The 57,671-nt window shown below is 41.6% G+C and carries 49 protein-coding genes (1 of these 49 cut by a window edge); 29 read left to right on the top strand and 20 right to left on the bottom strand.

Going from position 1 to position 57,671, the window contains the following annotated elements:
• Together GS399_RS12580 and GS399_RS12575 are read right to left on the bottom strand one after the other, a co-directional pair.
• Nucleotides 1–3,026 carry the 5' portion of a SusC/RagA family TonB-linked outer membrane protein gene (locus tag GS399_RS12580; RefSeq protein WP_160844991.1) on the bottom strand. The gene continues 184 nt to the left of window position 1, outside the view, so only the first 3,026 of its 3,210 coding nucleotides appear in the window; the start codon lies at nt 3,024–3,026; the stop codon falls past the left edge of the window.
• Between the two features lie 385 nt (nt 3,027–3,411).
• Nucleotides 3,412–3,942, bottom strand: a complete 531-nt coding sequence (locus tag GS399_RS12575; protein WP_160844990.1) for a hypothetical protein — start codon at nt 3,940–3,942, stop codon at nt 3,412–3,414.
• Between the two features lie 224 nt (nt 3,943–4,166).
• Here GS399_RS12575 and dctA point away from each other — a divergent pair, with 224 nt between their 5' ends.
• From dctA to GS399_RS12540, 7 genes are all read left to right on the top strand, one after another.
• On the top strand, nt 4,167–5,423 hold the full coding sequence (gene dctA / locus GS399_RS12570) for a C4-dicarboxylate transporter DctA (RefSeq protein ID WP_160844989.1): 1,257 nt from the start codon (nt 4,167–4,169) through the stop codon (nt 5,421–5,423).
• Between the two features lie 4 nt (nt 5,424–5,427).
• Complete coding sequence (locus GS399_RS12565) at nt 5,428–6,087, top strand: GDSL-type esterase/lipase family protein (RefSeq protein ID WP_160844988.1); 660 nt, start codon at nt 5,428–5,430, stop codon at nt 6,085–6,087.
• 99 nt (nt 6,088–6,186) lie between these two features.
• A complete protein-coding gene (locus tag GS399_RS12560; RefSeq protein ID WP_160844987.1) occupies nt 6,187–7,296 on the top strand; it encodes a hybrid sensor histidine kinase/response regulator in 1,110 nt (369 codons plus the stop codon).
• Nucleotides 7,297–7,365: 69 nt separating this feature from the next.
• On the top strand, nt 7,366–10,953 hold the full coding sequence (locus GS399_RS12555; protein ID WP_160844986.1) for a response regulator: 3,588 nt from the start codon (nt 7,366–7,368) through the stop codon (nt 10,951–10,953).
• Between the two features lie 12 nt (nt 10,954–10,965).
• Nucleotides 10,966–11,337, top strand: a complete 372-nt coding sequence (locus tag GS399_RS12550; RefSeq protein ID WP_160844985.1) for a response regulator — start codon at nt 10,966–10,968, stop codon at nt 11,335–11,337.
• Nucleotides 11,338–11,355: 18 nt separating this feature from the next.
• Nucleotides 11,356–12,177, top strand: coding sequence for a CheR family methyltransferase (locus GS399_RS12545; RefSeq protein ID WP_160844984.1), 822 nt, complete (start codon nt 11,356–11,358; stop codon nt 12,175–12,177).
• Entirely contained in the window at nt 12,159–12,743 is a 585-nt protein-coding gene (locus tag GS399_RS12540) for a chemotaxis protein CheB (RefSeq protein ID WP_160844983.1), read from the top strand. Before GS399_RS12545 ends, GS399_RS12540 begins: the two co-directional genes overlap by 19 nt.
• Here GS399_RS12540 and GS399_RS12535 read toward each other — a convergent pair.
• The 5 genes from GS399_RS12535 to GS399_RS12515 form a co-directional block, all read right to left on the bottom strand.
• Nucleotides 12,740–13,798 carry an asparaginase gene (locus tag GS399_RS12535; RefSeq protein ID WP_160844982.1) on the bottom strand — a complete coding sequence of 353 codons (1,059 nt, stop codon included), beginning with the start codon at nt 13,796–13,798 and terminating at the stop codon, nt 12,740–12,742. The two genes, GS399_RS12540 and GS399_RS12535, sit on opposite strands and share 4 nt — an antisense overlap.
• Before the next feature lie 46 nt (nt 13,799–13,844).
• Entirely contained in the window at nt 13,845–14,612 is a 768-nt protein-coding gene (locus tag GS399_RS12530; RefSeq protein ID WP_160844981.1) for a TatD family hydrolase, read from the bottom strand.
• 82 nt (nt 14,613–14,694) lie between these two features.
• Nucleotides 14,695–15,687: an FKBP-type peptidyl-prolyl cis-trans isomerase gene (locus tag GS399_RS12525; RefSeq protein ID WP_160844980.1), complete on the bottom strand. Its 993-nt coding sequence runs from the start codon at nt 15,685–15,687 to the stop codon at nt 14,695–14,697.
• Between the two features lie 49 nt (nt 15,688–15,736).
• Nucleotides 15,737–16,699 carry an FKBP-type peptidyl-prolyl cis-trans isomerase gene (locus GS399_RS12520; protein WP_160844979.1) on the bottom strand — a complete coding sequence of 321 codons (963 nt, stop codon included), beginning with the start codon at nt 16,697–16,699 and terminating at the stop codon, nt 15,737–15,739.
• Nucleotides 16,700–16,711: 12 nt separating this feature from the next.
• Nucleotides 16,712–17,722, bottom strand: a complete 1,011-nt coding sequence (locus tag GS399_RS12515; RefSeq protein WP_160844978.1) for a DHH family phosphoesterase — start codon at nt 17,720–17,722, stop codon at nt 16,712–16,714.
• Between the two features lie 170 nt (nt 17,723–17,892).
• Between GS399_RS12515 and GS399_RS12510 the strand changes: the two genes are divergently transcribed.
• Nucleotides 17,893–18,312 (top strand): nucleoside-diphosphate kinase, encoded by a 420-nt coding sequence (locus GS399_RS12510; protein ID WP_160844977.1) that lies wholly within the window; start codon nt 17,893–17,895, stop codon nt 18,310–18,312.
• A gap of 35 nt (nt 18,313–18,347) precedes the next feature.
• Here the strand turns inward: GS399_RS12510 and GS399_RS12505 are convergent, their stop codons facing one another.
• Both GS399_RS12505 and recF read right to left on the bottom strand, forming a co-directional pair.
• Nucleotides 18,348–18,638: a DciA family protein gene (locus GS399_RS12505; protein WP_160844976.1), complete on the bottom strand. Its 291-nt coding sequence runs from the start codon at nt 18,636–18,638 to the stop codon at nt 18,348–18,350.
• Between the two features lie 9 nt (nt 18,639–18,647).
• Nucleotides 18,648–19,754 (bottom strand): DNA replication/repair protein RecF, encoded by a 1,107-nt coding sequence (gene recF / locus GS399_RS12500; protein ID WP_160844975.1) that lies wholly within the window; start codon nt 19,752–19,754, stop codon nt 18,648–18,650.
• A gap of 320 nt (nt 19,755–20,074) precedes the next feature.
• Between recF and GS399_RS12495 the strand changes: the two genes are divergently transcribed.
• The 6 genes from GS399_RS12495 (at nt 20,075) to GS399_RS12470 (ending at nt 24,284) form a co-directional block, all read left to right on the top strand.
• Nucleotides 20,075–20,746, top strand: coding sequence for a tetratricopeptide repeat protein (locus GS399_RS12495; protein WP_160844974.1), 672 nt, complete (start codon nt 20,075–20,077; stop codon nt 20,744–20,746).
• 68 nt (nt 20,747–20,814) lie between these two features.
• Complete coding sequence (gene ribH, locus GS399_RS12490; RefSeq protein WP_160844973.1) at nt 20,815–21,315, top strand: 6,7-dimethyl-8-ribityllumazine synthase; 501 nt, start codon at nt 20,815–20,817, stop codon at nt 21,313–21,315.
• Nucleotides 21,316–21,571: 256 nt separating this feature from the next.
• Nucleotides 21,572–21,901, top strand: a complete 330-nt coding sequence (gene ytxJ / locus GS399_RS12485; protein ID WP_160844972.1) for a bacillithiol system redox-active protein YtxJ — start codon at nt 21,572–21,574, stop codon at nt 21,899–21,901.
• Nucleotides 21,902–21,987: 86 nt separating this feature from the next.
• A complete protein-coding gene (gene lipA / locus GS399_RS12480) occupies nt 21,988–22,869 on the top strand; it encodes a lipoyl synthase (protein WP_160844971.1) in 882 nt (293 codons plus the stop codon).
• A 25-nt stretch (nt 22,870–22,894) separates the two neighbouring features.
• Nucleotides 22,895–23,443: an RNA polymerase sigma factor gene (locus tag GS399_RS12475; protein WP_160844970.1), complete on the top strand. Its 549-nt coding sequence runs from the start codon at nt 22,895–22,897 to the stop codon at nt 23,441–23,443.
• Nucleotide 23,444: 1 nt separating this feature from the next.
• Complete coding sequence (locus GS399_RS12470) at nt 23,445–24,284, top strand: anti-sigma factor (protein ID WP_160844969.1); 840 nt, start codon at nt 23,445–23,447, stop codon at nt 24,282–24,284.
• Between the two features lie 12 nt (nt 24,285–24,296).
• Here the strand turns inward: GS399_RS12470 and GS399_RS12465 are convergent, their stop codons facing one another.
• The 3 genes from GS399_RS12465 to GS399_RS12455 all read right to left on the bottom strand — a co-directional run bounded on the left by GS399_RS12465 (nt 24,297) and on the right by GS399_RS12455 (nt 29,691).
• Nucleotides 24,297–25,796 carry an NAD(P)H-hydrate dehydratase gene (locus tag GS399_RS12465; RefSeq protein WP_160844968.1) on the bottom strand — a complete coding sequence of 500 codons (1,500 nt, stop codon included), beginning with the start codon at nt 25,794–25,796 and terminating at the stop codon, nt 24,297–24,299.
• Nucleotides 25,797–25,889: 93 nt separating this feature from the next.
• Complete coding sequence (gene uvrA / locus GS399_RS12460; RefSeq protein WP_160844967.1) at nt 25,890–28,733, bottom strand: excinuclease ABC subunit UvrA; 2,844 nt, start codon at nt 28,731–28,733, stop codon at nt 25,890–25,892.
• 130 nt (nt 28,734–28,863) lie between these two features.
• A complete protein-coding gene (locus tag GS399_RS12455) occupies nt 28,864–29,691 on the bottom strand; it encodes a lytic transglycosylase domain-containing protein (protein ID WP_160844966.1) in 828 nt (275 codons plus the stop codon).
• A gap of 209 nt (nt 29,692–29,900) precedes the next feature.
• Between GS399_RS12455 and GS399_RS12450 the strand changes: the two genes are divergently transcribed.
• Nucleotides 29,901–31,184, top strand: a complete 1,284-nt coding sequence (locus GS399_RS12450) for a pseudouridine synthase (protein WP_160844965.1) — start codon at nt 29,901–29,903, stop codon at nt 31,182–31,184.
• 101 nt (nt 31,185–31,285) lie between these two features.
• Nucleotides 31,286–32,404 carry a lactonase family protein gene (locus tag GS399_RS12445; RefSeq protein WP_160844964.1) on the top strand — a complete coding sequence of 373 codons (1,119 nt, stop codon included), beginning with the start codon at nt 31,286–31,288 and terminating at the stop codon, nt 32,402–32,404.
• A 1-nt stretch (nt 32,405) separates the two neighbouring features.
• Here the strand turns inward: GS399_RS12445 and bshA are convergent, their stop codons facing one another.
• The 3 genes from bshA to GS399_RS12430 all read right to left on the bottom strand — a co-directional run bounded on the left by bshA (nt 32,406) and on the right by GS399_RS12430 (nt 37,038).
• Nucleotides 32,406–33,545 (bottom strand): N-acetyl-alpha-D-glucosaminyl L-malate synthase BshA, encoded by a 1,140-nt coding sequence (gene bshA, locus GS399_RS12440; RefSeq protein WP_160844963.1) that lies wholly within the window; start codon nt 33,543–33,545, stop codon nt 32,406–32,408.
• A 93-nt stretch (nt 33,546–33,638) separates the two neighbouring features.
• Nucleotides 33,639–35,471 (bottom strand): serine hydrolase domain-containing protein, encoded by a 1,833-nt coding sequence (locus GS399_RS12435; RefSeq protein ID WP_160844962.1) that lies wholly within the window; start codon nt 35,469–35,471, stop codon nt 33,639–33,641.
• 4 nt (nt 35,472–35,475) lie between these two features.
• On the bottom strand, nt 35,476–37,038 hold the full coding sequence (locus GS399_RS12430) for an amidohydrolase (RefSeq protein WP_237487937.1): 1,563 nt from the start codon (nt 37,036–37,038) through the stop codon (nt 35,476–35,478).
• A gap of 563 nt (nt 37,039–37,601) precedes the next feature.
• On the opposite strand from GS399_RS12430, the gene mutL reads away from it, so the two are divergent.
• Genes mutL through GS399_RS12400 form a run of 6 tightly spaced genes read left to right on the top strand, consistent with a single transcriptional unit; the run spans nt 37,602 to nt 44,508 of the window.
• Nucleotides 37,602–39,446, top strand: coding sequence for a DNA mismatch repair endonuclease MutL (mutL, locus tag GS399_RS12425; RefSeq protein ID WP_160845095.1), 1,845 nt, complete (start codon nt 37,602–37,604; stop codon nt 39,444–39,446).
• Between the two features lie 15 nt (nt 39,447–39,461).
• Nucleotides 39,462–40,160 (top strand): rhomboid family intramembrane serine protease, encoded by a 699-nt coding sequence (locus GS399_RS12420; protein WP_160844960.1) that lies wholly within the window; start codon nt 39,462–39,464, stop codon nt 40,158–40,160.
• A 12-nt stretch (nt 40,161–40,172) separates the two neighbouring features.
• Nucleotides 40,173–41,015, top strand: a complete 843-nt coding sequence (locus tag GS399_RS12415; RefSeq protein WP_202409445.1) for a rhomboid family protein — start codon at nt 40,173–40,175, stop codon at nt 41,013–41,015.
• Entirely contained in the window at nt 40,990–42,123 is a 1,134-nt protein-coding gene (locus GS399_RS12410) for an endonuclease/exonuclease/phosphatase family protein (RefSeq protein ID WP_160844959.1), read from the top strand. The genes GS399_RS12415 and GS399_RS12410 overlap by 26 nt, the downstream gene beginning before the upstream one ends.
• A gap of 26 nt (nt 42,124–42,149) precedes the next feature.
• Nucleotides 42,150–43,610, top strand: coding sequence for a cysteine--tRNA ligase (gene cysS / locus GS399_RS12405; protein WP_160844958.1), 1,461 nt, complete (start codon nt 42,150–42,152; stop codon nt 43,608–43,610).
• A gap of 31 nt (nt 43,611–43,641) precedes the next feature.
• Nucleotides 43,642–44,508, top strand: a complete 867-nt coding sequence (locus tag GS399_RS12400) for a DUF4440 domain-containing protein (RefSeq protein ID WP_160844957.1) — start codon at nt 43,642–43,644, stop codon at nt 44,506–44,508.
• A gap of 12 nt (nt 44,509–44,520) precedes the next feature.
• On the opposite strand, the gene GS399_RS12395 is transcribed toward GS399_RS12400, so the two are convergent.
• A complete protein-coding gene (locus GS399_RS12395; RefSeq protein ID WP_160844956.1) occupies nt 44,521–45,546 on the bottom strand; it encodes an isoaspartyl peptidase/L-asparaginase family protein in 1,026 nt (341 codons plus the stop codon).
• Between the two features lie 39 nt (nt 45,547–45,585).
• Between GS399_RS12395 and GS399_RS12390 the strand changes: the two genes are divergently transcribed.
• Nucleotides 45,586–45,900 carry a phosphoribosylpyrophosphate synthetase gene (locus GS399_RS12390; RefSeq protein ID WP_160844955.1) on the top strand — a complete coding sequence of 105 codons (315 nt, stop codon included), beginning with the start codon at nt 45,586–45,588 and terminating at the stop codon, nt 45,898–45,900.
• Here the strand turns inward: GS399_RS12390 and GS399_RS12385 are convergent.
• The gene (locus GS399_RS12385) at nt 45,897–46,862 is read right to left on the bottom strand and encodes an AAA family ATPase (RefSeq protein ID WP_160844954.1); all 966 of its coding nucleotides are present in this window, start codon (nt 46,860–46,862) and stop codon (nt 45,897–45,899) included. The genes GS399_RS12390 and GS399_RS12385 overlap by 4 nt on opposite strands.
• Nucleotides 46,863–46,987: 125 nt before the next feature.
• Nucleotides 46,988–48,340 (bottom strand): peptidylprolyl isomerase, encoded by a 1,353-nt coding sequence (locus GS399_RS12380; RefSeq protein ID WP_160844953.1) that lies wholly within the window; start codon nt 48,338–48,340, stop codon nt 46,988–46,990.
• A 222-nt stretch (nt 48,341–48,562) separates the two neighbouring features.
• On the opposite strand from GS399_RS12380, the gene GS399_RS12375 reads away from it, so the two are divergent.
• From GS399_RS12375 to GS399_RS12360, 4 genes are all read left to right on the top strand, one after another.
• Complete coding sequence (locus tag GS399_RS12375) at nt 48,563–49,096, top strand: hypothetical protein (RefSeq protein WP_237487936.1); 534 nt, start codon at nt 48,563–48,565, stop codon at nt 49,094–49,096.
• A 10-nt stretch (nt 49,097–49,106) separates the two neighbouring features.
• Nucleotides 49,107–49,682: a non-canonical purine NTP diphosphatase gene (locus tag GS399_RS12370; protein WP_160844951.1), complete on the top strand. Its 576-nt coding sequence runs from the start codon at nt 49,107–49,109 to the stop codon at nt 49,680–49,682.
• A gap of 129 nt (nt 49,683–49,811) precedes the next feature.
• Nucleotides 49,812–50,699: an aldo/keto reductase gene (locus GS399_RS12365; protein ID WP_160844950.1), complete on the top strand. Its 888-nt coding sequence runs from the start codon at nt 49,812–49,814 to the stop codon at nt 50,697–50,699.
• A 34-nt stretch (nt 50,700–50,733) separates the two neighbouring features.
• Nucleotides 50,734–52,596, top strand: coding sequence for a CocE/NonD family hydrolase (locus GS399_RS12360; protein WP_160844949.1), 1,863 nt, complete (start codon nt 50,734–50,736; stop codon nt 52,594–52,596).
• Between the two features lie 106 nt (nt 52,597–52,702).
• On the opposite strand, the gene GS399_RS12355 is transcribed toward GS399_RS12360, so the two are convergent.
• A complete protein-coding gene (locus tag GS399_RS12355; RefSeq protein ID WP_160844948.1) occupies nt 52,703–54,691 on the bottom strand; it encodes an OstA-like protein in 1,989 nt (662 codons plus the stop codon).
• 52 nt (nt 54,692–54,743) lie between these two features.
• On the opposite strand from GS399_RS12355, the gene tilS reads away from it, so the two are divergent.
• Both tilS and GS399_RS12345 read left to right on the top strand, forming a co-directional pair.
• A complete protein-coding gene (tilS, locus tag GS399_RS12350) occupies nt 54,744–56,087 on the top strand; it encodes a tRNA lysidine(34) synthetase TilS (protein WP_160844947.1) in 1,344 nt (447 codons plus the stop codon).
• Nucleotides 56,077–56,559, top strand: a complete 483-nt coding sequence (locus GS399_RS12345; protein ID WP_160844946.1) for a hypothetical protein — start codon at nt 56,077–56,079, stop codon at nt 56,557–56,559. The genes tilS and GS399_RS12345 overlap by 11 nt, the downstream gene beginning before the upstream one ends.
• 49 nt (nt 56,560–56,608) lie before the next feature.
• On the opposite strand, the gene GS399_RS12340 is transcribed toward GS399_RS12345, so the two are convergent.
• On the bottom strand, nt 56,609–57,568 hold the full coding sequence (locus tag GS399_RS12340) for an isopenicillin N synthase family dioxygenase (RefSeq protein ID WP_160844945.1): 960 nt from the start codon (nt 57,566–57,568) through the stop codon (nt 56,609–56,611).
• Nucleotides 57,569–57,671: the final 103 nt, after the last annotated feature.

Here is a 57,671-nt window from a genome sequence, read left to right as displayed (position 1 = left end):
TTTGTTAGACTTGCTGGAAACGTATAACCTACCGTGACATTTTTCAACTTTAGGAAACTTCCGTTTTCAATCCAATGATCTGAAGGGACAGCGTTCTGATTATTGTCGTCATTATATAAAACCCTCGTATAAGTGGTTGAAGGATTAGTTGGCGTCCATGCACCATTATAGTAGTCTTTGCTTACGTTTTCGATGCTTACAGAACCCCGCCCCTGGAACGACTCCAGGTTGCTTTCCTGGTAATTCAGGATCTTGTTACCATAAACGCCGTAAAAATACAAGTTGATGTCCCAGGCTTTAAAAGAGCCGTCAAGATTTAGGCCACCGTAAAATTTTGGCTGCGGACTGCCTATACTGACCTGGTCGCTGGCATTTACGGTTCCGTCGCCATTTATATCTTCAAATAAACGATCGCCGGGACCGGTTGGAGCTAAATAATAAAAGCTATTTCCTTTCGCCACAGCGGCTGCATTCAAAGCGTCTATCTGTGCCTGCGACTGAATTATTCCTAATGACCTGTAGCCGTAAAACTCACCTACCGGCTGGCCGATGAATGTTTGAGTAAATGTTTGCCAGCCCTGGCCTGTTAACGTTACACCGCCGAAATTGGTAATGTAGTTTGTACCGCTGGTTAGTGAGGTCAGTTTATTGCGGATTATGGAAAGTGTAAGAGTTGAACCGAATCTGAACTGGTTAAACAGGTGATTATAATTTGCACCAAACTCCCAGCCTTTATTACTCATTGTTCCGATATTCTGTGGCAAAGTATTATATCCTGTTTGTGGGGAAACACTGATATTCAACAAAAAGTCCTTTGATTTACGATTAAACCAGTCGACCGTAAAATTTAGGTCGCCTTTAAAAAACGCAAAGTCAGCACCAATATCAGTCATGTAATCTGTTTCCCATTTTAAAGATGGATTGTCAGGCTGCACAGATGCTATTCCCGCCTGGTAGGTTCCATTACTTCCACCGATTTTACCAAATGCGTAGCCCAGGTTTCCTGAATTGCTGGGTTGCGAACCAGTAGAATATAAAGCCTGGTAACCAAAAGGCGTAATAGGTATTTGATTACCCACCTCACCGTAACTTCCGCGGAAGCTAAGGTCGGCCAGCCAATCTACATTCTCTAAAAACGATTCACTTTTAGCTCTCCATTTCACAGCACCGGATGGAAAAACGCCGTACTTGTGGTCGCTGTCAAATTTCGACGAACCGTCACGGCGTATATTTCCTGTTATGAAATAACGGTCAGCGAAACTGTAATTCACTCTTGCAAACTGTGATGCGAGAGATTGAACGCTTTCTGCAGTGCTGTTAAGTTTCAACGTACCTGTTTGCACCTGCGACAAATCTTTAATTACACTGTTTGGCGGAACTCCACTGCCTCCAAAATTGTTAAATGTCACTTCCTGCGCTGATATACCACCAAGTAACCCAATGGTGTGTTTGCCAAAAGATTTGTCGTAGGAAATAGTGTTTTCCCAAAGCCAGTCGAACGAGGTATTTTCGCTTTGAGAGAAGTTTGCGTTTTGCGTTGCTCCTGCCTGCGCTCCATACTGATTAACCAGGCGGTTATCCTGTGGCGCGTAATAATAGCCTTTACCGGAAGTAATCGTGGCTCCGGCGTTTGTTTTAATTTTAAGTCCGTCTACGATAGTAGCTTCCAGTGACGAGTTAGCTAAAAAGTATTGGTTTTTCCCCTGAGAAACATTATTCTCTACATTATAAACTGGGTTATACCATTTTGCGACATATGTATAAATAGGGTTATAAAAGCCATAATTACCCTGGCTGTCTTTTATTTCGGCGGTAAGCTTATTCCCGCCGTCAAGTGTTGGCGGCAACTGCGCTATGACACCAAGGCTTCCGGTACCAAGTGGATTATTATTAGTCGTATAAGAATACTTCGCACTTGTAGCTGACTTAAGCCATTTTACCGGTTGAAAATCAAGATTAAGCCCCAAAGAGAGTCGTTTAAAATATGACGCCAGTACGATACCCTTTTGGTCGAAATATCCTACCGAGGCAGCCGACTGTACTTTGTCACTACCTCCTCGGATTGCCAGGCTGTAGTTTTGAGTGTAGCCATTGCGAAAAACTTCGTCCTGCCAGTCAGCATTCGTAAGCGCCGAGGGGTTGCTCCATGCAGGCAAAATATTAAACTGCTTAGCGGGATCATTCGCAGCTACGTAGTTAGCGAGCGTCGCGAATTCCTGTGCATTTAGAACATCGTAAGTTTTAGGTTGACTTTGTAGCGAATTATAAACATCTAACGATACCTGCGCAGTATTCTTTTTGCCGCGCTTTGTTGTGACGATAACTACTCCGTTTGCGGCACGAACACCATAAATAGCGGTAGCAGAAGCGTCCTTTAATATATCGATAGATGCGATATCGCTTGGGTTGATATTATTGATTCCGCCTGTTTCTACAGGATATCCATCTATCACATATAAAGGACTGTTACCGTTTGTTGCCAAACTACCTGTGCCTCTGATTAACACGCTGACATTACCGCCCGGACTTGCATCGTTATTAACGATCTGTACGCCCGAAGCACGGCCCTGTAACGCCTGATCGAATGAAGTTACGGGCACCTTCTCAATAGTAGCCGCGCTAACCGAACTGACAGAACCGGTAAGATCCTTACGCCTGGTGGTACCGTACCCGATAACAACCACCTCATTTAAATTACTTACCCCCTGGATTAGCACGACGTTTATTGTTGCTTTATCTCCAACCGCAACTTCCTGAGTTTGATAGCCGGTAAAGCTAACCTCGAGAACCGAATTGCCCGGAACTTGTAATTTAAAAGCTCCACTTGCATTTGTTGAAGCTCCTGTTGACGTGCCTTTTATTTTGACACTAGCACCAGCCAGCGGGCTGCCATTTGATTCGGTTACAACACCACTGATTTGCCGGGGTTGGGCAAAAGAATAATAGCAGGAAAAAATAAGCAGCAAACATATAAATGCTGTTTTACTTAGCCTGTCAAATCTTTTTAGAAGTACTTTTTTCTTCATTTGAATCCATTTAGACTTGATAATAATTGGTTAGTTTTCAAAAGCAATTCATCGATATTTCAGTCGATGCGCTTCTCCATCTTGAGTTAAGGTTTTAAAAATTAAACTGGTTATAATTGTCGCAAAAGCACCAGCTTTTATGCAACTGTTCAGTGTGTGAAATTAGGATAGTAAGCATGCCTCCTGTAACGTTTTTGTTAATGTTTATACAAAAAATGTTAGCCGGAGATGGAGAGTAAATCTGCAAGAATAGGCTATAGGGGGTTGTAATAGCCTAACTGACTATCGGCAGCAAATGCGAAAGTTCTGACAAGCTTATTACGGTGAGAGAAGTTTATATTAAACTGGTACGTCTGACCATTAAATAATTAAAGATGATACGGCTTTACCTGCCATCATCTTCCCGCTTCTTAAAAAACTTAGGAAGCGATAGTTTTCGTTTGACAAGGCTTGCATGGTACAGGGTTATGGTATACAGACTTTTTTCTGGTTCGCGTTTCGTTTCAAAGCTTATTTTGAATTCGTCTTTATGATACTGACGTGAACGGTCACTTCCGACAGTATCTGAACGGGTGTAATTTTCTTCCTCTTTAATCATCCTTTCAAATTCGTCAAACTCATAATGATCATAAGTTTGATAACACACATAATCTGATTTAGGATTAGGTCCGATCACTTTGATCAGTGTTTTTGGAGTTTTGATCAGTTTATTTCCTTTTGTTGTATAGGTATTTATATTCTGACCGTTTTCACTCCGCGAACCTTGCCTGGTAAAAACATATCCCTTTTGGAATAAAAATTCTTCGCATTCATTTTGGCTCAGGTTCAGAGCTTGCTGCAAATCTTCGAGATAAAGTTTTTGAGCAGCACAAATTTGAGCACAGAGTAACAAGGCAAATAAGTATAAAAATTTCATGATAAGGGTTAAGTACTCGTTTTAACGAATTAAGGCAGCAAAAGATACCAACTTATTTACAAACCCGGCGAACCCACTCATAACTAGCAGCAAAAAATTAAGAGCTTTCATCAGATGGAATAGTCGCAGAACAACTGTTTTTCATCAATCTTACAATGTTGTTACAGAACGTTAATAATCCCGTCTGATTCAGCGAATCTGAAATGCTTTGTTAATATTGTACCGTGAAGTATATAAAGATCCTTTATATCCAGGTCCTTATCGGAATAATAGCTGGTGTCATTGCCGGGTTTTTCTTTCCTCATTTTTCTGAATCTGCCAAAGTGATCAGTGAAACGTTCATTAACATGATCAGGATGGTGATTGCACCGGTGATCTTCTTTACAATTGTGCTTGGTATCGCCGGTGCCAGCGACCTGGGCAAAGCGGGACGTATCGGCGGAAAAGCTATTATTTACTTCGAAATTGTAACAACGCTGGCGCTGATCACTGGTTTATATGTAGCCCATATTGTAAAACCAGGATCCGGAATTCCAATAACTCATAGTAACAGCGCTAAAATATCCGAGTATACCAGGGAGGCTGCCGCGTTCAAATGGGGCGAATTCTTTTCACATATTGTCCCATCTAACATATTTGAGGCATTCGCTAAAGGAGACATTTTGCAAATCTTATTTTTCAGTATCTTATTTGGCATCGGGTTAAAATGGCTTGGAAAAGAAAGCGGCAGCATTATTCTCAGCTTCGAAAAACTAAACAAAGTACTGTTTAATATTCTGCAGATTGTTATGCGGTTCAGTCCTTTGGGTGCTTTTGGCGGAATGGCATATACCATTGGGAAATTTGGCTTTGCCAGCCTCGCCGTATTGGGTAAACTTTTGCTAACCTTTTACATCACCGGATTTCTTTTTGTTTTCGTTATCCTGAATGCTATTTGCCGGTATTACCAATTCAGCCTTTGGAAATTGCTGGGCTATATAAAGGACGAAATTTTAATCGTGCTTGGAGCAAGCAGCAGCGAAGCAGTATTGCCATCGGTGATGATGAAACTTGAAAAAGCCGGTTGCGACAAGGAAGTTATCGGGCTGGTAATACCGACAGGATATAGTTTTAATCTCGACGGAACCACGATATACCTTAGCATGTGTGTTATTTTTCTGGCGCAGGTATTTCATATAGATCTAAGCTTTGGACAACAATTAACAGTAATCGGCATTTTACTGTTAACCAGCAAAGGAGCTGCCGGCGTAACAGGCAGCGGTTTTATCGTTCTTGCCTCCACACTTACTGCATTAAAAATTATTCCTCTGGAAGGGTTAGCATTACTTATTGGCATTGACCGGTTTATGAGTGAAGGCAGGGCCGTAATTAACTTTATAGGCAACACCGTAGCTACTGTAGTGATCGCTAAAAGCGAAAAAGCTTTAGATATTAAAAAATATAAACTACTGGTTGAAAAGCAGGAAACCGAAATACTTTAATACAATGAAGCAACTCTTTTTTACATTTTTGATTTTAGCAACGGGCTTAAACAGCACTGTACTTTCACAAACACATGCCTACGCGGACGACATTGCAACGATTAAAAAGTTCGATAATATCTATTCACCGCCGGCAAATCCCATTTTATTTATTGGCAGTTCATCCATCAGAAAATGGACCAGCCTTGATGAGGCGTTTGGCAATTACAAGGTTATTAATAGAGGTATTGGCGGTGCAATAACCAGCGATATAACTTATTACGCAAATGATCTGATTTTCCCTTATCAGCCAAGGCAAATTGTAGTTTATGTAGGAGAAAACGATTTACCGGAGGCAACCGCTACACCAGACTCCTTACTAAGCAGGTTTAAGGTATTATATAAAACGATAAGGACTCAATTACCAAACGTACCAATTGCTTACATTTCTATTAAGCCCAGTCCGGTAAGGGCGCAGTATCAGGATAAGGCAAGAAAATCCAATGCCTTGATACGCCAGTTTTTAGCGAAAGAAGTTAATGCAGTTTTCATTAATGTGTATGACTTAATGCTCGACAAAAATGGAAAAATGCGGCCTGAAATATTTATAGAAGACAAGTTGCATATGAATCGGCAGGGTTATTCTATTTGGGAAAAAGCCTTAAAACCATATCTTATTAAATAAGTGTTAATTTTGCCGACTTTTAAAACTTTTTAAAAATCAGGCTGTTGTTGAAGATTGCTTAATTCAGCGTTTCGACAAACGCCATGCTTAGCCCGTATAATGATATTAATAGTTGACGATAAACCAGAGAATATATTTTCGTTAAAACAAATTCTTGAACTTCATAACTTCGAAGTAGATATTGCACTTTCCGGCGAAGAAGCCCTTAAAAAAATACTTAAGAACGATTACGCACTTATTATACTGGATGTACAAATGCCGGGGATGGATGGTTTCGAAGTGGCGGAAGCGGTAACCGGATACAGTAAATCAAAAGACACGCCCATCATCTTTTTATCGGCCGTTAATACAGATAAAAAGTTTATAACTAAAGGATATGCGTCCGGCGGACTGGATTATATCACAAAGCCCGTTGATGCTGACATTCTGCTTTTAAAGGTTAAAACATTTTACCGGCTTTATGAGCAAACGCACGAATTGTATCGTATGCAACAAGCGTTGCTTGAAGAAATCGAATACCGTAAAGAAGCGGAGAAAAAGAAAGACGAATTTATCAGTATAGCCAGCCACGAATTAAAAACACCGCTTACCAGTATCAAAGCATATCTGCAGCTTTCACAGCGGGCGATAGACAACGACGTTGAAAAAACAAAGTCATATCTCGACAGAACCGGGCAGCAGCTCGAAAAACTAAATGGTCTCATCGCTGATTTACTGGATATCTCCAAGATTGAAAGCGGAAAGTTAAAATTAAATAAGGAGCCATTTGCATTCGGACCCTTGCTAAACAGCGCCATAGATATAATTACACAGACGCATGACGACTTTAATGTGCTTGTTAACGGAAACTATGATGATGCTAAGCTATTTGGCGATGCAATCCGCATTGAACAAGTGCTGATAAACTTTTTAACAAACGCTTTTAAATATTCCCCCGATCGCAAAGAAGCACATGTTTCGGCAAATGTTAATGGCAATGTACTGACGGTGAGGGTTACTGACTTTGGCATCGGTATTCCTGAGGAAAAGCAAAAAGATATCTTTGAAAAATTTTACCGCGTAGAAGCAAACACCAATCGCTTCCAGGGTTTAGGTATAGGTTTATATATTTGCGCTGAAATTTTGCGACTTCACGGTGCTGAATTTGGTGTTGAAAGTAGCCCTGATAAGGGATCTACGTTTTATTTTAGAATGCCGGTTATCCAATAATTCTTTGCTTATCGTCGCATCGCATCAATCACCGCATCATCACTCGAACTATTAAGATTACATAAATAAATGAAAAATTCATTTACCAGGAATTTGCAGATAGGATTTAGCATTTCGCTGATTATCTTATTAATCAGCTCGCTGGCTTCGTACATTAGCATTAAAAACTTGCTGACAAGCTCGGAAATGGTGGATCACACAAATAATGTGATTCAGGAATTGGATGGCGTTATTTCTACAATGAAGGACGCGGAGACCGGACAGCGGGGATATTTACTTACAGGGAACGAAGTTTTTTTAGATCCCTATAAAGGCTCTTCGCAAAAAGCTCTCTCTGCCGTTAAGCGCATCAAATCATTAACAATTGATAATGATGTTCAGCAACAGAATTGCGACAGCCTGCAGCTCATGATCGGCAACAGGCTTAACATACTTCAAAATCTTATTGATCTGAAACAGCAAAACCGGGCTGTGAGCGTCGCCCAGTTATTGCAGGGCAAATCCTATATGGATCAAACCCGCGCACTTATTAAAAAGATGGAGCAAATGGAGCGCTCGTTCCTCCAGACACGCACCGAGAAAATGAATGCATTTGCGGGCTTTACTCCGATTGTAATAATTATAGCCGCAATCCTAGCTTTAGGAATCACGATCTCGTTTTATTTCCGCTTAATAAGCGACTTTAAAGAACGTGAACGATTACAACAGGTACTTGCCAAAAAAGACGAAGACATCACACGTCGGATCGATATCATCCAGAAAATTGCTGAACAAATTTCTGCAGGCGATTACACCACCCGCGTAGCCGATGAAGAGAAAGACAATCTCGGCAGTCTTTCATTGTCGCTTAATAAAATGGCTGGCTCGCTGGAATATTCTTTCAGCTTGCTTCAGGATAAAGAATGGCTGCAGGCTGGTATTGCTGGCCTGAATGACCGCATGATAGGCGATCAGGATCTGCCTGAACTGACCGGCTCTGTGATGGAATTTGTGGCAGACTATACCGGCAGCCAGTTAGGTTCCCTTTATATTCTCGAAAATGACCAACTTAATTATTACAATGGCTATGCGTTTTTACCAAAACCGGATAGGCGCACCATCAAGCTAAGTGATGGTATAGTTGGCCAGGTGGCTACTTCTGGAAAGCAGATAATAGTAAAAGATGTCGATCCGGAGTTTATCACAGTGAGTTACGCTGCTGGCGAAATCCGTCCGCGAGAAATAATTGTAACCCCTATCTTCCATGAAAATAAGGTAAAAGGTGTCGTCGGCATTGCTTCAGTAAACGGCTACAGTGATAACATTGTGGAATTTATTAATACTGTTTCACGAAATATAGGCATCGCTATTTATAGTTCGCAGAATAGAAAACGTCTTCAGGAACTATTAGAAGAAACACAATCTCAATCAGAAGAATTACAGGCACAACATTCTGAACTTGAGAATCTGAACACTGAACTGGAAGCGCAGGCACAAAAATTACAGGTTTCTGAAGAGGAACTAAGAGTACAGCAAGAAGAGCTTCTACAAGCCAATCAGGAACTCGAAGAACGAAGCCGCCTGCTTGAAGAAAAGAACCAGGTAATTGTTGAGCGAAATATTGACATTCAGCGAAAAGCTGAGGAACTCGAAATAAGCACGAAATATAAGTCTGAATTCCTGGCAAACATGTCGCATGAGCTACGTACACCGCTGAATTCGATTTTGCTGTTGTCGCGCTTATTATCTGAAAATACCGACGCTAATTTAAATGACGAACAGGTTGAATCGGCAAAAGTAATTCAGAGTTCCGGGAACGGCCTCCTCTCCCTTATTGACGAAATACTCGATCTCTCAAAGATTGAATCCGGAAAAATGGACCTTGAGTATTCTCGTGTCACTCCACGGGAGGTCGTCAATGACCTTCAATCTTTATTTAGCCCGATAGCCCGGGAAAAAAACCTCGCACTAAATATCTCGATAGCAGAAAATGCGCCTCAGCAGTTTGAAACCGATCGGATGAGGCTGGATCAGATCCTTAAAAACTTGCTATCGAATGCTTTAAAGTTCACCACAAAGGGCTCTGTCAACCTCGAAATCGACACAACAGACGATAGCAACATTAAATTTGTTGTAACGGATACGGGTATCGGTATCCCCAAAGAAAAGCAAAAACTAATATTCGAAGCATTCCAGCAAGCGGACGGATCAACACGCAGAAAATTTGGCGGAACGGGGCTCGGACTGTCAATAAGCCGTGAACTGGCGAAACTGTTAGGTGGTGATATTCAATTAGAAAGCCAGCCAGATAAAGGAAGTACTTTTATCCTTACTATTCCACCAAATAAGCCCGACGAAAATGCGACGACAGAAGCGCCAGTACCGGCTATGGAAACTTTCAAACCGGAAAGAACGGTTTCGGCGCCATCCTCATTTATTGTTCCTGAGATTCCTGAGGACGTACCTGACGATCGTAATAATATACAGCAAGGCGACAATATTGTCCTTATCGTTGAAGATGATACAAACTTTGCCAAAGCCTTGTTAAATTTTACGCATAAACGCAACTATAAAGGTATTGTAGTGGTTCGGGGAGATCAGGCTCTTGATATGGCCTTGCATTACTCTCCCAAAGCAATATTGCTCGATATTCAGCTTCCGATGAAAGATGGCTGGCAGGTAATGAATGAGTTGAAAACCAATTCGGCGACCAGGCATATTCCGGTTCATATAATGTCGTCGATGGAGGTCAAGAAAGAAAGTCTCATGAAAGGCGCTGTTGATTTCATAAACAAACCTGTCGCGATTGAAAACATGCAGCAAATGTTCCAGAAGCTGGAAGATGCATTAAACCGGCATCCGAAAAAAGTATTAATAGTAGAGGAAAATCCAAAGCATGCAAAGGCACTGGCGTACTTCCTTGAATCGTTTAATATCAATGCGGAAATAAAAGACTCCGTTTCTGAAGGAGTAAATGCTCTTCAGAACCAGGACGTCGATTGTGTAATTCTCGATATGGGAATTCCAGACCAAACAGCTTATCAAACACTCGAAACAGTTAAGCAAAATCCGGGGCTTGAAAATCTGCCAATAATTATTTTCACCGGTAAAAACCTTTCTAAGGCCGAAGAAAGCCGGATAAAAAAATATGCCGATTCGATCGTTGTAAAAACCGCGCATTCATACCAACGGATACTGGATGAAATTGCATTGTTCCTTCACCTTGTAGAAGAAAAGGAGCATCCGGAAAAGAAGCAATCTCAAATGCAGCGGCTGGGAATGCTCAACGAAGTGTTAAAAAACAAAAAGGTGCTTATCGCAGATGATGACGTTCGCAACATTTTTTCGTTAACCAAAGCCCTCGAACAGCATCAGATGAACATCATCTCGGCAACAGACGGAAAAGAAGCACTTAAGCAATTGCAGGAAAATCCGGATGTCGACCTCATTTTAATGGACATGATGATGCCAGAACTGGACGGTTATGAAACAACAACACAGATAAGGCAAAACCCGAAATATAAAAATCTGCCGATATTGGCGGTAACCGCAAAAGCGATGTTAGGTGATCGGGAAAAATGTATCAGTGCAGGTGCCTCAGATTATATTTCAAAACCAGTAGATATTGATCAATTACTGTCATTATTGCGCGTCTGGCTTTACGACAAAGCGTTCTAAGAGTTTTTAAAGATGGACGAAGCAAAACAAATTCTCATCGTTGACGATGACCCGCGAAATATTTTCGCCTTGAACCTGGTACTAAAATCGAGAGGTTATAAATGCTTTAGTGCCCCCGGAGCAGCTGAAGCCTTTAAAATTTTGCAGAACAATAACAATATTGGCATTATTTTAATGGATATGATGATGCCTGACATGGACGGTTATGAAGCCATAGCTGAACTGCGCAAAACCAGGAACACGTCGCAGATACCTGTTATTGCGCTTACTGCCCAGGCGATGGTTGGCGACAGGGAACGCTGCTTGCGTGCCGGTGCGGTGGATTATGTTTCAAAACCTGTGAATGTGGACGCGCTAATAGAAATCTTACAAAAATATTTGTAATAAAAACATACGCTATCTGTGGATATAAGTGCCATACATGATGAAGATGTAGAAATTTTGCTAAACGATGTTTTTGAACTTTATGGCTACGATTTTACCGAATACTCAAAAGCTTCGATAAAGCGCAGGATAAACCGGCTGTTCACGTTAGACAAGTTTCCGAGTTTTGCTGAATTGCGTTATAAGGTAATAAATGACCCCAATTATCTGAAACGATTCATTGAAGAGATTACGGTAAACGTTACCGAAATGTTCCGTGATCCGTCTTTTTACCGCGTTTTGAGAGAAGAGGTCTTGCCCGCGCTCGGCACCTACCCCTTTATCAGGATCTGGCACGCTGGATGTTCAACAGGCGAAGAAGTGTATTCGATGGCTATCCTGCTTAAAGAGGCCAATCTATATCACAAATCTTTACTATACGCAACAGATATTAACCCTAGTGTGGTAGAGAAAGCTCGTAACGGCATCTTTCCTATGGGAATGATGAAACAATATTCCGAAAACTACATCGCTTCCGGTGGAAAAAAAGACTTTTCCAGTTATTATTCAGCGAATTATGATCTGGCAAAATTTGATGAAAGTTTGAAGCAAAAGATGATTTTTGCTACTCACAACCTGGTATCGGATAGCTCATTCAATGAGTTTCAACTTATAATTTGCCGTAACGTACTTATTTATTTCGACCGAAATCTGCAGACAACTGTATTCGACCTTTTTAACGAAAGTCTGGAAAATTTGGGATTCCTGGCGCTGGGCTCTAAGGAGAGTATCAGATTTTCACCGATCGCGAAAAACTTCAAACAAATACAACGCGAAAAAATATGGCGAAAAACGGTCTAACGCTTGCAAAAAATCTTCTGCTGATAGGCGGGTCGGCCGGTAGTTTGGAGGTGATACTACAATTTCTCCCTTTCATTCAATTAGGTCCAGACCTGGCAATTGTCATGGTGCTGCACCGTAAGGCAGGGGATGATTCTCCGTTAGTCGAACTGTTAACGTTCAGAACACATACACCTGTAAAGGAAGCAGAGGAAAAAGAGCCTGTAAACGGCGGAGTGATCTATGTTGCACCGGCAGATTATCATCTCCTTGTTGAGCGAAATTTAACCTTTTCGCTCGATTTTTCAGAAAAAGTGAATTATAGCAGGCCTAGCATTGATCTGACTTTTCAAACCGCTGCGGAAGCGCCGTTTACCAAACTTACGTGCTTATTACTTTCGGGTGCCAATGAGGATGGATCGGCTGGAGTAGAGGCCGTTAAATTGGCTGGCGGCACTTTCGCCGTTCAGGATCCCTCAACCGCGGAAGTTTTCTTTATGCCGCAAAAAGCGATTAACAGGGTCAAACCAGATTTCCTGTTAAAGCCAAAAGACATGAGCGACTTCATTAACTCGTTAAACAGTTAATAAAGTGTATTCTTTTTCAGATAGAGAGTATTCATGTTATTGGAAAGCTCTCCCCGAAGATTTGTCTCGAGCAATTCCTTAATTCTGTCGTTTGTGAAACCGCGTCCAAGCAAAAACATCAATTTAGTAACAGCTGCCTCAAACGTCATGTCGAAACCGCTTGCCACACCCATTTCTTTAAGAGCCTGGCTTGTTTCGTAACGGCCGATCTCGACCATCCCAACCTTACATTGAGAGATATCAAGAATAATCTTTCCTCTTTTAATTGCAGATTCCAGGCAATTCAGGAACCACTCATCGGTTGTAGCATTACCGGCACCAAATGCCTCCATGATAATCGCTTTCGCATCGGAGTTGACAATTGCAGATACCGTATCCTTGCTGATACCAGGGTAAAGCTTCAAAACTGCTATTGAATTATCCAATCGCTTATGAACCCTGAACACACAGTCATCGCAGGATCTGATGCTCGCTTCGTTATAACGTAAATGAACACCTGCTTCGGCTAATACAGGGTAGTTTGGCGACCTGAACGCTTCAAATTTTGCCGAATTATATTTAAATGCCCGATTACCACGAAATAGCTGAAAATCAAAATAAATACAAACCTCCGGCACTTTAGCTTTGCCGTTAGTTTTTTTGCTGGTAGCTATTTCAAGCGCTGTAATGAGGTTCTCCTTCGCGTCGGTTCGTATCTGCCCGATAGGAAGCTGGGAGCCGGTAAACACAACCGGTTTATTCAACCCTTCGAGCATGAAACTTAATGCCGATGCGGTAAAGGCCATGGTGTCAGATCCGTGAAGGATTACGAAACCGTCAAATTCATCATATCGTTCTTCTATTTTTTCGGCTAGCTCTATCCAAATTTCGGGCTTCATGTTCGACGAATCGATAATCGGATGGAATGAATGAACGGTGATCTGGTAGTTCAGTCGTTTTAATTCCGGGACATTTTCCAGTATTTGGCTGAAATCGAGCGGAACCAACGAGCCTGAGCCAGAATCACTTACCATGCCAATGGTACCGCCGGTGTAAATGATTAAAATTCTGGTCATATAGTACTGTCGAATTTCGTGTTTAATTCTTTCAAAAGAGAAAGGTTCAAACAGAAAATATTTTTTTTGAATTTTCTGTGGTGATATACGCCACATCCTCTATACTCATTTGAAGTAAATCGGCAACTTTTTGAGCTACATAAACCAGATAGCTGCTTTCGTTCGGTTTTCCTCTGAATGGAACCGGTGTCAGATAAGGTGAATCGGTTTCTAAAACCAGGTTATCCGCTTTTAATTGAGCTACAACTTCAGCAAGGCCCGCATTTTTGTAAGTAACAACGCCTCCGATACCTAAATAAAAGCCAAGTTCAATTATTTTATTTGCTTGCTCCAGGTCGCCGGTAAAGCAATGAAATATTCCCTTTAAAAGCTCATCCTTTTCCTCACATAAAATTTCATAAACCTCATCGAACGCATCCCGACAATGAATAACAATTGGCAGATCTAAACCTTTCGCCCATGAAATCTGTTTCCTGAACGCTTCTTTTTGTATTTCAAGTGTCGATTTGTCCCAATAAAGATCAATTCCGATCTCTCCTATCGCAAAGATTTTGTACTGGTTAATCGCATTGCGAATCTCTTCAAGCTCGTCCTGGTAATTCTCTTTAACATCGCAGGGATGTAAACCAAGCATCGGAAAACAGTTAGCCGAAAATTTCGCAGAAGTTTCCATTACCAGTGGAATAGAAGAAGCATCCACGTTGGGGAGAAACATTCGTGATATGCCATTTTTCAACGCCCGATCCACCAACGCGTTAAGCTTGTCCGGATCCGTTTCGTAGTAAATATGCGTATGGCTATCTGTTAAAATCATATAAATAATAAGGGTTATCTCTAAACAATTCGTTCAACCTTAAAAACGGCAAAATTAATTATTTGAGATAACCCCGAGGTTATTATTTTTTGGGAGCTACCTTTTTAACAGGTGCTTTCGTCGCTGGCTTAGCGACTGGTTTTTTAACGGGAGCCGCAACTGGCTTAACTGCGCTCTTCGGCTTTTTAACACGAACCATATCTATGTCAAACAGCAATGTGCTGAATGGAGGGATATCGTTACCCGCACCGCGATCGCCGTAGCCTAAGTCAGATTGAATAATTAGCTTTCCGCTACCACCTTCGTTGAATAGCATCAAGCCCTCATCCCAGCCTTTAATTACCTGGCCTTCTCCAACAACAACTTTAATTGGCTCATATGTTCTTCCTGGTTGCTGCAATCCTGCTTGTTTCGCAACCGATTCAACACTTGAATCGAATACTTTTCCGTCAATAGTGCGGCCGGTATAATTTACAAAAACGGTATCGCCTTTTAGTGGCTTAGGTTTAACCGAAGTTTTCGATATAACATAAATCAGCCCGGACGGCGTTGCTTTAACAGGCAATTTGGCTTCGGCAAGATATTTTGCTAAAGTCGCTTTTTCCATGTTCTTCATATCGTCCATTTGTTTCTGACGTTCAGTTGTAGCTTCTTCCAGGCTTTGAACCTTATCAATTTTTATTGTGAAATTGATAAAGCTTCCCTTCGGCAAAAACGGCGGGCGTTGATCCTCGTAATCTTTAAAGATTGAATCTGTAGGAACTTTTACAAGCGCACTGTCTTTATCTGCCAGCAACGGAAATACATCCATCAAATCAGCGACGCTTCTTGATGCTTGTATTTGAATTTTAACAGGCTGCCCGTTTTTATAGCTGCTAAGAAGCACCGAATCTTTATCCGTTTTTTGAGTGAAATCAAACGTAATCACGTCGTTCAACTTGATTTTCGGGCCTGCATTACTGGTGAAGATTTTATATTGCGCCCCTTTCGATGTTGTTTTAAACGAAGCATCCTGGGCAAGCACGCCAATCGGTGCAAACAGTGCCGGGAAAATGTAATAGAGTAATTTTTTCATATCAAAGCAAAAAGGGTGTTCGAATTATCGAACACCCTTTGTATCGTTTTTATTTTTTAACCGGAGCCGGAGTTGTTACCGGAGCGGCTGCTGCTGTCGCTGATTTGGGAATTATATTAATTACTTCAATATCAAACACCAACGGAGTGTACGGTGGGATTGCCTGATTTCCTTGTTGCCCGTAAGCCAGGTTAGAAGGCAGGATTAATTTCACTTTTGTTCCTTTAGGGAATAAAGCCAAACCTTCATCAAAACCAGGAATTGAAGCCTGAACTCCAACCGGAAGTTTGATCGGCTTGTAAGGACGCATTGCATTATAAATCTGCTTGTTTTCTTTCGCGATTGATTCGATGCTTGTGTCAAACACTTTTCCGGTTACGAAAGATCCTGTATAGTTCACTTCGATTGTGTCACCAACGTTAGCCTTTATGCCTGCGCCCTGTTTTTCCACAACATATTTAAGCCCTGATGCAGTTACAGTAGGTTTCAGGTTTTTCGACGTGATATAAGCGTTAATTTTACCAGCTTCACCTTTACGTGCTGTTTCAGCTTCGTCTTTAAGATATTGCTGAATTTTGCCGTTGAAAATGCTGTCGGTCAAATTTCCTTTCGGAATAACTTTCTCTACCTTAATATTGAACACTAAGTACTTGTCTTTTGAACCTGCTGGTTTCGGCATGCCCATTTTTTTCTCCATCGAATCGATGTTTACTTTAAAGGTAGCACTATCGCCCTCACTTAATAAAGTTAGCGCGGTGTATAAGTCTCCCTTGAAAACCGGTTTTTGAACTGGCATCATCGAAGGGCGGTCATAGTCATATGAGCTATATAATACTGAGTCACCTTCTGTTTTTTCAATGGCTTTAAAAGCGATAAAGTCGCCTTCTTTGATATTTTGACCGTCTTTATCAGTATTGATTTTATAAAGCAAATCGCCATCTCCCTTTTTATACTGCTGGCAACTCGCGAAGCCAAGAGTAGCAACTGCTAAAACAACTAAACTTTTTTTCATTTTTTCAGATAATTATTGGATTAATAAACTTTTATATTCTGGTAATATTGATTTAAATTGATTCACTGTCTCCTCCAGGGATTTTTCAGAATAGCCGCCGGCAGCGTTTCGATGACCACCGCCGTTGAAATATCTTTTACATATTTCGTTGGCAGGGAAATCGCCTTTTGATCGAAGCGACAATTTCACTTTATCGGGTCTTTCGATAATTAAAGCGGCAAGCTTTACACCGTTGATTGTTAACGCATAATTAACCAGGCCTTCCGTGTCACCGGTTATGATGTTATATTTCTGCAGCTCTTCCTGATTAATTGAAATAAATGCGGTGCAATATTCCGACTGCACTTCCAGCTTATTCAGAAGGCTATAGCCTAAAAACCTCAGCCTGTTTTCAGAAAAGTTATCATAAACCTGCTGATGGATCTTCCAGTTTTCGGCACCCGCAGCTATAAGTTCAGCAACGATACGGTGTACCTCGGCTGTGGTTGATGGGAAGCGGAACGATCCGGAATCCGTCATAATCCCGGTATAAAGACATGTTGCCACGTCCTTATTCACAAGTTCCGGCTCATTCATTTGATTAGCAATAAAATCATAAACCAGCTGGGCGCTTGCACAAGCATTAATGCTCCAATGCCTGAAATCATCAAAGCCTTCCGGCTCGAGATGATGGTCGATCATAATTTTTTTTGCCGCCGAGGCCCGGACCTTTTCGCCCATTTCGTTAATGCGGGAAAGCGCGTTAAAGTCAAGGCAAAAAATCAGGTCTGCATTTTCAATCAACTTATCACTTTCCGTTATTTTTTCCGTATAAATTATAACTTCTGGGTTACCTGGAAGCCAATGCAAAAAAACAGGATAATCTGTTGGCGTGATCACACGAACTGTGTGTCCTTTCTGCTCAAGATAGTGGTACATACCGAGCGAGGAACCCATTGCATCGCCATCAGGCTTGTGATGCGTGGTTATAACAATATTTTTAGGGTGCGCTAATAAGTCTCTCAGCAGTGCTATCTCTGACATCAATTTAAAAAGAATGCAAAGCTATTAAAAACCTGCACGATACAATAATAACATTATTTTTTTTTGTCGTGCAAAAACATTCCAGATTATTAGTGTTTTAACCCAGTCGGCCAATGGCAAGTGTGACTTTAAAAGCATACCTTTGCGGCGATTTTATATAAAAAAGAGAAATGGCAACAAACAGAACTTTCACCATGATTAAGCCTGATGCAGTTGGAAACGGACACATCGGTGCAATTTTAAATGACATTATACAAGGTGGTTTTAAAATCATCGCGATGAAATACACCAGCTTAAGCGATGAAATTGCAGGACAATTTTACACGGTTCACAAAGAACGCCCTTTTTATGGCGAACTGGTTTCTTTCATGTCATCAGGACCAATTGTTGCAGCTATTTTAGAGAAAGAAAATGCGGTGGAAGATTTCCGCAAACTGATTGGCGCTACTGATCCTTCCAAAGCTGAAGCAGGAACGATCCGTAACAAATACGCGAAGTCAATTGACGCGAACGCGATACATGGTTCAGACTCTGATGAAAATGCTGAAATTGAAGGAAGCTTCTTTTTCTCAGCTTTCGAAAGGTTTTAACAAAACTTTTATTCCTGTAAGATCGCTGGTTGATTTTACAGGAATATTATTTCCTCTACAACAACGCTACCTGCCCTTTCGTTCATTTTTTCCATGATCTGTGAGCGAATCATTATCAGCTCATTTTTGATCACCGATGACTCCAGCCGCAGAAAAAGCTTTTTATCACGTATATAAATGGTTTTGGTTCGATTGGCAATCGATTGTCCCATCATTTCAGGCCAGGCGGCAATGAGCGAGGTTTCATCAAACTTCCGCTTAAGCTTATAAACTTTCAGCATCTGTTCAAAAACTTCTTTTAATGGTTTATCGTTGGTACGGCCCATGTCTGTTTGTTAATTGACTTCGGCTACGTTACCGTGATCAACAGCAAATATCTTCACTTTCACCCGGATATCTTCGAAAATTTTACCAACACGCAAGCTGCTTGTATCAGTAATAAATATCTGGCCAAAATCTTCGTGTGATACCATCTCCATCAATTTTCGGATACGCTTATCATCCAGTTTATCAAATATGTCATCCAGCAACAATAATGGCTTATAACCTTTCTGCCGTACCAAATACGAATACTGTGCAAGTTTCAGAGCGATCAAAAACGACTTTTGCTGGCCCTGCGAACCGAACTTCTTCATAGACATCCCGTGAATACTAAATTGCAGATCGTCTTTATGAATACCGTTCGTGGTACGCTCCAATACCCTGTCACGCTCGGTCGAACGTTTCAATAACTCACGAAAATTCTCATCTTTCAGCTGTGATTCATAAATCAACTCTACTTGCTCTGCATTCTCCGATAGGTATTGATAATGAGCATTAAACAGTGGAATGAAAACATCAACAAACTCTTTTCGTTTCCGGAATATCTTATCTCCGGATAATGATAATTGTTCATCAAAAATTTCGAGCAGCTGCGGATCATATCTTCCGGTATCTGCAATCTGCTTAAGCAATGCATTCCGGTTCGCCAGGTTCTTATTATAACTGATCAGTTCGTCGAGATATTGATTATCCGTTTGCGAGATCGAGTTATCGATAAAACGGCGGCGTTCTTCACTGCCTTCGATAATTATGCTGATATCATAAGGAGAGATCATTACGACAGGAAAGAGTCCGATGTGATCGGCAAGCCGCTGGTAATCTTTTTTGTTACGTTTAAATTGTTTTTTCTGCCCGCGTTTCATCGAGCATGATATTAATTCAGACCTGTCAGTTTTCTCAAAACTTCCCTGAAGCATAAAAAACTCCGTGTCGCTTTTAATTTGCTGTACGTCGGCCGGATTAAAATAACTTTTGCAAAGACACAGATAATGAATGGCATCCAGCAAATTGGTTTTGCCAGCGCCGTTATCTCCTGTAAAAGCATTTACTGAGGAAGAAAAATTTAACTCAGCCTCGGTATAGTTTTTAAAATTTAATAACGAAAGTTTTTCAAGCTCCATAAGGGGATTCAAACTTAGATAAAATTTGGGTTTAATAGTAAATGCACCAATGTTTTGTAGGCGGACCGCTCACAGTTAAACCCGGGTGCCGCGGATACCGGCCATGCGGCTAAGGCCTGTGCAGTATGAGCAGAACACGGGACGAATATAAAAAGAACATAGAACCATGATTTTCAAACATTTAAAGTAAATTACCCTGTTTTGTAGTCGACTGCAAGCAGAATATTTGTTAACAACTCATAAGAAAAAAACCTATTGATAATAGATGTTGCATGTATAGTTGAAAACATTATTTTTGCAGACTTTAATTTTTTACGCAAATGGCGAAAAATCAAACAGATAATATTCAAACACCTGTTAAACCAGGTTCGGGGAACTTTGTGAGGGAGAATCAGAAAAGCCTGGTATTTATTGGCGGTGCTATTGTTGCGCTTGTCCTTTTATATTTTGGTTACCAAAAATTTTACCTGGCTCCGCGGGCTGAAAAAGCAGCAAACGAAATTTTTAAGGCGGAAGAATACGTAGCCGTTGACTCATTGGAAGACCGCGCGATAAAAGGCGACGGATCTTATCCGGGATTTGAAAAAATTGCGGAAGAATATTCTAACACTAAGTCTGCAAACCTTGCCAACGCATACCTGGGAGGCTTGTATCTGCAAAAAGGAGAGTTCCAAAAAGCACTGGATGCTTTAGGAAATTACAGCAATACTGGCAGCCCGGTTATTGACCCGCTGGTATTAGGTATGATGGGTGATGCATACAGTGAATTGAAAGATTATAAAAAAGCCGCTACTTATTATAAAAAAGCCGCTGATAAAAGCGACAATTCATTTACTACACCATTGTTCTTAAAGAAGCTCGGCTTGGTTTACGAAGAACAGAAAGATTTTGAATCAGCGCTTGATGCTTATAAAAAGATCAAGGCGAATTACCCTGAAAGCGCAGAAGCTGCTGTGATCGATTCATACATCGCTCGTGCAGAAGCTAAATAATTATTATAGATAAAACTTTAGATGGTTATTGTGATTAATATCATGATAACCATTTCTTTTTTATATCAATGGCAACTCAACTAAAAAACCTTTCTGATTTTTCTAACGTAACAATTCCGGATGCTTCTCCATACAGGTTTGCAATTGTTGTTGCGCAATGGAATGCCGAAATAACTAATGCTTTATTAACCGGAGCTTATAATTTCCTGCAAAATAAAGGAGCATTGGAAGAGAATATTCTGGTAATCGAAGTCCCCGGAAGTTTTGAACTTACATCGGGTGCGGATATGGCTTTAACGAGCCAAAAAATTGATGCCGTTATTTGTCTTGGCTGCGTGATACAGGGCGAGACACGGCATTTTGATTTTATCTGTAACGCTGTGGCAAACGGTATAACCCAACTTGCGATTAAACACGGCAAGCCGGCGATATTTGGAGTACTAACAACCGATAACCAGGAGCAAGCTCAGGACCGTGCAGGCGGCAAACATGGCAACAAAGGTGAAGAGGCTGCTGCAACAGCTATTCAAATGGCTGATTTAAAGAACAGGCTTAACTTCAAACATTAGCAAACAATTGTAAATAAATAAGTTAATTTATACCTTTAAGCTCTCAAAAAGTATATGAAAAGATTAGCAATCGGAGTTTTAGCATTATTTATCTCTGCCAGCGTACTTGAGTCATGCTCTTCAAAGTCGTGCCCGGCATATAATTCTTATCCAAAATCCCGCAGAGGAGCTTAATATTACAGGCTTTTTACACTCATTTTTACATTGGCCGAGCAGGCTTTGTTATTTTTGCATGTAATAATAAGTCTAACTATCTATGAATTGGATACCACTTACATCGCCTGAGCAACTTCAGGAAATAAAGAACAATAACGGTTACAGCATCATATTTAAGCATAGCACACGCTGTTCAATCAGCATGATGGCTAAACGTAAGTTTGAATTTGAACGCGAAGCTTTACCAGAGAACACGCCTGTTTACTTTTTAGATTTAATCAGCTACCGTGATGTTTCAAATAAAGTAGCGGAGCTTTTCCATATACATCACGAATCGCCACAACTTTTGCTGATTAAAGACGGCGAATGTGTTTATGAAACTTCTCATGGAGAAATTTCCGCGGAAGATGCCGCAAGCATGATCGCCTGATCATTGGGATAAATTTAAAAGCAACAGGCAGGTCACAATTCCTGTTTACACTTTGTGTTTTAAGCATTATCACATACTTTTGTTCTATGATTGATTTGCCTGTAATTCCTGCCAATCAGGTTCAACGCAAGCCAGACTGGCTTCGGGTTAAGCTGCCTGTTGGTAAAGAATATGCGCATGTGCGCAGCCTTGTTGATACTCATAAGCTTCATACCATCTGCGAAAGCGGAAACTGCCCTAACATGGGCGAATGCTGGGGTGCAGGCACAGCAACTTTCATGATCCTCGGTAATATTTGTACACGTTCGTGTTCTTTTTGCGCAGTTGCTACAGGGCGTCCACTGGCTGTTGATCTCGATGAGCCCAACCGTGTCGCTACCTCGGTAAAACTAATGCAGGTAAAACACTGTGTTATTACTTCTGTTGACAGGGACGATTTGAAAGACGGGGGATCTACAATCTGGGCCGAAACAATAAATGCCATTCGCAAGGAAAGTCCTGAAACGACACTTGAAACCTTATTGCCAGATTTTAAAGGAAACTGGGAAAATTTAAAAAGGGTTCTGGCTGTTCGGCCGGAAGTCGTTTCGCACAACCTGGAAACAGTACGGCGGTTAACCCGCGAAGTTCGCATCCAGGCGAAATATGACCGCAGCCTTGAATGTCTTAGCCATATAGCTGCTGAAGGATTGCGCACCAAGTCTGGTATTATGCTCGGCCTTGGAGAAACAGAAGAAGACGTCATCGAAGCTATGACAGATCTTCGGAATGCCGGTGTCCATATTCTTACTTTAGGCCAATATTTGCAACCAACAAGAGCACACCACCCGGTAATCGACTGGATAACACCCGAACAATTTATTTATTACAAACAAATTGGCTTAAATATGGGTTTCAGATACGTTGAGAGTGGACCGCTGGTACGATCATCTTACCACGCGGAAAAGCACCTCTTCGAATTTGAATGATCCTAAAGTTTCTTAAGGCCTTTTAATGAAAACCAGGAAAATTACGCTTACCGAGCATGATCTGGTTGATGCATTGCGACAAAAGAAAAAAATTGGCGCGGAGGCTTTATATGATATGTACTCAGCTTCGCTGTTTGGTGTAATTAATCGCATTATACAGCATGAAGAGCTAAGCGAGGATATTTTACAGGAAACCTTCGTAAAAATATGGAATTCATTCCCTTTATTTGATTCGTCGAAAGGGCGCCTGTTTACATGGATGGTCAACATTGCCCGTAATTTGGCTATTGACAAAGTCCGTTCAAAGGACTTTAAAAATACTGCCAAAAACCAAGACATTGAAAATACCGTAAATTTGATTGATGAGAGGCAAAACACCGCTTTGAATCCTGAAACACTTGGGGTTAAGGAGTTAGTGGGAAAGCTTAAACCAGAGCAAAAATCGATTCTCGACCTGGTTTATTTTAGGGGATATACTCATGTGGAAGCCGCCGAGGAACTGGATATTCCATTAGGAACTGTTAAGACTAGGCTTAGATCGGCTATAATAACATTAAGATCTTTTTTTAATTAAAGTGGAAGATATAAAAACATATATTGAAAGTGGCATACTTGAGCTTTACGTTTTAGGCGATCTGCCTGAAAACGAAATGCGAGAAGTTGAAGCTATGGCCGCTCAATATCCCGATGTAAAATCGGAGCTATCTGCCATTGAAGCCGCGGTTGAAGGATATGCCCGCAGTCATGCTATTGATCCTTCCGAAAAATTAAAGATTAAGGTACTGCAGGCTCTTGATTTTGATGAGGATGACTCGTTCGAGCCAGTTGTTAACGCCAAACCGATACGCGAGGTGCCTAAAATTGTACCTCTCAAAGACAATAACTTTTATCGATACAGCTTTGCTGCTTCCTTATTATTGCTGCTTATAAGCTGGATTGCTTTATTTGTACTTTATAGCCGGCTTCAAAATTCAAAGGAGCAGATCGCCAATCTGCTTACGTCGAACCAGCAGTTTTCAAACCGGGTTAACTACCTGGATAAACAGCTCAAGGAATCGAGCACTTCCCTAAGCATTTTAAAAAATCCGGATTTCAAAATGATCAGGCTGCAGGGAACGAAAAATGCTCCGTCAGCAAGCATGATAGTTGCTTTTAACCCGCGCAAGAGCGAAGTATTGATTGACTTCGCCGCGTTAAAAATGCCGGCAACCGATCAAACTCATCAATATCAGCTTTGGGCACTTGTTGATGGCAAACCAGTCGACCTGGGAGTTTTTGACAGCGCCACCGATAGCTTAGGCATGAAAAGAATGAAAGCTATTGAACGTGCACAGGCGTTTGCGGTTACACTCGAACCTCGCGGGGGCAGCGCAAGTCCAACAATGGAACAAATGATTGCGATGGGAGCTATCTGATTAAGCTTTTAATTAAAGCCAATTTTCTCCCATTATCTCTGAAATTTTTATTGGAATATTTTTTACCAGCGCCGATGGCGGACAAATGTAGCCCGGATAGTTTTCGCCACAATATCCATGAATATACGTTCCTAAAATTGCCGCATCTTTAGGTTCGTAGCCTTGGGCGAGGAATGATACAATCATGCCCGTTAATACGTCACCCATTCCGCCTGTAGACATTGACGGACTTCCTGTGGGATTGATACAAACCTTTCCATCCGGCATGACGATAAAGGTATACCTGTTCTTCAACACAATTATCAACTGATTTTCCGCGGCCTTCTTCTTCGCAGTTTCTACACGGCCCCACCAAGTGTTATGCTGGCCAAATAATCGGTCAAACTCTTTCATATGCGGCGTAAGAATTGAATAGTCAGGTAATTTTTTGAGCCATTCCAGTCGTTGCGATAACATATTCAAAGCGTCTGCGTCAATAACCAATGGCACCTGCGACTTTAAAACCATGTCTTTGATCAGCTTCACTGTTTCTTCGCTATATCCAAGTCCCGGGCCAGCCGCAATGGCATTATATTTTTCCAAATCGGTAAATGTAAACGAGCGTTCCCTGATTATTGCCATTATCTCAGGAATTCGGGCATTCAAGCCGGCAAGCCCCTGTGGCGGAATACAGGCAGTGGTCAAACCGGCTCCGGTTTGCATACAGGCTTCTGCACAAAGCAATGCAGCACCCATAGTTTGATCGCTGCCCGCAACTATCAATCCATGCCCAAAAGTACCTTTATGGCTAAATTGCTTACGCGGTCTCAGTATTTTTTGAACGTCCTCACGGCGAATCAATTTGAAATGGCTATCCTGCCCGGCTAAAAATTCTTCATCCAGGCCTATATCAGCAATTTCAAAGCGATTAATAGCCGCACCTGATTCCGGGAAGAAAAAGTTAATTTTTGGAAGTTGGAAGGTAATTGTTAAATCGGAATGTATAACTGCTGCTTTCGGATCAATATGATCCTCACAACAGAAACCGCTAGGAATATCAACAGAAACAATTTTGGCGGGAATCTTATTCAGAAATTCGATTAATGCTCTGTAATACCCTTCCACCGGCCGGCTTAAACCTGTACCCAATAAGGCATCAATTACAACGACCGCATTTTCACCCTCAAAATTATCGTTCTTTATTTCAACGGGTGCTACATCTACCTCGGCTAACCGTTTAAGGTTTGCATCAAATTCAGGGCTGGCTTTGTCGGTAAACCTGGCTATCTTAACGGAAATAGCAGAATAGCCACGTTGCTTTAATTGTCGCGCAATTGCCAGGCCGTCACCACCATTGTTGCCGGTACCGCAATAAATGCTTATTGATGTGCTTTTTTGAGGATATTGGTTTGTGAAAATATCTGTAAAAGCTACAGCCGCAGTCTCCATCAAATCGATAGAACTGATTTGATCTTTACTAATTGTATGTGAATCTGCCTGGCGTATCTGGGTTGATGTGAGAAGATTAAGCATGTGAAAAGTATTAGAATACTGCCTTCGATCAATTATACCTTAATCAAACCCATTCTTCTGCAAAAAGTTTACCGCCGCGGTCTAAAAAATAAGCTATCTCCCCATTTCAATTTTCAGGAACTTGCCGGTGTGACTTCGTTCATTTTTTATCAGATTTTCGGGGGTTCCTTCAAACAGTATTTCTCCGCCGCCGGATCCTCCTTCAGGACCAAGATCGATAACCCAATCTGCAACTTTCACTACGTCAAGATTATGTTCGATAACAAGTACGGTATTCCCGTGATCAACCAACCTGTTTAAAACGCCAAGCAACACGTTAATATCTTCAAAGTGAAGGCCTGTAGTCGGTTCATCTAAAATATAAAATGTTTTACCAGTATCTTTTTTAGATAGCTCAGTTGCGAGCTTCACCCGCTGGGCTTCTCCACCGGATAAGGTGGTTGATGACTGCCCTAATTTAATATAGCCCAACCCTACATCGTTAAGTGTTTTGACTTTTCGGTAGATCGCCGGTATCGGCTCGAAAAAGGGCACAGCTTCCTCGATACTCATGTCGAGTACGTCGCTGATTGACTTACCACGATAACGAACCTCGAGTGTTTCCCGATTATATCTTTTTCCGCCGCATTCTTCACAAGGCACTTGTACGTCGGGAAGGAAGTTCATTTCAATAAGTTTCATGCCCGCTCCCTGGCATGTTTCGCAGCGCCCGCCCTTCACATTAAATGAAAAACGACCCGGTTTATATCCACGGATTTTTGCTTCCGGCAGCTGCACGAACAAGGCGCGGATATCGGAAAATACCCCGGTGTAAGTCGAAGGATTTGACCGCGGCGTGCGGCCAATAGGTGCCTGATCGATCTCAATTACTTTATCAATATGCTCGAGTCCTTCAATTTTTTTGAAAGGCATCGGCTGTTTTTTTGCTCTGAAAAAGTGGTGATTAAGAATAGGGTATAGCGTTTCAGTAATCAGGCTGGACTTCCCGCTTCCAGAGACACCTGTCACCGCGATAAATGTTCCCAAGGGAAATTTTGCGGTTACATTTTTCAGATTGTTTCCGGTAGCATTTTTAAGAACCAGCGTTTTTCCATTCCCTTTGCGGCGATTTTTAGGAATTTCAATTTCCTTTTCGCCGCTCAGATAAGCGGTGGTGAGCGTTTTTATCTTTTTGACTTCTTCAGGGCTACCCTCTGCAACAACCTCTCCGCCATGTACACCGGCCGCAGGACCCATATCAATCACATAGTCCGCCTCCAGGATCATATCCTTATCGTGTTCAACAACAAGTACAGAATTGCCGATATCACGAAGATTCTTTAAAGCTGAAATCAGACGGGCATTATCGCGCTGATGAAGCCCGATACTTGGTTCATCCAGAATATATAAAACGTTTACCAGTTGTGAACCGATTTGCGTTGCAAGCCTTATACGCTGTGCTTCACCGCCCGACAATGTTTTCGCTGTACGATCAAGTGTTAAGTAATTCAATCCTACATCAAGCAGAAAACCGATCCGGGCACGTATTTCTTTTAGAATTTCTTTAGCAATTACATTTTGCCGCTCGTTCAACCTGTCTTCTAACTCGTTAAACCAGGCGCCGAGTAACGAAATATCCATCGAAGCCAGCTCGAATATATTTTTATGATCAACCTTAAAATGCAGCGATTCTTTCTTAAGCCTTGCGCCTTCACAAACCGGGCAAGTTTTGAGAATCCTGAAATTTTCCAGATCCTCCATTGTTTCATCGCCCCTGCGTTCCGTTTGCTCTTCAAGAATTTTAATTATACCATCAAAAGTGATCTGATAATTTTGTACGTTCCACTTGTTGTATTCGACCGGAACGGTTAAAATTTCATGGGTGCCGTTCAAAATAATCTCTATTACTTCGCGTGAAAGTTTTTCGATAGGTGTCGATAATGAAAAATCATATTTCTTGGATAGAGCTTTCAACACCTGGAAAAGCCACGTTTCCCGGTACTCACCAAGTGGCGCCAGTCCACCCTGCAGAATGCTTAATTTCGGATTCGGCATTACCGAAAGCTCATCGATTTCAAATATGTAGCCCAGCCCATCGCAACGTTCGCATGCGCCATAAGGCGAATTAAACGAGAAGGTATTTGGTTGCGGTTCGTCGTAAGAAATTCCCGAAGCGGGATCCATTAAGAACTTGCTGAAGAAAAATTCATTGTTATCCTTGTCAGAAATCTTGATAATACCTTTTGCGATTTTCAAAGCCTGTTGAACTGACAGACGCACCCTATTTTTATCCTTCTCCTGTATGATTAAGCGATCAACAACGATTTCAATATCATGAACTTTGTAACGGTCAAGCTGCATTTTAGGCCTGATATCTTCTATTTCCCCATCAACACGCACTTTGAGAAATCCTTGTTTTCTGATCTGTTCAAAAAGTTCACGATAATGCCCTTTTCGTCCTTTAACTACCGGAGCGAGGATGTTCATGGGCTTGCCATCAAACCTTTCGAGAATGGTTTTTATGATCTGATCCTCAGACATCCGTTCCATTTTCTCGCCGGTAACATAAGAAAATGCTTCACCAACACGGGCAAAAAGCAAACGCAAAAAATCGTATATTTCAGTGATGGTTCCAACAGTCGACCGCGGATTTTTTGAAGTGGTTTTTTGTTCGATTGCGATAACAGGACTAAGGCCGGATATTTTATCGACGTCGGGACGTTCCATACCACCCAAAAACTGCCGCGAATAAGCGCTGAAGGTTTCCATGTAACGCCGCTGGCCTTCGGCGTAAATCGTATCAAAGGCTAATGATGATTTTCCGCTGCCGCTTAAACCGGTAATTACAACCAGTTTGTTCCTGGGAAATGAAATGTCAATGTTTTTAAGGTTGTGAACCCTTGCTCCGTAAACTTCTAAATCTTTCTGCTCGCCGAGATCGGTGACCGTGTTACTCATAAAAAATCCTTCGGAAAATGAAAGGTAAAGATGCGAATTTTTTTAGCAGGAAGCGTCGAGCTGATGTAATAAAACGGCTGTGCCGACAGCCTAAAACGATGTATTTGCCGGCACAGCCGCCGCTAATTTATTAGTTTACCTGTGGGTTATAGAGTTGCAAACCAATGCGTTCAACGATTGGATCCTTAAAGTCACTCTTTTTAGCATTTTTATAAGCAAGTAGTTTTGGCTTTTCCACAAAGCCATATTTTGACGGATTTTCAATAATCTGCTTCATGCTCACCAGGTTATAAATGTAGGAGCCTGTCTCACGATTCAGCTTCAGTTTAAAATAATTATCCTGATTTTGACGATTGATCTGACGCAATAGCTTCACATCTCCAAGGTTATATGCCGCAGCAACAAGTGTCCAGCTCTTAAGGCTTTTATACATCTCGTTGAGATATTTACATGCTGCAACTGTCGATTTGCGCATATCCTGCCGTTCATCAACCGCCGAATTTACCCTTAAACCGTAATTCCTTGCTGTTCCGGGCATAAACTGCCAATAGCCCGAAGCGCCTTTAGGAGATGTTCCGGCTTGCAATCCGCTTTCTACCAATGGAATGTATTTAAAATCTTCGGGAATTCCATAAATACGAAGGATTGGCTCAATTACCGGAAACCATTGCATAGCCTTACGATGCAGTTTGGTTGTTTGAATTTTCTCGTAAGAATGATTTTTAAGCGCTTTATAAACCTTGTAATTTACTTTTGGATCGCCTACCGGAAGATCTTCGTTGGCGAAATTAAGCCTTGATTTAGGAGCTTCAGCCTTGACCTCTGTTGCCAGAGTCTGCTCATTTTGTGATGTTTTTTTACTAACCGTTTGAACGGGTTTTACCTGGTAAATAGATGCTTTGATTAACACTGTCAAAACCAACATCACTGAGCACGCTAATAAGTGTTTCTTTATCATGTGCTTTCTTTTAGTTAAACAAAAAAAGTTTGCAAACTTAACCAATATTAGCCTAATTACCAAATAGTTACGAAAAACCGTCTTTATAACCATTTAAACTCTGTTTTTTGTCGAGAAAAAAGTATCACTGAAAATCAAACACATAGCTAAATTTTCATGTTATTTTTATAAATTTGCACCCCCCTTAAAAAAGGATAGAAAAGCGTATCATGCCATCAAAAAATTTCAGGAACAGTCGCGACGACAAGTCCAAAAAGTTCAACCGCGACGAGAAACCCAACAGTAAAAGACCAAGATTGTTTGACAAAGATCAGAAGGGTGGTTTTAAAAGCGGCTCCGACAAATCTTCTTCCAGTGAGGATCGTCCTTTTGGGTTCAAGAAAAAGACCTTCGATAAACCAAGCGGATTTTCGCGAGACGACCGCAATCGAAGCGATTCTCCAAGAAAGTATGGCCGTGATTCATCAACGGAAGGAAGCAAACCATTCAGAAGCAGGGACGGTGAAAAAAAACGCTTCGATTCGAATGAGAGGCCTGGCAAACCTTCGTTTAAAGGGGATGACCGTAAGGGAAATTCATCATTCTCAAAGCCGTACAACAAATTTGACAAAGACGCTAAAATTGGAAAAGATTCGGCCGACCGTGGAGAATTTAAAAGCAAATTTCATCAAAAAAGTTCCGGGTCTGAACAAAGAAACTTTAGCGGCGGTGAACGGAAATGGACACATGAAGAAACGTTTAAAACACCAAATCGCGAACGAAAGCCAAAAGAAAACGATGGCTTGATCCGGTTAAACCGCTACATCTCGAACGCGGGAATTTGTTCCCGCCGTAAAGCCGACGAACTGATATCGGCTGGCGTAATTTCCGTAAACGGCGAGGTAGTTTCTGAACTTGGCCATAAAGTCAATCCCGCAAAAGATGTAGTACGCTATAATAACGAGACGCTTAAACGCGAAAAAATGGTTTACGTGCTGTTGAATAAACCAAAAGATTATATCACAACAACAGACGATCCACACGAAAGACGCACGGTAATGGAGCTTGTCGAAAAAGCTTCCCGCGAACGGATATATCCTGTCGGGCGACTTGACCGGAATACCACTGGCTTACTTCTGATGACTAATGACGGTGATCTCGCTGATAAATTATCACATCCCAAAAACAACATTACCAAACTTTATCACGCGGAGTTAAATAAAAGCCTGACACAGGGAGATCTTAATAAAATTGCTTTTGGATTGGAACTAGAAGACGGATTTATTAAACCTGACAGCGTTTCATATGTTCAGGGCGCTAGTAAACGTGAAATTGGAATTCAGATACACAGTGGAAAAAACCGTATCGTAAGACGGATTTTCGAACAACTTGGATATGAGGTAGTTAAATTAGACAGAGCTGTATACGCTAATCTTACAAAAAAAGATTTACCTCGTGGCCGCTGGAGATACTTAGACGAAAAAGAGATAATCCAATTGAAACATTTAATGTAATTAAGACAAGCCTCAGCCTTCTGAGGCTTTTTTATTGTAAACAAATTTTAAATTGCATCACGATTTAACGGAACTAACATTAATCAATCCGCAGACTAACAATGAAAAAATTAATTGCAATAATGGCTCTGACAATTCCTTTGGCGGCTTTGGCGCAAAAAAGCACGCTATTGATCGGCACCTATACCAACACAGGAAAAAGTGAGGGTATTTATGTTTATGATTTTGATAGCCACACCGGCAATCTTACTTTAAAAAACAAGGCAACTGGCATTGAGAATCCATCATACCTCGCAATTTCACATGATAAGAAAACGGTTTATTCGGTTTCTGAATTTGGGAAGGAACGAAACGGAAGTGTTTTTGGTTTTGGATTTGATGAAGCTTCTGGCAAGCTTGACTTTAAAAACAAACAAAATGTTGGCGAAGGTCCCTGCTATGTAACAGTTGATGCAAAAGACAATTATGCCTTTACAGCCAACTACGCGGGCGGCTCTGTATCTGCATTAAAAATTCAGCATGACAGATCGTTGACCGCCGATGTGCAAACCATTCAGCATGAAGGCAGCAGTGTAAATAAAGACAGGCAGGCAGCGCCACATGTTCACAGCACCGTTCTTTCGCCGGATAATAATTATTTGTTTGTGAGCGATTTGGGTACAGATAAGATCAACATCTATCAATTAAATAAGGCCGGCTCAGAAAAGCCGCTTAGCGTTGCGAAAACACCCTATGTGACTGTAAAACCAGGCAATGGGCCAAGGCATTTGGTTTTTCATCCAAATAAAAAATTCGCTTACCTGGTGCAGGAAATGAGCGGAAGTGTTGACGCCTTCATATACAAGGATGGTACGTTGAAACAATTCCAGGAAATAACAATGCTTGCTCCCGACTTTAAAGGCCAAACCGGAGCCGCCGCTATTAAAATTTCCGACGATGGAAAATTCCTATATGCTTCCAACCGAGGTGACGCAAATGAAATAATAATTTATTCTATTGACGTTAAAACCGGAAAGCTAGCATACGCCGGCCGTCAGTCTACGATGGGAAAAGCACCACGTGATTTCAGCATTGATCCATCTGGTAATTTCTTACTGGCTGCGAATCAGGATACTGATGACATTTTTGTATTTAAAAGAGATAAGAAAACGGGACTGTTAAGTCAGAATGGAAACAAACTTGATATTGGCCGTCCTGTTTGTCTTTTATTCGTGAAGTAACTTATACAAGCGCTTTAACACGCTCAATTACTTCTTCGTAGAAACTCTCGTAAACAGGCAAGATTAGACTCAGGTCAAATAGTTTTGCCTGTTTTAACGCATTTTCTTTGAAAGTTTCCAGCACCTGGTCGTCTTTCAGAATATTAATAGAATCGTTAGCCATTTTATCAACATCACCAACGTCACTTAAAAAGCCGGTTACGCCGTCAATATTTAACTCAGGTAAGCCGCCCGCATTAGAAGAGACAACTGGCACCTTGCAAGCCATAGCTTCCAAAGCAGCCAGGCCAAAGCTTTCCGAGCCTGATGGTATTAAAAACAGATCTGATACTGACAATATCTCTTCGATAGCATCCTGTTTACCTAAAAACCGTACATGCTCTGAAATTCCTAGTTGCCGGCATAACTGTTCTGTATTTACCCGATCAGGGCCATCGCCTACCATCAGCAACTTCGAAGGAATAACATCCGAAAGTTTTTTAAAGATCCTGATAACATCGCCGGTATGCTTTACTGTTCTGAAATTTGATGTGTGGATAATAATACGCTCGTCATTTGGAGCTATCGCTTTTTTGAAGTGATCTTTCGGCTTAAGGCTAAACCGGTTCAAGTCAATAAAGTTATGAATCACCCGAACTTCGTTGGTTATTTCGAAATGGCTATACGTATCGTTTTTTAAGTGATTAGAAACTGCCGTTACACCATCGCTCTGGTTAATAGAAAAAGTGACCACCGGTTTGTAAGTCACGTCTTTTCCAACAAGCGTGATGTCTGTGCCGTGCAGCGTTGTTACCACCGGAATATTGATGCCATAAGATTTTAAAATCTGCTTAGCCATAAACGCCGCAGAAGCATGTGGAATGGCATAATGCACGTGCAGAACGTCAAGCTTCTCAAAACGCACCACATCTACCAGCTTACTTGAAAGAGCGCTCTCATACGGCGCGAAATCAAATAGTGGATAATCAGCAACGGAAACTTCGTGGTAAAACAAATTCTCGGAAAAGAAGTCAAGCCGGGCAGGGCGGCTGTACGTAATAAAATGCACCTGATGGCCTTTATCAGCCAAAGCTTTGCCCAACTCAGTTGCTACAACTCCGCTTCCCCCGAAAGTGGGATAACAAACGATTCCAATTTTCATTAATAACCTATAATGCGTTAAGTATTCTTCTGCAAAGTAAAAGCATCCAGATTATCTAATTGTTTACAGCGGGTCAATTTACGCGTTACGCAATCAATTTACAGGAGTGCTTTTCTTAATCGCATCGTAAATGGCATCCTGTATCCTTGGCCGTATTCTTAAAGTTGACAGCTGGTCGGTAACCTTTGGATAAACCCGGTTAGAGAGAAATATATAAACCAGGTTATATTGGGGATCAACCCAAACACAAGTGCCTGTATAACCGGTATGCCCGTACGTTTTAGGAGTTGCCTGTTTTGAGGGGTATCCTGTAGTGCTTTCCGGATCCCATCTGTCAAATCCAAGTCCGCGACGACTAACGTCCGATTGTTTGGCAGTGAACATATCTATCGTTTCCGGCTTAAAATATTGAACACCTCCATATGTACCGCGATTGAGATACGTTTGGTATAAAATGGCAAGATCATTAGCGCTAGCAAATAAACCGGCATGACCCGAAACACCGCCTACCATTGCAGCTCCCTGGTCGTGAACATAGCCTTCCAACAACTTTTTGCGGAAATACGTATCATTTTCGGTTGGCACAATCTGGTCTTTGCTAAATCTTGTCCGGGGGTTAAAACCTGCGGTCTGCATTCCGAGAGGTTTATAGAAATGCTCCAGCGCATACTGGTCAAGCGGCTCGCTGGTAATACCCTCTACAATTTCTTTCATAAAATACATACTCAAATCGCTGTAAACGTATTTACCTCGCGTAAGTACTTTTGAATGAAGCATTTCCGGCCACATCACATCATGGTAATAATTTTTGCGCAGAAAATAGCCATCGGCAACTTTCGTTGTGTATAAAGCCGATGAATCGGTACTATGATCACCCGGCTTTAACTTTTCGTAAAATGGAATAAACGGAACAAAGCCCGCCTGGTGAAGCATTACCTCACGTAGTTTGATATCTTTTTTATCAGCAATAGCACGTGTTTGAGCAAGGTAATATTTTAAAGTGCTGTCAAGCTGAAGCTTATTTTCATCATACAACTGCATAACAGTTGGCGTTGTAGCAGATACTTTTGTTACAGAAGCCAGGTCATAAATGTCAGTGATCTTTGTAGGTGTTGTGGATTCATAGGTATGCGATCCATATGCTTTGTTAAAAATCACGTTTCCGTCTTTCACCACAAGCACCACAGCGCTTGGAGTAGCATGTTCAGCGATCGCTTCCCTGGCTATGTTATCAATTTTATTCAAATCGTCAGCGTTAAGTCCAACAGCTTCAGGAACTGTGTATTTCAACCGTACTTTATCAATTGAAAAACCTACACCCGAAGCATAATGTGCCGAAAAAGTGCGTTGGAGCTTATTATTCACCTTAATTCCTCCAAACACAGCCTCAGCAGCTATCGTGACGCTTTGCGGGGTATTTAGCGAACACCATATGAGGGGAGCTGTGATTTTATCGAGCTTTGCCAGATTCTGGCCGTTACCAAAGTAAATAACGGCGAGTTTTTTTCGAGACTGAACTTCAGTTAAAAAGTCTATTAGTTTCTGGTCGTTAACAACAGCATCCGTCAAGGTGATAATCAATGTATTACCGAATTTTAAATCGTCAAACAGTGCATTTAAGTTCACAGCGGCTCTGTAACTATCTCCGTTGTAGGTTGCGACTTTCTCATACTTGTTTAAGATGCTATCTAAAACTGGCTGATAAACATTGCCAAAACCGACACTGGCTATCTGTGTTGCTTCGAGCGATTTTAATGGCAACAACCCTGACTGATTATTTAAAACCACCGTATTTAATTCCGCCTGATGTTCAGCCTGCAGCCAGACCTCATTTTGCTGATGGGTTTGCCCGCATGCGGTTGAGCAAAACAGGAATAAGAAACTTGATATAAAAAGACAGATAGATTGAATTTCCTTTTGGAGCATTGTATTATTTTTTCTGGTAGACTTTTTCACCATTGATATATGTTGTTAATACGTTGGTTTTTAAAATTTTTTGTGGGGATGCCTTCATTATATCGTTATCAAGTATTACGAAATCGGCGTATTTCCCCTGTTCAATACTTCCTTTTTCCTTTTCTTCAAAACTACCTTTAGCGGCCCAAATTGTCATTCCCTTTAACGCTTCCTGCCGCGACAGAGCATTGTTTGTTTGAAAACCGCCAGACGGATAGCCTTTCGCATCTTTTCTTGTCACCGCAGCATAAAAAGTTAGAATTGGATTGATACTTTCAACCGGAAAATCGGTTCCAAGAACTTCCCAACCATTTTGTTTAAGTAAATCTTTGTAAGCATACGCCGATTTAAGACGTTTATCGCCTAGTCGCTGACCGGCCCAATACATATCAGACGTGGCATGTGTAGGTTGAACAGAAGGAATAATATTGTTGTCACCAAATATTTTGAAATCAGCCGGGTCAATTACCTGCGCGTGCTCAATTCTCCACCGGCGATCATTTTTTCCTTTTAAAACCGCCGCATAAGTATTCAAAATCTGCCTGTTGGCCGAATCTCCGATAGCATGTGTACACATTTGGAAACCCTTGTCATAAAGCTTTTCAGCCATCTCTTGAAAATGTTCTTTACTGCTTAACAGGAATCCGCTGTTTGAGGGATCATCTGAATAGGGCTTCAATAAACATGCACCCCTGGATCCTAATGCACCGTCTGCATACACTTTGAAAGATCTGACATTTAAGCGTGAAGTTTTAAAAGCACCGTTTTTAAACAGATAATTAACGTTTTTCTCGTTATCCGACAGCATCATATACACCCGCATTTTCAGCTGGTTGTTTTTTTGAAGAGCATCAATAACGCTTATCATCGGATAATCCAAGCCGCAGTCAACAACGCTGGTTAACCCAACTTTTATGCAATTCGATTGTGCTGCAAGCAGCGCATCGTTCATTTGCTTAATGGTAAAGGGAGGAATTTTAGCAGATACCAGGTCGACCGCGTTATCAACAAGAAGCCCTGTCAGTGTTTTATCTTTTGTTCCGATTTTACCGCCAGCAATTTTTTGTCCGGCTGTAATGCCCGCGAGAGAGAGCGCGGCCTGGTTAGCTATCGCAGCATGACCGTCTACCCGTGACAGAAGAATCGGCCGCGTAGGGAATAATTTATTTAGCTCTGTATTGTCAGGAAAACCTTTTGCTTGCCAGTCATTCTGATCCCAGCCCCGGCCCAGCAGCCAACCGTCCGGATTTACTTCCGAAAAGATTTTTACCATCTCAACAATTTCATCCCAGCTTTTTGTGCCTGTAAGGTCTACCGATTTCAAACCTTCCCCATAACGATAAAAATGGCTATGCCCATCGATGAATCCCGGATAAACGCTTTTACCTTCAAGATCGATTGTGTTTTTCGAAGAATAAGCAGTTTCAATTGCATCGGTACTTCCAACGGCAACAATCCGGCCCCGGCTCACAGCGAATGCCTCTGTCGTTGCAAATGAACTATCTACGGTATAAACAGTTCCGTTTAAAAAAATCATGTCAACGGGCTTTTGCCTTTGTTTACATGAGATAAAGAAAAAAAGACTTGCTGCGAAGATTAAGGTTGTTCTCATGCTGTCTCAGTAAGCGTTAAATATATCATTCATAAGAATTATATAAGGTAAAAGCTTCAAAATTGTTGCATAAAAAAACTGCCCGGTTGTTCCGGGCAGTTAGGTTAGTTTGAATAGTCCCATCAGTGGCATGGCCACAATAATTTTTTTGGAGGTTACTCCTTTTTCAATTTAGTTGATGCAGGAAGCATCGTCTTTCATGAAATTTTGTACCATTTTCATCATAGGCACAACATACATTTTGGTGGTGAATTTTAATTCAAGGTAATAGCATTATTTCGTTTATGCAAATGAAAGTGAGCCCGGGAACGTTCCCGATTATTTTAAACAATGTAAAAAATCAAAGTATTTATTGAAAAGGCTTTAAAAAAATAATATTAAATCAACACATTATTCACAAAGCGACATTATCATTACAAAATTGACAAAAATCAATTGCTAATTAAAAAACACTAAGCGTATAAAATATCTAACTTTGTTTGTTTATGATGTTAGATATTATCCAGCTCTTACCCGATTCTGTTGCTAATCAAATTGCCGCCGGCGAGGTCGTTCAACGGCCTGCTTCAGCAGTTAAAGAATTAATTGAAAATTCGATTGATTCGGGAGCTGATAAAATCCAATTGATATTAAAGGATGCCGGAAAAGCGTTAATTCAGGTGATTGACAATGGCTGCGGAATGAGTGTAACAGATACCCGCATGTGCTTTGAACGCCATGCGACATCTAAAATACGTAAGGCAGATGATTTATTCGCTATTCGCACAATGGGATTTCGTGGCGAAGCGATGGCATCGATTGCGGCGATAGCACAGGTTGAGCTGCGGACAAGGCGACATACCGATGAACTCGGGACCTGTATAAAAATCGAGGGCTCTGAGATAATCAGCCAGGAGCCGGTTTCATCACCAGCCGGAACAAGCACCAGTGTTAAAAACCTATTTTACAACACGCCTGCACGCCGTAACTTTTTAAAGGGTAATCCCGTGGAGATGCGTCACATTATTGACGAGTTTCAACGTGTTTCCCTGGCAAATCCCGGTATATTTTTCAGCCTCCATCACGAAGGGAATGAACTATTTCATCTTACCCCAGGATCTCTGAAACAACGCATTGTCCATCTTTTTGGAAATGCTTATAACCAAAAACTTGTTCCGGTTGAAGAGGAAACTTCAATAATCAATTTAAAAGGCTTTATCGGAAAACCTGAGTTTGCAAAAAAGACAAGGGGTGAACAGTTTTTTTTTGTTAACAACCGCTTTATCAAGGACCCTTATCTCAACCACGCGGTTTTAACGGCATACCAGGAATTGCTGCCTGATGACAGTTATCCTTTATATGTTTTATTCATCGATATTGATCCGGCGAAAATCGATATTAACGTACATCCAACCAAAACAGAAATTAAGTACCAGGATGAAAAGTCGATTTATGCAATTATACGCTCGGCCGTAAAACGATCATTAGGCCGGTATAATATAACACCTTCTTTGGATTTTGACCAGGAGACAGGATTCAGCAATATGATAACCCCGAAGTCGCCCGAAGATATAGTACCACCGCAAATTAGTTTCAACCCAAATTTCAATCCTTTCAAAACAGAAGAAAAGAACGAACGGGAACTACCCTTTTTAAGAAATTTCGAACAAAAGGAAAGGAGTAAAAACTGGGGCTCTCTTTACGAGATAGTTGAAAATCCTGCTTATACACAGCATCAAATGGCTATGCCCGAAGAAAACATTTCTGAGAGCATCCAAAAACCTGCAGAAAAGCAAATTTTTCAACTGCACAACCGCTTCCTGATATCGCAGATTAAATCGGGATTTATGCTTATCGATCAGCAGGCTGCACACGAACGTATACTTTATGAACGTTTTTTGCAACAGCTTGAGAGCCGTCAGGGCGCCAGTCAGCAAAGTCTTTTTCCGCAAACAGTTTCCCTAAGTCCATCAGATTTCGAACTGGTAAAAGAGTTGTTGCCCGACATCAGGGCGCTTGGATTCCAGGTAAGGGAATTTGGCCGAAACACTCTTGTAGTTGAAGGAATTCCTGCCGATATCAGTTCCTCGATCAGTGAAGCTGAAGTATTGGAACATTTAATGGAAGGTTTTAAAAACAATATGTCTGCATTAAAACTAGACAAACGTGATAATCTTGCCCGGACACTGGCGAGAAATTCGTCAATTAAGGCCGGAACACAATTATCCCAGGAGGAGCGAAACTCTTTAATCGATGAACTTTTTGCATGCGATTCGCCAAATATTTCGCTACAGGGCAAACCCATTATACTTACTTTTACGTTAGAAGAGCTTTTACAAAAGTTCGAAAAATAACACACAAAAAACTATATGAGCGCTTTCAGATCATCTCCTTTTTCAAATATCCCGGTCGTTACCAAAAATCTGATTATCATAAATATTATTTTTTTTCTCGCTACATTAATTTTTAAAAATCTGCCATTACTTCAATGGCTCGGAGCGTTTTATCCAGCGTCTCCTTATTTTAAAATCTGGCAGGTAATCACCTATATGTTCATGCATGGTGGCTGGGCACATATCTTCTTTAACATGTTCGCCCTTTTCTCATTTGGCCCCACCCTGGAATATGTCCTTGGGCCCAAACGTTTTTTGAACTTCTATTTTATTACCGGTATTGGTGCTCTTGTATTGCAGTTTGCGGTCCAGGCATTTGAAGTTTTTCAAATTGTCGGTTCAGTTCGTGTTCCCGAAAGCCTGCCCGCATCAATTTTGCCGCAACAGATAGAAACGCTTCAGGCGATTTATTACGGGCCGGTTGTAGGTGCTTCGGGTGCTATATTCGGGATATTAATCGCATTTGGGATGCTTTTTCCAAATGCTGAACTTTTTTTGATGTTTATACCGGTTCCAGTCAAAGCAAAATACATAGTTCCGTTGTATATTGTATTGGAATTATATTTAGGTGTAGCACAATACTCAGGTGATTCGGTAGCACATTTTGCCCACCTCGGCGGAGCTCTCTTCGGATTCATCATCATTAAGGTTTGGAAGCTGCATCGCCTCAATTAATTATTCAGTAAAATGAACAGCTTCAGGTATAAAATCTGGGATTCAGGAAACAGGCTAAACCTGTTCATTGGCATTAATGTGCTTGTTTTCCTGATTATTAAGCTTATTGCAGTCGGCGAGTTTATCTTCGGCACGCACACGGAAATCAGTCAATGGCTAACAATGCAGTTGGCAGCTCCTGCTTACTTACCAACGCTGGCCCTAAAATTTTGGACGCCTCTTACCTACATGTTTACTCATGTTGATTTTTTGCATATTCTTTTCAATATGCTTTGGTTGTTCTGGCTTGGCAAAATTTTTATAGATTTCCTGAAGCAACGGCAATTTGTGTTCGTTTATCTCGCTGGAGGACTAGCGGGTGTTTTACTATTCATCCTCGCATTCAATTTTTTACCGGCATTTAAAAATGACGTTCAATTCTCAGCACCGCTGATAGGAGCATCCGCCAGTGTAATGGCAGTTGTTGTTGCCACGGCGACTTTACTGCCCAATTACTCAATTATGCTGCTTTTCTTTGGTGAGGTTCGCTTAAAATATCTTGCGATCGGGTATATCATTTTAAGCCTCATTGACATACTAAGCAATCCGGGCGGCAGCTTTGCACACCTAGGCGGCGCTTTATTTGGTTTCATCTACATCAAACAGCTTCAGAGCGGCAACGATTGGAGCAAGATTTTTGCTAAGAGAAGCAAATTGAAAGTTGTTCGAAAAAATAAAAGCGCAAGCAGGGGAAACATTCCGGACCAGGACGTGATAGACAACATCCTTGATAAAATATCCAGGTCTGGCTATGACAGTTTAACAAAATTTGAGAAGGAGCAATTATTTAATGCCAGCAAAAAGAACGAGCCGTAAAAAATCATCTCTTAAATTTTTCGATAAGCTGATGCTGACGATCACCTGCGTTAGCGTTGCCTGTATACTTGTTTCCTATATAGCGAAATATATCGATCCACAGATGTTCTGGCCGGTAGCTTTTTTTGGATTAACTTACCCATTACTTTTAGCCGCTAACCTTCTTTTAATTCTCTTTTGGCTTTTCAGGAAGCCACTATATATGCTGATTCCTCTTGCGGCTATTTTAATAGGGTACAATTCACTCACTGCTAATATTGGATTTAGAAAATCAACCGCCGAAAATTCGATAAAAAGCGATGCATTGAGGGTAATGACCTATAATGTTCACTTCTTTAAGAAATTTGATTCAAAACTCGACACTTCCACACGCGATCAGATTTTACAAATCATCCAGGAAGAAAAGCCTGATGTTTTATGTATACAGGAATTTTTCGCTCGTCCCAAAGGAAAATATCAATTTAAAAAACTGGTTCGTGAAGCGATGGGCGCCGACTATTTCTATTTTTTTAAAAGTACAGGAAACGACTTTGAAGAAAGCGGGCTGGCTATATTTTCAAAATACCCGATAGCCGGCAGTGGGCACATAACGTTTCCTGAAACATACAAGGGAAATGAAGCGATTTACGCAAACATTAAGTATAAAAACCGCCTGGTAAGATTTTATAGCGTGCATTTGCAGTCGATCAATTTCCAGCCTGAGGACTACAAATACCTTGATGAGGTTAAAGAAATCAAAGCTAACGTGAAATCGTCGAGGCGTATCGGCAGCCGCCTTAAGCAAGCCTTTATCAAACGAAGCATGCAGGTTAAAGTATTGAAAGAACACGCTTCAGGCTGGAATGAACCTTATCTTTTTTGCGGCGACTTTAATGACACCCCAAATTCTTATGCGGTAAACTATCTCGCCGATGACATGAACAACGCCTTTCAAAAAAAAGGCAGCGGGCCGGGCATTACATATAACGGCGATTTTCCGAACTTTCAGATCGATTTTATCCTGGCCAGTAAAGATCTCAACGTGGAAAGTTATCAAGTTATCAAAAAAAAGCTCTCCGATCATTACGCCGTCAGAAGTGACCTCCTGATGCTTCCACGTGCCAAATAAACCGCCTAAATTACTATGTTTGCACCATGGACAATCAGCTGGTTATATATAATACACTTACCAGAACAAAAGAAAACTTTTTACCTATCAACCCGCCGTTTGTAGGAATGTATGTATGTGGGCCTACCGTTTACAGTGATGTCCACCTGGGTAACTGCCGCACATTTGTGTCATTTGATCTAATCTACAGATACCTGCTGCATGCCGGCTATAAAGTAAGATATGTCCGTAATATCACCGATGCCGGTCATTTGGAAGGTGACCGTGATGAAGGAGATGATAAATTTTCAAAAAAGGCACGTCTTGAGCAGCTGGAACCTATGGAAATCGTGCAGCGCTATACCATCGGGTTTCATGATATGATGCGTCTTTTTAATACGTTACCGCCAAGCATTGAGCCTACTGCGACCGGCCATATTGCAGAACAGATTGAAATGGTTAAAGAAATCATCGACAATGGTTATGCTTATGAGATCAATGGCTCCGTTTATTTTGATGTAGAAAAGTACTGCCAGCAATATAATTATACGATTCTTACCAACAGGCAGCTTGACGACCTCCTGGCTAATACACGCGACCTCGGTGGACAGGATGAAAAAAAAGGGCGCCTGGACTTTGCACTTTGGATAAAAGCAAAGCCCGAGCATATTATGCGCTGGCCTTCACCATGGGGTTGGGGTTTTCCCGGCTGGCACATCGAGTGTTCAGCAATGAGCAGCAAATATCTCGGTGAAACTTTCGATATTCATGGCGGTGGAATGGATCTCGCGGCAACGCACCATACCAATGAAATAGCGCAGTCCCAGGCATGCAACCACACTCAGCCCGCTAAATTCTGGATGCATACCAACATGCTCACAGTTAACGGCGTGCGCATGTCCAAATCTGCCGGAAACGGTTTTTTACCTCAGGAGCTTTTTACAGGGGATCATCCGTTGCTTAGTCGCGGTTATTCGCCGATGACGGTAAGATTTTTCATGTTACAGGCACATTACAGAAGCACACTTGACTTTTCTAATGACGCTCTCGAAGCGTCTGACAAAGGATTTAAACGGTTAATGAATGCGATTGCATTACTTGACAAGCTTAAACCCTCCACAACGACAGACGCAGCGATTGCTCCTATCAGGGAAAAATGCGTTCGTGCCATGAACGACGATTTTAACAGCCCTGTTCTTATCGCGGAATTATTTGAAGTGGTAAGGATAATCAATAGTGTTTACGACGGCAAATCGAAGATTGACCAGCAAAATCTCGACGAACTTCAGTTATTGATTAAAGATTTCGTTTACGACGTTCTTGGACTTAAGGACGAACAGAATGAAACCAACGATCTCGAAAAATTAATGGACTTCATCATTAAAATGCGTATGGATGCCAAAAACAATAAGGACTATGCAACTTCAGACCGGATTCGTAACGGTTTGCAGGAGCTCGGTATTCAGCTTAAAGACGGTAAAGAAGGAACTACCTGGAGCAAAGCGTAAACATTTGCCACAACGAAGCGTTAAAACTCTCATGAAATTATTTTTTTCACTGCTTGTGATAATTTTGCCATCGGCGGGATTGTTGGCACAGACGACCGATAAAGTTAGCCAGTTAGTATCACAGGAGAACTATTTCGCTGCTCTCGTCAAAGAAAAAGGAATAAAAAAGGGCTTCCTTTCAGTTTCGGATAACGAATCCGTTATTTTCAGGCCAGGCCCCGTTAAATTACAAGAGTATTTCAAAGACAAACCTGCAGATTCGGCCATCCTTCAATGGGAGCCGGTATTTGCTAAAATATCCAAAAGTAACGATTGGGGATTTACATCCGGTTGGGGGATTTACAAACAAAGTGACACGAGTAAGGCATATTACAGCGACTACCTTTCTGTTTGGAAACGAAACGAAAAAGGCGTTTGGAAGCTGGCGCTTGATTGCGGAGTTTCTCACCGGAAACCAACAAAGGAGCCTCAACTAACTTTTGTCAACCCTACCGGTGAACGGTTTATTCACCAGCATTCTGACGCAAGGTTAAAGCAGAGGGAAGATATCGTGTTAAGCAGCGATCAGCTTTACGCGACGATTTTGAAAGCTGATAACAAAATAGCCCATAACGAATTTTTAACGGATGAAACACGCTTGCTTTTCGAAGGTCAGGAACCGATAATCGGTAAAAAAGCAGTCGAAGCATTTTGGGCAAAACAGCCTTTCAGGCTAAACACGCAACCGGTGAAAGCTGATAGGGCATATAGCGGCGAATTGGCCTATACTTATGGCACAGCTACAACAACCAATATCAAAACGGGAAAAATCATTAAATACAATTACCTCCGTATCTGGGAAGTGCAGCCAGGTTTTGAATGGAATGTAATTTTTGAAGTTTTCATGCCCGCCAGCTAGACCAGGCTTTATTCATTCTTTGTAGATAAACACTTCAATTTTTCCATCTTTTGTGACTGTTCCCCTGTACATGCCTTCGGTATTGAATGGCATTGCGACATGTCCATTTTTATCAAGAGCGATCAATCCTCCGTCACCTCCGAGTTTAGGTACCTTTTTCCATATCAGCTCGTTTGTTGCATCTTTCAGCGAAAGCCCTTTATATTCCATCAACGCTGCAACGTCATGAGCGACTACATTACGGATAAAAAATTCGCCCCAGCCTGTACATGAAATTCCAACCGTTTGATTAGCGTAGGTGCCTGCACCGATAATAGGTGCATCGCCGACACGGCCATACTTTTTGTCGGTCATCCCGCCCGTAGATGTTCCGGCGGCGAGATTTCCTGAATTATCCAATGCGACAGCACCAACCGTTCCAAATTTATTATCGTGATTTTCTGTACCCAGCAGCTGCCCCTTTTTATTTTGCATGGCTTTAATCGAATCTTCTTTTAATGCTTTCTGCAACCCATCCCAGCGTTCCTTTGTCCAAAAGTATTTAGGATCGACAATCTCAAGGCCAGCTTCCTTTGCGAAAGATTCAGCACCGGCACCAACCATCATAACATGCTCCGACTTTTCCATAACAGCACGTGCTGCGGATATGGGATTCCGAATAGTGGTGACACCGGCAACAGAGCCGGCCGCAAGCGTTTTTCCGTCCATCACTGCCGCATCAAGCTCGTTCTTTCCATCATGAGTAAAAACCGCGCCTTTGCCGGCATTGAAAAGAGGCGAATCTTCCATGATCCTTATTGCTGCCTCAACAGCATCCAGCGCTGGTTTGCCCGATTTGATTTTATCATATCCGGCTTGTAAAGCGGAGCTAAGTGCCTGTTTATAGGCCAGCTCTTTTTCTGCCGTCATGGAAGATTTCAGAATAGTTCCAGCGCCTCCATGGATTACCATTACATAATTTTCCTTTTTTTGCGCCACTATTTTCCCGATGATCAGCATCAGAAAACAAATCATCAGAATACTGCGTTTATGGTTCATTTTATGTTATTTTAGCTTTAAAAAATAAATACATCAACAATGAATACAGGAATTACTTACGATACTTTGTCACAAGCTATGTCTGATCTTCAAAGCCGGGGGTATACCGATGATTTCGATTTTAAGGATTCCTGCCTTTATTGCAACAGTATTAGCCAAACCTTGAATCCGTCGGATCTCAAAATTACCGGAGTTTACCGCTTTGAAGGAATGACGAACCCCGATGACAGTGCCGTCCTTTACGCAATTGAAAGCAACAGCGGCCAGAAGGGCTTGCTTGTTGATGCTTACGGAGTTTATGCCGATGAACACAAGACAGCATTTTTAAGCGAAATTCCTGTTGTGGAGGATTAAAGCAATCTTCGTATTAGATTTTCAACGCTTATTCCTTCGGCCTCAGCTTTATAATTCCGAACTATCCGGTGTCGTAAAATTGGTTCTGCGACAGCCTGAACATCCTCTTTATCCGGCGAATACTTCCCGTTTATTGCTGCATGACACTTGGCTCCAAGCACTAAAAATTGCGATGCTCTTGGCCCGGCACCCCAACTTAGAAACTTATTTACGTCATCGGTTGCTTCAGATGTTCCGGGGCGCGTTTTTGCGGCAAGCGAAACTGCATATTCCAGTACATTGTCCGTTACCGGTATTGTACGAACCAATTGCTGAAAATAACGTATCTGGTCGGTTGTTAAAACCTTTTTTAGTTCTACATTCCTGTTCGAGGTCGTATTTTTTACTACCTGCAATTCTTCCTGGAAAGAGGGATATGTGAGCATGACATTAAACATGAAACGGTCAAGCTGTGCTTCCGGAAGTGGATATGTTCCCTCCTGTTCAATTGGGTTTTGCGTAGCAAGCACGAAAAACGGTTGAGGAAGATGATGCGTTTGTCCGCCAACTGTTACAATTTTCTCCTGCATCGATTCAAGCAGTGCAGCCTGAGTTTTTGGCGGCGTACGGTTAATCTCGTCGGCGAGGATGATGTTGGAAAACACCGGACCGGGAATAAATTTAAAGGCGCGGTCTTCTCCCAGAATTTCTGATCCGGTAATATCCGAAGGCATCAGGTCGGGAGTAAATTGTATGCGGTTATAACTTAGATCAAGAACCTGCGCAATGGTATGTACCAGCAATGTTTTTGCAAGTCCCGGTACGCCAACCAGCAAGCAATGGCCATTGCTGAAAATCGAAATAAGTACCGATTTAACAACGTCATCCTGCCCGATAATTATTTTTCCTATTTCCTGACGTATTTCCCTATATGATTCCGCAAGTGCATCTACTGCTTCAGTTTCGGATCCGAATTGTTTCATTTAAATTGAGCGGGTTATTAAGATTGCAAAACGTGTTTTTTTAGTAAGATGTTGCTAAATCTAATAAAAAAAAGAGACTGCCAAATATTTTCTGACAGTCTCCTTCATATAATTCATTGTTGAAATTAGTTTTGCGCCGTAGTCCAGATTTTTAGCTGAGGACAAGTTTGATATTCCGGATCAATCCGGATATAAGTAGACTTCCTTCGCTTTTCAAACCACTCACTTACTGTTTTATTATTTTTATCTTCAAACGCGGCGTCCTTTATCTTTGCAAAGTCTTCGTCCAGATTCGCTTTATGCGGCCCCGTTTTCGATTTCAGATACACAAAACGATAGCCTTGTTTGCCGTCACGAGCTGTAAATATCTCGGGTTTGGAATAATTCCCAACTTTCATGGTATCAACAGCAAGGAAAATACTTGGATCAAGTTTATCCGTTGGGATATATGTGGTACGCGCCGATACGTTTTCGGCATTAAGCATCATTCCGCCATTAAACTTCGTCTCGTTATCATCTGAGTATAAAGATGCCGCGGCAGAAAAAGGGATTTTCTTAGCCACCACATCCTGGTAGATACTATCGATATGCGCTTTTGCCCTGGCAAGACTTGAAGCCGGAGGATCAATCTTTATCAGGATATGTCGGGCATGAACCTGCTCTCCTCGCCGTTCAACTACTTGCAAAATGTGAAAACCAAATTCTGTCTCAAACACCTGCGACAGCTCTCCCGGTTTTAATTTAAATGCCATCGCCGTGAATTCTTTCGCCATAACGGTACGGTCGAAAAAGCCCAGGTCACCACCATCTCCTGCTGATCCCGGATCCTGTGAGTATAGCCTGGCAAGGGTCGCGAAATCTTCGCCGCCTTTAATTCGTAAGCGCAGAGCTTCAGCCTTGTCATGAAAACTTTCCTTCTCGGCTTTAGTTAATTTCGGATTTACAACAATTTCACCAACCTCTACTTCTGTATTGAAATAAGGAAGACTGTCTTTCGGGATATGCTCGTAATAACGCTTCACTTCCAGTGGCGTTATGCTAACTTTCTCGGTAATTTTGCCCTGCATTTTATTAGCAACAAGCTGTTCCTTAACGTCAGGCCTGATCTCGTCTTTATATTGGAGAACAGAACGATTTAAAAATTGCTCCAATCGTTCTTGCCCGCCAGCCCGCTGAATAAAAACACGCATACGGCGGTTCACTTCATCATCAACCTGCTCATCAGTAACGGTAATTGAATCGATTACCGCCTGCTGCGACAATAACTTTTGTGTTAGCTGCTGCTGCAGAAAATAACACTTCACAGACTCGTCTGGCTTATTGCCCTGAGCCTGGTACTGCGCATACTGATTTTCAATATCCGACTGAAGAATTACAGCACCACCTACTACAGCGGCAATTTTATCTAAAGTTTTTTGTGCAAAAAGATTGGTGGATGTTATAACGGTTAGTAAAAGTATTCCTAAAGTCTTTCTCATTCTGTTTCTTACATGATATACTTGCCGGCTTACACTCAATTACATCCGGCTGTTTCGAATCGCAAAATTATCAGATAAATCAGTAATTGCGTGATAATCTGCAAATATTTACATCGAAATAAAGCATTGAAATTTTGCGCTACTAAAATAAACTTTTATCAGCCCCTACAACCGTTTTTAACTATTTTTAACAAAACACAATCAGCTATCTTTGCAGGCAGAATGTCACTAATCACAACAAACCCTACAGCTTTAAAATTTTTTTTGACTGAGGATATTTATTCGTTGAAAAACGACGAAGCTCTCGAAACCACTGCGACGGCAAATATCGGCCAGGAAATTCCGACAGCAATAGCGGCAACTCCCGAAGAAAGGCCATCATTTGATTTCCTTGGTGAGAATGACAAGTTTGTATTATTTCTCTGCAACAATGAAAACCATAAATTTTTCAGCGCAGAAGCAATGGAAGCTTTAAATGGGATATTAAGTGCAAAAAAACTGGAGCTTAAAGACGTGTCTATTGTAAACCTGGCTAAGTATCCAACGGCCTTGTTTAAAGACCTAAAGTCTTTTTTTGCATGCAGTAAGCTGGTTCTGTTCGGCATACCACCCCAACAAATCGGACTTCCGGCTTTCGGCGGAAACGAATTGCACACTCACGAAAACGTCAAAATTTTAGCCAGCTATTCAATGGAAGAAATGCTTTCTGACATTAGTAAAAAGCGCACTTTCTGGAACGTAATGAAAAACCTATAATAGCTACCTAATGATACTTGTTTTTGCCACCAACAATGAACATAAGCTGGCCGAAGTTCAGGCCTTGATCGGCGATAAGTTCCAGTTACGGACATTAAAAGATATTAATTGCCTGGACGATATTCCTGAAACGGGAAATACATTTGAAGAAAATGCGATTCAAAAAACGGAATACATTTACAAAGCGCATCACATAAATTGCTTTGCCGATGACTCGGGGTTGGAAGTTGAGGCACTCAATGGTGCGCCCGGCGTTTACTCGGCCCGCTATTCGGGCTCCCGCGACAGCGAAACTAATCTTCAGCTGGTACTTGAAAAATTAAAAGGCTCTGAAAACCGGAAAGCGAACTTCCGGTCAGTTATTAGCCTGATGCTTGATGGTAAACAGCATTTGTTCGAGGGAGCAGTACATGGAACAATACGGAATGAGAAGGCAGGCGACGACGGATTTGGCTACGACCCTATTTTTCAGCCGGATGGGTATGATATAACGTTTGCCGAAATGAATGCAGAGGAAAAGAATCGTATAAGTCACAGAGGAATTGCTATCAGGAAAATGGTAGAGTATTTGAAAACGCTGGCTTGAATACTTTACAACAGCTTGTACCTTCAAAAAAATCATTATTTTATGCTAAACGGCTTAACATAAAATTGAAAACAAATCGATCCTGATCCTTCAGTGCCGGTATCGTTATTAAATTGTTTTTAAGTCAATATGAAACTTAACAAACTCGGAAAATCAAGTCTTCATGTTAGCGAGATCAGCTTCGGATGCATGTCCCTCAAACCGGGACAGGCTGATGCAAAGATATTGTTGAACAAAGCCGCAGATCAGGGAATTAATCTCTTCGATACCGCTGATCTGTATGATAAGGGTGAAAATGAAAAACTGGTTGGCCAGGCTCTGCAATCCAGAAGAAAAAAAGTTCTGATAGCGACAAAAGTTGGCAATCAATGGCGCCCCGACGGAAGTGGATGGGATTGGAATCCGACCAGAGAATATATTTTAAAAGCTGCTGACGAAAGCCTGAATCGGCTGCGAACCGATTATATCGACCTTTATCAGTTACATGGCGGCACGCTTGATGATCCCATTGATGAAACCATTGAGGCGTTTGAATTGCTGAAACAACAAGGCAAAATCCGGGAGTATGGTATATCTTCTATCAGGCCGAATGTTATCCGTGAGTATGTAAGCCGCTCAAACATCGTCAGCGTGATGATGCAATATAGTTTGCTTGACCGCCGGCCGGAAGAAAGCTGCTTTGAGCTACTTCAGGAAAATCAAATCAGTGTATTAAGTCGCGGCGCCCTGGCCCAGGGCCTGCTGGTAAATAAACCATCGAAAGCTTACCTTGATCTTACCAGTGAGATCGTCGCAAACGCAGCCGCTGCGATTAAGACTGTAAATAATCAATCTCCCGCTAATGTTGCTTTAAGATTTATATTGAACCATCCCGTAGTTGCATCGGCTGTTTGTGGCATGCACACATTTCAGCAATTAGACGACGCTGTTTCTGCGTCGTTTTATCATTTAACTGGCGACCAGTTTAAATATCTGAACTCGGCTGTGAAACAAACCTATTACGAGCAGCACAGATAGGCCTTAAAATTTTAAATTGCGACAAAATTAAAACATGAAAAGATTTCTCCTACTATTTATGTGTGTCTTCGCACTTTGCCATGGCTTTGCGCAGTCATCGGCTCAATATGTTAAAGACAATTACCGTAAGGTTGAAACTTATATCCCAATGCGTGATGGCATTAAACTGTTTACATCGATCTACATTCCAAAAGATATTTCCACGTCCAGGAAATATCCTATCATGATGCAGCGAACTTGTTACAGTGTTGCTCCTTACGGCGCAGAGGCATTTAAGCCAAGCCTTGGGCCATCAGAAACAATGATGAAGCAGGGTTATATTTTCGTTTACCAGGACGTTCGCGGCCGTTGGAAAAGTGAGGGTCAATGGACTAATATGACTCCTGTTATTGACAATAAAAAAAGCAAGAAAGACGTTGATGAAGGTTCTGATACCTATGACACCATCGACTGGCTTATAAAAAACATAAAGGGTAATAACGGCCGTGTCGGACAATGGGGTATTTCATATCCTGGTTTTTACACGGCAGCCGGTATATTAAGCAATCACCCGGCGTTAAAGGCATCGTCGCCACAAGCTCCCATTTCGGATTTCTTTTTCGACGATTTTCATCATAACGGAGCATTTATAGAATCATACTTTTTCACATTTCCATTATTCGGAATTCAGAAGCAGGATACAACCAGCAGGGCGTGGTATAAAATGATTGATCCGGGGACGAAAGATGGGTATCAATTTTTGTATGACCTGGGGCCGTTGAAGAATGCTCAAAAATATTATGCTGATAACTTTTACTGGCAGGAAACAGTGAATCATCCAAACTATGACGATTTCTGGCAGAAACGTGGCTTGCTTAAGCATTACGGTAAAATAATGCCCGCGGTTATGACTGTTGGCGGCTGGTTTGACGCGGAAGACCTTTCCGGGCCGTTGAATATTTACAAAACTATAGAAAAGAAAAATCCGAACGCCTACAACACCATTGTAGAAGGTCCGTTTGGGCATGGCCGCTGGTCGCGCGAAACAGGCCACACCATGCACAATGATATTTATTTTGGTGACAGCGTTGCAACCTTCTATCAGCGCAATATTGAGGCTAAATTTTTTGATCACTTTTTGAAAGGCGCAGGCGACGGAAAAACCGGGTTGCCGGAAGCCTATATGTTCGATACCGGAATAAAAGAATGGAAACAGTTTGCTGCCTGGCCGGCTAAAAACGCCGCTCATGAAAAGCTCTTTTTAAATGCTGATGGCAAGTTAACGAATAATCAGGGTGGTACTGCTGCTTCGGTTTCATTCGTAAGTGATCCGTTGAAGCCGGTTCCTTATACCGAAAATATCCCCAGCACTATTGGTTTTACGCCGTTTAATTACATGAGCGAAGATCAGCGCTTTGCCGGGCGCCGTCCGGATGTATTAGTATTTCAAAGTGAAGTATTGACAGATGATATTACACTGGGAGGTGAAATTACCGCCAAACTAAAAGTAAGCACAACAGGCACCGATGCTGATTGGGTGGTGAAGCTAATAGACGTTTATCCAGCCGATGAGAAAGACAATCCATACATGCCAAATAAAAATGTCACATTAAATAATTATTGGCAGATGGTTCGCTCGGAGGCAATGCGTGGCCGTTTCCGAAATAGCTTTGAAAACCCGGAACCTTTCGTAGCGGGACAAAAAACCGACGTAAACTTCAGACTGCAGGACGTACTGCATACCTTCAAAAAAGGGCACCGCATTATGATCCAGGTGCAGAGCACCTGGTTTCCTTTGATTGACCGTAATCCACAGAAATTTGTTCCAAACATTTATAAAGCAAACGCCGATGACTTTATAAAGGCGACGCACACCGTTTATAACGACAGTTATATCGACGTTGAGGTGATAAAATAAACAAAGAGGGGCTTAGAAATAAGCCCCTCCTTGTTTATCGATGTTATAATCGCTGCCCGGATTTGGCACGCTTAGTAATTGCTTTCGGTTGCATGCCCAACATAATCTATTTTTTCACGGTACGTGCTACAACAGGTTTGGTCGTCTTTTTAGGCGGCATTTTTTTAGGCACAACCCGAGGCTTGGTTTTTTTTAAGGTCGGAATAATTTCTTCTTTCGACTTCGGACGTTCTTTTGGCCGCCAGACGAATCCTTCTAAAAACTCTCTGTCCTTTTCAAGTTGCTCGATCGGGTAATAATTTACTTCCGGCTTCCTGATAAGCATAATTCCTTCCAGCTGGTTATCGAGAAATTTTATCCGCATACGGCTACTGATTGTTCTGCTCATTCCGGTTATTCCGCTGCTGTCGCGACTATAGTAAATACTCTCGGCATTTCCATCCACATACATCGTGTTGAGTTTATTTTCTTTAAAAAAGCCGGTCAGCAGTTTTCCTTTTACCTGGTTGTACTTAACAGAATCCTTTTCAATGCTTGCTATAAACCCTTTATGCTGCAGCACCATATTGTCGAGCTTTTGATTTTTCAGCTGCATAAAAATAGTATCAGCTGTCATCTGCGAACCCTGCGACCAAACGATCGGATTTATATAATTCCGGATGATAGAATCAGCATAACTGTAAAAAGTAGAATCGCATTTCGATTGTAAATCTGATTTAAAGATCTTCACATGGTGGTAAGCGAGTACTATCCGTGTTTTCGTAGTGTCTGAAGCGCGTAATACAGAGTCTTTTTTTATGCTATCTAATCTTGCTTTCTGCTTTGCATCAATCGCCGGCGAGCTTTCTTTCGCAGTTTCTTCGACTTCTTTTTTTGTCGTATCTTCTCTCAGGTAGGGATCCTTATCCGACCGTGCCAGGGAATCGATTTGAGCGCCGGTTATAAATTTCTGCGGCTCTTTACCTTTTCTATTTTTTCTCTTTTCTTTTGTAGGTCTTTCTTCTTCCTTTTTAGGTGTTTCGGCTTGCGTAAGACGCTTTGGCAAAGGTTGATCGTCGCCAGGTCCGGCCTCGCTGGATTGCCGTCCGCCTTCTTCCACAGCGTCCTCTAACTCTTCATTACTTTTAAAGACCGCCCTATTGGCTGCCTTAAAGTCCTTTTTCGGAACAACCTTCGTAAATAAGGTATCTGCGGTAAGCCATATTGAATCAGTTTTGGCCGAATCGCGGGTAACCATAATTACATAAGGATTTTTTGTAATAAGCGCGCTTGTATCCGCCCGCCGGTAAGTTCCCAGTTGTCCATACATAGCAATCTGATCTTTGCCAAGATCGGTAAATACCACATTTCTGTTTGCACGTCCAAACCCGCTTATATCATCATAAAAAATGGTGTCGCCTTTCAGGAACTTAGTTCCCTGCTGGTACAAATTGTTTTTATATCCATTTGCCTGCCTGGTGATAGTGTTATAATCGCCGTTTTCGGTGTAGACAGTATCTGATTTACTGTAAATATGTGTTGGACCGAAGAAGTTTGCGATTTTGGTGTTGCTGTTATACTTCATGGTATCGGCCTTTACCAATGCATCGGTTGTATTTATTTCAACGTTGTACCTGAAATATGCATCTCGCGAATTAGCAAAGTAATAGCCATTTTTGCTGGTCAGAATATCGGTCCCATTTACAATTTTACCACCGTTCGTATAGGTTCCAATGCGGGTAAACATATTGTAGGTAAGCAGATTGGTCGTTAATGTTGCTCCTTGCTTGTCCACCATCCTTACGTTATTTGTCAGAATAGCGATTCGCGTATTTCCATTGTAATTAAGCAGATCTGAATAAATAACAGTCCCATCAGGCTGTGTGATTACCACGTGGCCAAAAGCATCAAAGGTGTTCGCATCCTGATTGAAATTGGCGCTGTCCGCGCCAAGCGTTGTGCCTTCCTGCGAAAAAACGGGCCTGATCACACGCATCAATCCTTTTCCAATTCCTTTCAATACATCCGAACGATCAAGATGTACCTGTTTGATTTCCTGAGAATAAGATTGTAAGAAAGTACCTAAAAAAAAGAATAGAAGAGCCGCTTTTTTCACGCTGTAAAATTAGTTTTTTGGCGATGGATATTAAATTAAATAATTTTGATTGATGCTGGCACTTAAACCCTTTAAAGATTTCATTGATAACAACCAGCTTTTTAATAGCACACAGCGGATTTTACTTGCTGTTAGCGGCGGCCGTGATTCTGTTCTGATGGCTCATTTATTCCACGAAGCTGGCCATAAATTTGGAATCGCGCATTGTAATTTCCAGCTGCGGGGCAAAGATTCTGAAGACGATGAAACATTTTGTGAAGAGTTGGCAGCTTCCATGGATGTTCCATTCTACAGTACCCGGTTTGACACTCAGCTAAAAGCGAGCGAAAGCAAGATCTCGATTCAAATGGCGGCGCGCGAGCTGCGATACAACTGGTTCGAAGAGATTCGCAAAGATTTTGGTTACGACTATATTTCAACGGCACATCATGGAGGCGACCAGGTCGAAACCGTTCTTCTAAATCTTGTCCGTGGAACTGGCCTCAGCGGACTTCACGGTATTTTGCCTAAACGAGAAAAGCTGATTCGTCCGCTTCTTTTTCTTACCAGGAAAGACATCGATGATGTAATGACATCTGAAAATATTACGTACCGGGATGATGTTTCAAACGCTTCGACGAAATATGCCAGAAACAGGATCCGCCACCTCGTTTTGCCGGTATTAAAAGAACTGAACCCTCAGCTCGAAAAAACATTCGAAATAAACAGCAGGCATTTCAGCGCTGCTGAGCGATTTTTAAATAACCATGTAAAAATGCTCAGGAATTCTCTGTTCGAACGGGAGGATAAGAAAACAACAATTTCGGTTTCCGAATTGCGAAAACTTGATCCCTTGCCGCTATTGTTATTTGAGCTTTTTAAGCCGTATAATTTTACTGAAGCCGTACTTGATGATCTTATAGCTTGTTTTAATTCGCATCCGGGCAAAATTTTTGAATCATCTACACATCGTTTGTATCTAGATCGCAACGTTCTATATTTGACCGAAATAAAAGAGGACGCAGGAATTGAGCAGATCGTGACTAAAAATATCTCTCAAATAAACTGGAATAACGTCTTAATTCAGCAATCGGAAAAACCTTTTGATGAGGTTAATCTTAACAAAGACGCCCGTTTTGGATATTTTGACGCCGATAAATTAGCATATCCATTAAAATTACGGGCCTGGAAACAGGGCGATCACTTTGTTCCATTCGGAATGAAGGGAAGCAAGAAGTTGAGCGATTTCTTTATCTCAGAAAAGATTGCGCTTCATGAGAAACATCTTATTCCGGTATTGGTTAATGGCAATAACGATATTCTTTGGGTAGCTGGCTACCGAAGCGATAACCGTTACCGGTTAACTGGTGAGACGAAAAAAGTTGTTATCTTCGAATTGAAAAAAAATGGAGAATAAGCCCGCATTCACTGAAAAGCAATACATCGGCCGCGACTATCCGCGTATAAGCATCCGGCTGGTTTTGGTGCTGTTTTGTTTCATTGCTTACTACATAAACACCGAACGCGACCGAAACGGCGAACTTTTCCTGATCGCAGGTTTTGGCATTATCATCATCTCTGTGATAATGATGTTTATGCTTCACTTTCGCACCACTGTTTATAACAAAAGCATTATGCTCGATGGCCTGTGGACCACTAAACTTGTCAAGATAGATTTAAAGAGCATTGTCCATGTAGAGCGTGGGCCATACAGTAATTTCTTTATCAACAACCCGGTTTACAATCTCCACCAGAAAGGAAAAATACGCTTCTATGCCGGCGGCCGTGACGCCGTAAGGATTACAGATCGTGATGGACTGGTTTACATTATAGGCACTCAGCATCCCGGGGAACTCGAAAGAGCCATTCAACAGGAAATGAACGCGTAAAAAAGCTCCGGCTTTTTGAACCAGAGCTTAAATATTCTTATTTGCTTGATTACATTTTCAGGCCGATCTCACGCAAACGCTCGTCAAGATATTCTCCGGCAGTAACATCCGGGTAAAGTTTTGGGTGACTTTCGTCAATACACGATTCAAGTGACGTTAGATCCATACCCGATTTCGGATGCAAAAAGAAAGGTACCGAATACCTCGAAGTCTTCATTAACTCACGCGGTGGATTGACAACCCTGTGAGTTGTCGACTTAAGCTTGTTATTGGTTAAACGCTGGAGCATGTCGCCTACGTTTACCACTATATCCTCACCTTTGGATTGTACCGGGAACCATTGTCCATCTGCCGTAAGCACTTCCAATCCGTCAGCGCTTGCTCCGATAAGCAAAGTAATGAGGTTAATATCTTCATGCGCGCCGGCTCTCACAGCATCAGGTGAGATCGATTCCGGATTTTCAATCGGGAAGTAATGGATTGCACGTAAGATCGAATTACCGTTATGTACTTTATCGTCGAAATAGTTTTCGTCAAGGCCTAAATAAACGGCAATTGCGCGCAATAAATACTTACCGGCATATTCAAGCTTTTCATAAACAGTAGTAGTTATCTCATTAAATTCAGACACTTCATCTACTATTACGTTGTCCGGATATTCATTTTTAACCGGGTCGTTGTCTTTTACCGTTTGCCCGCGCTGCCAGAATTCTTTCAGGTCAGGCGTTTTCGAATCTTTTGCCTTTTCGCGTCCTTTACTTGTGTAACCACGTTGCCCGGCTAATTCGGGCTTTTCGTAATGATGCTTCACATCTTCCGGAAGGTCAAAAAATCGCTTAACCTGCTTATATAAATTGTCCATTAATTCCTGTGTCATGCCGTGATTGGCAATCGTGACAAAACCAGTTTCGTTGAAAGCCTTGCCAATGTCATCAGAGAATTTTTTCTTTTGCTCGGCCGATCCGTTAATGTAATCGTTCAAATCAAGCCTTGGAATATTTACAGACATATCTTTATTAATTTATAATGCAAACCGAATATACGAGCATTTTGTTGAAAAACTTCGCTCAAAAACGCCCACTTAACGCCAAGTTCATGTTAAACAATCGGTT

Origin of the sequence: Hufsiella arboris, assembly GCF_009834875.1 — a bacterium.
GTDB classification, from domain to species: domain Bacteria; phylum Bacteroidota; class Bacteroidia; order Sphingobacteriales; family Sphingobacteriaceae; genus Hufsiella_A; species Hufsiella_A arboris.
This window is presented reverse-complemented; position numbering and strand designations above follow the sequence as displayed.

What these genes read in the sequence shown, in the direction of transcription:
- GS399_RS12575 (WP_160844990.1), bottom strand. Translation starts at nt 3,942, where the DNA reads ATGAAATTTTTATACTTATTTGCCTTGTTACTCTGTGCTCAAATTTGT.
- GS399_RS12565 (WP_160844988.1), top strand. Translation starts at nt 5,428, where the DNA reads ATGAAGCAACTCTTTTTTACATTTTTGATTTTAGCAACGGGCTTAAAC.
- GS399_RS12560 (WP_160844987.1), top strand. Translation starts at nt 6,187, where the DNA reads ATGATATTAATAGTTGACGATAAACCAGAGAATATATTTTCGTTAAAA.
- GS399_RS12555 (WP_160844986.1), top strand. Translation starts at nt 7,366, where the DNA reads ATGAAAAATTCATTTACCAGGAATTTGCAGATAGGATTTAGCATTTCG.
- GS399_RS12550 (WP_160844985.1), top strand. Translation starts at nt 10,966, where the DNA reads ATGGACGAAGCAAAACAAATTCTCATCGTTGACGATGACCCGCGAAAT.
- GS399_RS12540 (WP_160844983.1), top strand. Translation starts at nt 12,159, where the DNA reads ATGGCGAAAAACGGTCTAACGCTTGCAAAAAATCTTCTGCTGATAGGC.
- GS399_RS12535 (WP_160844982.1), bottom strand. Translation starts at nt 13,798, where the DNA reads ATGACCAGAATTTTAATCATTTACACCGGCGGTACCATTGGCATGGTA.
- GS399_RS12530 (WP_160844981.1), bottom strand. Translation starts at nt 14,612, where the DNA reads ATGATTTTAACAGATAGCCATACGCATATTTACTACGAAACGGATCCG.
- GS399_RS12525 (WP_160844980.1), bottom strand. Translation starts at nt 15,687, where the DNA reads ATGAAAAAATTACTCTATTACATTTTCCCGGCACTGTTTGCACCGATT.
- GS399_RS12520 (WP_160844979.1), bottom strand. Translation starts at nt 16,699, where the DNA reads ATGAAAAAAAGTTTAGTTGTTTTAGCAGTTGCTACTCTTGGCTTCGCG.
- GS399_RS12515 (WP_160844978.1), bottom strand. Translation starts at nt 17,722, where the DNA reads ATGTCAGAGATAGCACTGCTGAGAGACTTATTAGCGCACCCTAAAAAT.
- GS399_RS12510 (WP_160844977.1), top strand. Translation starts at nt 17,893, where the DNA reads ATGGCAACAAACAGAACTTTCACCATGATTAAGCCTGATGCAGTTGGA.
- GS399_RS12505 (WP_160844976.1), bottom strand. Translation starts at nt 18,638, where the DNA reads ATGGGCCGTACCAACGATAAACCATTAAAAGAAGTTTTTGAACAGATG.
- recF (WP_160844975.1), bottom strand. Translation starts at nt 19,754, where the DNA reads ATGGAGCTTGAAAAACTTTCGTTATTAAATTTTAAAAACTATACCGAG.
- GS399_RS12495 (WP_160844974.1), top strand. Translation starts at nt 20,075, where the DNA reads ATGGCGAAAAATCAAACAGATAATATTCAAACACCTGTTAAACCAGGT.
- ribH (WP_160844973.1), top strand. Translation starts at nt 20,815, where the DNA reads ATGGCAACTCAACTAAAAAACCTTTCTGATTTTTCTAACGTAACAATT.
- ytxJ (WP_160844972.1), top strand. Translation starts at nt 21,572, where the DNA reads ATGAATTGGATACCACTTACATCGCCTGAGCAACTTCAGGAAATAAAG.
- lipA (WP_160844971.1), top strand. Translation starts at nt 21,988, where the DNA reads ATGATTGATTTGCCTGTAATTCCTGCCAATCAGGTTCAACGCAAGCCA.
- GS399_RS12475 (WP_160844970.1), top strand. Translation starts at nt 22,895, where the DNA reads ATGAAAACCAGGAAAATTACGCTTACCGAGCATGATCTGGTTGATGCA.
- GS399_RS12465 (WP_160844968.1), bottom strand. Translation starts at nt 25,796, where the DNA reads ATGCTTAATCTTCTCACATCAACCCAGATACGCCAGGCAGATTCACAT.
- uvrA (WP_160844967.1), bottom strand. Translation starts at nt 28,733, where the DNA reads ATGAGTAACACGGTCACCGATCTCGGCGAGCAGAAAGATTTAGAAGTT.
- GS399_RS12455 (WP_160844966.1), bottom strand. Translation starts at nt 29,691, where the DNA reads ATGATAAAGAAACACTTATTAGCGTGCTCAGTGATGTTGGTTTTGACA.
- GS399_RS12450 (WP_160844965.1), top strand. Translation starts at nt 29,901, where the DNA reads ATGCCATCAAAAAATTTCAGGAACAGTCGCGACGACAAGTCCAAAAAG.
- GS399_RS12445 (WP_160844964.1), top strand. Translation starts at nt 31,286, where the DNA reads ATGAAAAAATTAATTGCAATAATGGCTCTGACAATTCCTTTGGCGGCT.
- bshA (WP_160844963.1), bottom strand. Translation starts at nt 33,545, where the DNA reads ATGAAAATTGGAATCGTTTGTTATCCCACTTTCGGGGGAAGCGGAGTT.
- GS399_RS12435 (WP_160844962.1), bottom strand. Translation starts at nt 35,471, where the DNA reads ATGCTCCAAAAGGAAATTCAATCTATCTGTCTTTTTATATCAAGTTTC.
- GS399_RS12430 (WP_237487937.1), bottom strand. Translation starts at nt 37,038, where the DNA reads ATGATTTTTTTAAACGGAACTGTTTATACCGTAGATAGTTCATTTGCA.
- mutL (WP_160845095.1), top strand. Translation starts at nt 37,602, where the DNA reads ATGTTAGATATTATCCAGCTCTTACCCGATTCTGTTGCTAATCAAATT.
- GS399_RS12420 (WP_160844960.1), top strand. Translation starts at nt 39,462, where the DNA reads ATGAGCGCTTTCAGATCATCTCCTTTTTCAAATATCCCGGTCGTTACC.
- GS399_RS12415 (WP_202409445.1), top strand. Translation starts at nt 40,173, where the DNA reads ATGAACAGCTTCAGGTATAAAATCTGGGATTCAGGAAACAGGCTAAAC.
- GS399_RS12410 (WP_160844959.1), top strand. Translation starts at nt 40,990, where the DNA reads ATGCCAGCAAAAAGAACGAGCCGTAAAAAATCATCTCTTAAATTTTTC.
- cysS (WP_160844958.1), top strand. Translation starts at nt 42,150, where the DNA reads ATGGACAATCAGCTGGTTATATATAATACACTTACCAGAACAAAAGAA.
- GS399_RS12400 (WP_160844957.1), top strand. Translation starts at nt 43,642, where the DNA reads ATGAAATTATTTTTTTCACTGCTTGTGATAATTTTGCCATCGGCGGGA.
- GS399_RS12395 (WP_160844956.1), bottom strand. Translation starts at nt 45,546, where the DNA reads ATGAACCATAAACGCAGTATTCTGATGATTTGTTTTCTGATGCTGATC.
- GS399_RS12390 (WP_160844955.1), top strand. Translation starts at nt 45,586, where the DNA reads ATGAATACAGGAATTACTTACGATACTTTGTCACAAGCTATGTCTGAT.
- GS399_RS12385 (WP_160844954.1), bottom strand. Translation starts at nt 46,862, where the DNA reads ATGAAACAATTCGGATCCGAAACTGAAGCAGTAGATGCACTTGCGGAA.
- GS399_RS12380 (WP_160844953.1), bottom strand. Translation starts at nt 48,340, where the DNA reads ATGAGAAAGACTTTAGGAATACTTTTACTAACCGTTATAACATCCACC.
- GS399_RS12375 (WP_237487936.1), top strand. Translation starts at nt 48,563, where the DNA reads ATGTCACTAATCACAACAAACCCTACAGCTTTAAAATTTTTTTTGACT.
- GS399_RS12370 (WP_160844951.1), top strand. Translation starts at nt 49,107, where the DNA reads ATGATACTTGTTTTTGCCACCAACAATGAACATAAGCTGGCCGAAGTT.
- GS399_RS12365 (WP_160844950.1), top strand. Translation starts at nt 49,812, where the DNA reads ATGAAACTTAACAAACTCGGAAAATCAAGTCTTCATGTTAGCGAGATC.
- GS399_RS12360 (WP_160844949.1), top strand. Translation starts at nt 50,734, where the DNA reads ATGAAAAGATTTCTCCTACTATTTATGTGTGTCTTCGCACTTTGCCAT.
- tilS (WP_160844947.1), top strand. Translation starts at nt 54,744, where the DNA reads ATGCTGGCACTTAAACCCTTTAAAGATTTCATTGATAACAACCAGCTT.
- GS399_RS12345 (WP_160844946.1), top strand. Translation starts at nt 56,077, where the DNA reads ATGGAGAATAAGCCCGCATTCACTGAAAAGCAATACATCGGCCGCGAC.
- GS399_RS12340 (WP_160844945.1), bottom strand. Translation starts at nt 57,568, where the DNA reads ATGTCTGTAAATATTCCAAGGCTTGATTTGAACGATTACATTAACGGA.